The organism is Sphingobacterium kitahiroshimense (genome assembly GCF_025961315.1).
In the GTDB taxonomy this organism is placed as follows: Bacteria; Bacteroidota; Bacteroidia; order Sphingobacteriales; family Sphingobacteriaceae; genus Sphingobacterium; species Sphingobacterium anhuiense.
Genome location: NZ_JAOQNK010000001.1, coordinates 5,709,479 through 5,767,149, shown reverse-complemented (window position 1 = coordinate 5,767,149; position 57,671 = coordinate 5,709,479). Strand labels below are relative to the sequence as shown.

Sequence of the window (57,671 nt, the reverse complement as noted above, 5' to 3'; positions counted from 1 at the left end):
CACAAAAACTCCAATCAAAATATCTGTAGATACTTATGCCGATAGCATATCGGCAACATATGGCACAACAGCCGATGTGAACAGTAACGTAACGCAGGTAACCAGACAAACTAAAACTACAGATGTAAGATGGGTCTCTAAAGCCGGTATATCGACTAAGGTTCTTGGCGCATCATCAATTTGCAGTAGAGAATCCCAAGCCCAGACCAATACGCACTTTACTCTTAAAGCTGGAAAAACTGTCTATGTACTGTCTTACATATCGGGTGGCGGTATGAAGAACGATGCACAGATGGAAAACGCATATAAAACACTTCATGATTTGCAAAATAACCGTTTAAATGCTTTAAGAAATACAAAAATAGCATGGTGGAAGAATATGTGGAATAGGTCATATGTGGAAACAAATGATGAATTGATCAACAGACAGTACTTAAGTTCGATCTATTTTCTAGCTTCTGCCTATAACGAACATTCCCCGGCATGTGGCGGCATGTATGGTGTCTGGAATATGGATGACAAAATGATGTATCATGGTGATATCCATTTAAATTATAATAGCCAAGCTGGATTTTATAGCGTCTTCTCCGCGAATAGACCCGAAATTGCAAAACCTTTTTACAACTTCATTGAAGCAATCTTACCTGATGGAAGAAGACGTGCGCAAAATGACATGGGAACTGTCCATCCTTCTTTAGCTGGGAAATCATTTAGAGGAGCTGTTTTCTTAGTTGGTGGACTGGGAATTGGCATACCTTACAATTATTACTGGCAACAAACGATGAATGCGCCGTTCAATGTACCACTTTTCAGCTGGTACTATGAATATACTGGTGATTTAAATTTTTTAAAAAACAGAGCTTACCCCTTTATTAAAGAATGTGGTGATTTCTATGAAGATTACCTGAAAAAGGAGCCATATGGTGATACTTATAGATACAGTATCACTACTGGCGCACATGAGAGTTCCTGGGATCTCAATCCTCCCTCCGATCTAGGTTTCATCAAGCAAACCTTCAGCTTACTTCTCAAGTATAGTAAGTTATTGGATGTGGATGAAAACCGGAGAACGCTTTGGCAGGATATTCTCGATCACCTTCCTAAATACAAGGTAATACAGCCGACCAAGACACCGAATAAAGGCTTGCCTATTTTTGCAAAAAATGAAGCAGGATGGGATCTACCAAACCACATGATACAAATGCATCCGGTCTACCCCTGCGAAGTACTCGATTTACTTTCAGATCCAGATTCTTTACAGATAGCTAAAAATACGGTTGAATACTATGAAGTTGACCAAAATGGATTTCAAGGATCAATGAATGCGTTAGGTCTAAGCGGTTATATTATGGCTGCACGCGTTGGCTTCTCCCCTGAAATAATTATTAAAAACCTAAGCATATTGGCCAGCGGTGCTCAAAAAAACTTCTTGATTACAGATGGCCATCATGCTTCGGAAAAAACAGCCCTAGTTGAAACGGTCAACTCAATGATGCTTCAAACGCTTGATAACACGTTGTACATATTTCCCAACTGGGTAAAATCAAGCGCTTCATTTACGCGCCTACGGACTAAAGGTGCCTTTTTAGTTTCTGCAGATTATGATGGCACTACCATAACAAATATGTCCATTTATAGTGAAAAAGGCACAAAATGCCAGATCCACAATCCTTGGAAAGAAAAAGAAATACAAGTAATGGAAAATGGTAAGCAAATAGCCGTAAGTAAGACAGGAGAAAGGTTTTCATTTGAAACAAAAATAGGTCGCCACTATATAATCAAGACTATAGGGGCTTAAGCTCAATAAAATTAAATTTATGCCGGTTCATCGCCGGTATAAATTTAATTTATATAAAGCACACGATCTGTAAATAATTGGGCATTAAATCTTTCGATCAGTATAAACACAAAAAAGGTCAATCTTTTTGAGATTGACCTTTTTGAGCCTCCTATCGGAATCGAACCAATGACCTACTGATTACAAGTCAGTTGCTCTACCAGCTGAGCTAAGGAGGCATCATGTGTGAAAGTTAAAAAAGAGCCTCTTATCGGAATCGAACCAATGACCTACTGATTACAAGTCAGTTGCTCTACCAGCTGAGCTAAAGAGGCTTTTTTAAATAACCCTTTCGAATTATGATGGTGCAAATATCGAAACCTTTGACAACAAAATCAAACTTTCCTGGCATTTTTTTTCATATTTTTAATAATTTTCTGAAAATCAAGCCATTTATTTTCAATTCAAATCGGAACCCACTGCTGCAAAACACATAAACATGAAATTTTGTCATTTCACAATAAAAATACAAGACATTTTTTCCGAAAAAAGAATAAAAACAGATATGGCATTTTGATTGTTATCCAATTATCAAATCAAAAAGCAAATAAAACCATGAATTTCAATAACTATACAATTAAAGCACAAGAGGCGATTCAAAAAGCTTCGGAGATTGCCACAGGCAATCAACAGCAGGCTATTGAGACCGCACATATACTTAAAGCCTTGCTAACAGTTGATGAAAATGTAATCAGTCATCTGTTAAAAAAATTAAATGTAAATATCCCTTACTTAAGTGGAGAACTGGATAAGCAAATTCAGGCATTCCCGAAAGTCAGCGGCACAAATGTCTATTTGAGTAACACCTCAAATTCGGCCTTGCAAAAAGCGCAAAGCTACTTAAAGGAGTTTAATGATGAGTTTGTATCTGTAGAACATCTACTTCTAGGTATTCTAAATGCAGGCGATAAAACATCTAGTCTACTGAAGGATCAAGGAGTAAATGAAAAGGATCTTAAATTAGCGATCAAAGAACTACGTGGCAACACAAGAGTGACGGATCAAAATGCCGAAGCTACCTACAATGCTTTGGGAAAATACGCCCGTAATCTAAACGAGTTTGTTGAATCGGGAAAATTAGATCCTGTGATAGGCCGTGATGAAGAAATTCGTCGCGTGATGCAAATCTTATCCCGTAGAACTAAGAATAACCCCATCTTGGTGGGTGAACCAGGGGTTGGTAAAACCGCTATTGCCGAAGGTATTGCACACCGCATCATCAATGGTGATGTGCCAGAGAATTTGAAATCAAAAATCGTATTCTCTTTGGACATGGGGGCTTTAATAGCCGGTGCAAAATACAAAGGTGAGTTTGAAGAAAGATTAAAAGCTGTTGTCAAAGAGGTTGCAGACAGTAACGGTGAAATCATCCTGTTTATCGATGAGATCCACACCTTAGTTGGTGCTGGTGGTGGTGAGGGTGCAATGGATGCAGCCAATATCTTAAAACCGGCGTTAGCACGTGGAGAACTTCGTGCTATTGGTGCAACAACATTGAACGAGTATCAAAAATACTTTGAAAAGGACAAAGCATTGGAACGTCGTTTTCAAAAAGTAATGGTTGACGAACCAACTACTCAAGATGCAATTTCAATCCTGCGCGGATTAAAAGAACGTTACGAAACGCACCATAAAGTGCGCATTCTTGACGAAGCAATCATTGCGGCTGTCGAATTGTCAACCCGCTACATCTCGGATCGTTTCTTACCAGATAAAGCGATTGACCTAATGGATGAAGCGGCTTCAAAATTACGTCTTGAAATGGACTCTGTTCCTGAAGCTGTAGATGAACTGAACCGCCGTATTATGCAACTCGAAATTGAACGGGAGGCAATAAAGCGTGAGCATGATGATAAGAAAGTCAGTGAACTTTCTGAAACGATCGCTAATCTATCTGCTGAACGCGATTCTTTACGTGCATCCTGGCAGTCAGAAAAAACGTTGGTGGACAGTGTCAACCAGGAGATTGAAAATATAGAAAATTATAAGCAGGAAGCTGATCAGGCGGAACGTGCAGGCGATTATGGAAAGGTAGCTGAGATTCGCTACGGCCGTATCAAAGATGCGCAGGATAAGGTCGAAAAATTAAAAGCAGAATTAGCTGAAAAGCAAGATAGCAAACGGATGTTAAAAGAGGAAGTGACTTCTGAAGACATTGCTGATGTGGTATCTAAATGGACCGGTATTCCTGTAAATAAGATGATCCAGTCTGAGCGCGATAAGCTTCTTTCTCTAGAAGAGGAATTACATAAACGGGTTGCCGGACAGGAAGAGGCGATTGAAGCGATTTCTGATGCTATCCGCCGTTCAAGAGCGGGACTTAGTGATGCTAAGCGTCCCATTGGTTCTTTCATCTTTTTGGGAACTACTGGTGTAGGTAAAACGGAGTTAGCAAAAGCACTAGCTGAGTTCTTATTTGATGATGAACATGCGCTTGTCCGAATCGATATGTCCGAGTACCAAGAGCGTCACGCAGTGTCCAGACTTATCGGAGCGCCTCCAGGATATGTAGGTTATGAAGAAGGTGGACAATTGACTGAAGCTGTTCGCCGCCGTCCGTATTCTGTCGTACTTTTGGATGAAATTGAAAAAGCACATCCTGATGTGTTCAACATTTTACTGCAAGTACTCGACGATGGTCACTTAACAGATAACAAAGGTAGAACGGTGAATTTCAAAAACACGATCATCATCATGACTTCCAATACCGGATCGCATATCATTCAAGAGAATTTCTCGCAGTTGAATGATAATAACAGAGATGAGGTTATTGCAAAAACAAGAGGTGAAGTGTTTGAGCTTTTACAAAAATCAATTCGCCCAGAGTTCCTGAACCGTATTGATGAAATCATCATGTTCACACCTCTAAGCAGAGATGAAATTGCAAGCATCGTACGGATGCAATTTAGCCATATTCAAAAACAATTGGCTGAGCAAAATATCTTCATCACTGCTTCGGATGATGCTATGGATTGGCTAGCGCAATTAGGATATGATCCGATCTATGGTGCAAGGCCATTGAAACGTGTTATGCAAAAACGCATCCTGAATGAACTTTCGAAAGAAATCCTTTCAGGAAAAGTCAATAAAGATGCGGTTATCCAATTGGATGTATTTGATGGTCAATTTGTCTTCTTGAATAAAAATGAGGTTGAATAAAGGTCAAAGCACCTTTTAAAATTAAAAAAGTGGCTACTCGCAAGAGTTAGCCACTTTTTTATATTTTAAAGAATAGTTGAAAACAATTTTCATTTATCCTTAACGCTGAACATGATTTTAGTTCATCAGAAAGTCATGGATAAGCCTTACTTTTTCCAGACAGTTCTTGTTGTATTTGAACTTTTATATATCGTGTAAGTAAAGTATGCGAAACCAGAAAACAATACTATAGCTAATGCAGCACTGCCCATAAAACCCAACTGCTCTGCAATAGCAGCTAAAACACTCTTGAAACCCGATCGGTTACCACTCGTATCAGGCACTTCGCCATTTTCTAATTCCCTTGCCATCATCACCAGCGAAAAACCGAAAAAAGCAATTGCAATTGTATAAAGCAAATTACGTATCCAGGTTTTGTCTTTTATAACTTCTACTGTTTCTCTAAGCCCTGATTGCTCTTCAATTGCCTGAATGGCTTCTTTCAATTGGGCTTTATTCTCAAAGTCTGCAACTACAGCTTGATAATCTTTTGGATCTAATACATCAATATCAAGCAATGGTGGCTGATTATCAAAAAGTGGTACAGCTCTTTTTATTTGACTAAAAGGGATGAAAATAATATGTTCTTCTGATTCTTCAGAATTATTTAAATATGCTGTTAAAGATGCTTCTGGCAATTCCGCTTCGGCGAAGTAAAATCCAGTTGCTGTCATCCAACGCGTTTTAAAAACTAATTCTTTATTTTGATAATACTTATCCATAATTTTTTCAGTAAAAATTCGTCAAGTTGCTAAAATAGCAGATTAATTCAATACATCTGCTACTAATTTCCGTTAGAATTTCATGTTATATTAACTATTCGCCCAAATCCCACTCCCAAACACTATGGTAGCTTTGCATGGTATCTACATATTTAATAAAATTATCATAAAACTCATGCTTACCCACAGTGGCACTATCCCCCACCACAATGAGCTTTTTCTTTGCCCTTGTCATAGCAACATTCATCCTACGCACATCGGAAAGGAAACCGATTGCCTGCTGATCATTGCTCCTTGTTAAACTGATATATATGATATCTTTTTCCTGCCCCTGAAAACTATCGATAGTGTTAATTTGGATATGATGACGAAAGGGAACAATCTGCTCATCATTTACTAATAATTCATTTAGCACTGTCGCTTGTCTCCGGTAAGGAGTAATAACTGCAATCGCCGGAAAATCACTTTCATCATAAACCTGTTCAAAAGATACCAATGATTGTTTCAAATGATTGATAACAAAACGAGCCTCCCCTACATTAAATGTTGCTGTACCATCCTGTTCTTCCTCAAAACCCGCCCCTGCAGTGTCAATAAAAACAACAGGTTCCGAATCTTCTTTGAGCGTCCAATGCTGTACATGATCTCCTGCAATGAGATGATCATCATATAGTGCCGTAGAAGGGTATTGCATAATCTTTTCATTCATCCGATACTGAACGTTTAATAAAGAAACATGTTCAGGATAACGTTTTACTAATTTTTCAAACAACGTATGATAAAGACCGATATTCATCTGGGCATTTGACTTCACCGTGGGAGGAAGCTGACAATGATCACCTGCAAGCACCACCTTATTTGCTTTTAGAATCGGAATCCAACAAGCGGGTTCTAAAGCCTGTGCTGCCTCATCGATAATAACAACCTGATATACTCTATTTCTGACTGCGTACTGATTGGATCCGACTAAAGTAGCAGTAACAACCTGTGCTTTATCCAGAATATCTGCGACCATAAAATCTTGTATATCGCCAATTTCTTTCCCTATTTTTCTGGCTTCATCAAAAAGTGCTTTACGCTGTTCCCGTTCAGATCTTCCAAAACTTCGTTTATACTTCTGAGCCATTTCGGTGTAAGCCCGCGCTTTTTTCTTGAGTAACTTGACTTCCTTGTTTGCCGGATGCTGATCCACTTGGGCATCAAGTGCTAATTCTTGTAAATGTTCTGAAATTTTGACGGGATTTCCAATACGTGTCACTAACACTCCTGCGGCATCTAATCGTTCGGTCAAAACATCAACTGCCGTATTACTCGGTGCCACAATTAAAATTTGCTTATTTTCCTTTTTCAGTAGGGCTTGTACTGCTTTGACCAAAGTTGTCGTTTTTCCTGTACCGGGAGGGCCATGAATAATGGAAATCGGATTCTCACTTAGAATATGAACTATGGCTTCATTTTGACTCTGATTTAAAGTAGCGTTATCGTAATTAATTTCTTTTTTATATCCCTTTAACTCCTCCTCACCTATTATCTCGCGGATCAGTCTTCCTTCATTTAAATCTAGACGCAGTTCTTTGGCTTTCCTTAATGCTTCATGCATTTCTTTATATGAATTTTCATCAAATAAAAGATCCACCCCAAGTTTACCTCTTCTCGTCCAGTCAGGCAGTTCATCGACCCGCAATGCAATTTTCATTGTATCTCTATTCACAAAAGAAATCAGTCCTTCTGCCCGATCGACCAGGGGATCATGATTCGAGAAAAGAGCGACCGGCATACCAAAGCGAAAACGATGTTCATCCTCCTGGTTATTTGTTTTGGATAATGTAATGGTCAGATAATCACCACGCCCCATCTCTTCACCTTTAATCTGAATCGGAAACCAGGTCACACCTTTTAACTTTCTTTCATTCAAGCTTGACTTTAGCAAAAGGGTTTCATATTGCTCACGATCAAAGTCTTGTTCTATATTCAAGAGCGTTTTAAGCTCATCAAAATAATTCATATTTTAAAATCCTACTCTATTATATACAGCAAAATAACCATTTTTTAATTTGAATAAGGGTGGAATATGATAAATAAAAATTAAATTGGCTATGAGAAACGATCACATTATTTATAAGCTTAAAGATCTTGGAACTATGGAAACAGTCATTCTAGCAGGAGGTACAGGAACTATTGGTCGGCATTTAACAAAATTGCTTGTTAGCGAAGGGTTTCATGTCATTATATTCAGTCGAAACCCCAGCGCAAATAAAGACAGCAATCATATTGAACATTTACACTGGGATCCAGATACTAAACGTATAAACAATGATGCGATAAAACGGGCAGATTATATTATCAATCTTGCTGGAGCTGGCATTGCTGACAAGCGTTGGACGAAGAAGCGTCGTCAAGAACTGATCTCCAGCCGGGTTAATAGTGGCAATTTAATCACAGAAGCGCTACAGCAACTTCCTAACAAAATTAAAGCTGTCATTTCAACATCGGCAGTTGGCTGGTATGGAGCAGACAAAAAACCCGGACATGCTTTTACTGAAAATGAAGAACAGGGTACGGATTTTTTAAGCTGGACCTGCAAGCTATGGGAAGACAGCGTAAAACCTGTTGAATTATTGCATAAAAGAGTGGTCATTTTCAGGTTAGGCGTAGTTTTCAGTAAAGATGAGGGTGCTTTAAAAGAATTGACCAAATCATTAAAGTTTAAAAGTGCAACTTACTTAGGTTCGGGAAAACAAAAAATGAGCTGGATCCACATCGATGATTTGTGCAAGTTGTATTTAACAGCCATACGTAACAATGAAATAGTAGGAATTTACAATGCTGTATCCTCAGAAGTACTGGCACAAAAAATAATAATCGATCGTATCGCTAAACAAAAAGTAGGTTCAATCTACCTACCGATTTACGTACCTGCTTTTCTTTTAAAATTTGCTCTTGGACAAATGGGCGAAGAAGTTTTGCTGACAAGTACAACAGCGAGCAACCAAAAAATAATTGATACAGGCTTTAATTTTAAATACCCATTTCTAGCTGAAGAATGCATCAAAACCCTGTAATGTGAATATAAGTATTGTGATTTAGGGCTACTTTTGATACATTTGCGCTAAAATATAGTAATATGCCTTTGTTTAATATGGCCATTACTGAATATCCATTAGCCTTTCAGGACATGTTTGAAAGGTTTTTTTGTAAGATTAGTTTTTACTATACATAAATGATAGAATTAATTAACATTTCCAAGACATTTGCAGTAAAAAATAAGTTTACGAAAGCATTGGATCAAGTAACACTTGCTATTCCAAAAGGGCAAATATTTGGGGTTATAGGTAGCTCAGGTGCAGGAAAAAGCACATTAATCCGATGCGTCAATTTATTGGAAAAACCCGACGAGGGACAAATTTTGATTCACGGTGTCGACCTGATGAAATTATCCAATCAGGATTTAATTCAGCATCGACGCAAGATCGGTATGATCTTTCAACATTTCAATTTACTTTCCTCCCGTACGGTATATCAGAATATCGCTTTTCCGCTGGAACTGACCGGCACTTCGAAAAATGATATTCAGCTAAAGGTAATGGAGCTACTGGCTTTGGTAGGACTGGAAGACAAAGCACATGACTATCCTGCAAGTTTATCTGGCGGTCAAAAACAGCGTGTTGCTATTGCTAGAGCCCTCGCAAGTGATCCTGAGATTTTGTTATGTGATGAAGCAACCAGTGCTTTGGACCCTGCTACAACTAAATCTATTTTGCAGTTGCTAAAAGCAATCAATAAAAAATTAAATTTAACCATCTTACTGATTACACATGAGATGGAAGTCATTAAGATCATTTGTGATCAAGTTGCTGTCATTGATGGCGGAAAATTAATCGAAACTGGCACAGTGGAACAGATCTTCACATCACCTAAGCAGACATTAACAAAGCACTTCATTCAATCGTCACTTCATGCCGAATTACCGACAATCTATCAAGAGCGTCTGAAAGAGAGTGGAAATCCCATCGTCCAGATTTATCTTGCAGAACATTCTAATCAAACTTCTGTTATCAAGCATCTGCATGAGCAATATGCAATTGATGTGGCTATTATCAGTGCGCAAATTGATTATGTAGGTTCAATCAAATTCGGCATACTTAATCTGGAACTTATTGGTGATGCTGATAATATCAGCAACAGCCTCCACTATTTAAAATCAAATTACTCACAAATAGAAATCATAGGATATGTCTGATACAGTTATTGATTTATTGATAAAAGGTACTATCGAAACTATCGTCATGACTTTTCTGTCTGGCTTTTTTGGTTTTCTGATTGGCCTCCCTACTGGTATTTTTCTTTTTTTAACACGAAGAAACCAATTACATGAAAATAAATATATTCATCAATTACTTGCCATACTGGTCAATATATTTCGATCCATACCTTTTATTATCCTGATCGTTTGGATGATACCTTTTACCAGGCAGCTTGTAGGCACTTCTATTGGTGTTACTGCAGCTTTGGTACCTTTAAGTTTCGCTGCCGCACCTTTCATTGCCAGGTTAGTTGAAAACAGTCTATTGGAAATTCCGCATGGTCTAATTGAAGCTGCGCGTGCCATGGGAGCCACTACATTACAGATAATATACAAAGTTTTACTCCCCGAGTCTCTACCATCACTCGTTAATAATCTGACAATTACATTGATTACCTTAGTCGGTTATTCAGCTATGGGCGGAGCAGTAGGTGCAGGTGGACTTGGACAGATTGGATACCAATATGGTTATATCGGTTATGATACTTTTATTATGAATGCTGTATTAATTTTACTAATTTTAATTGTATTTATTCTTCAATTTACAGGAGATTACCTGTCTAAAAAAGCTAATCATCGTTAACATCTATTTTAAAAAACTATGAGATTACATTCTAAAATTTGCGTTGTAGCATTGGCTCTATTTGGCTTAACAGCTTGTAACGGAAAAAAAACAGATTCAAAAGTCCTTAAAGTAGGAATTGTCGCCGGTCCAGAGCAAGACATTGCTGAAGAGGCAAAAAAGGTGGCAAAAGAAAAATTTAATCTTGACGTCGAGCTTGTAACTTTTAACGATTATGTAGTCCCTAATGAAGCGTTGAACCAAGGTGATATTGATGTTAATTCATTTCAGCACCTTCCTTATCTTCAAGAACAATCGAGACAGCGCGGATATAAATTAGCCGCAGTCGCCAATACCTTTGTCTTTCCTATAGTTGCTTATTCTAAAAAAATAAAGTCAATCAATGAATTACAGCCAGGAGCAACTATTGTCATTCCTAATGACCCAACGAATGGGGGCAGATCGCTGTTGTTACTTCAAAAAGAAGGATTAATAAAATTAAAAGATGATGTAGGCCTTCTGCCAAAAAAGACAGATATCATAGAAAATCCGAAGAGATTAAATATTATGGAGCTTGAAGCTCCCCAATTACCACGGGTTTTAGATGACAAAGAGGTTATCATTGCTATTATTAACAATACTTTTGCTGCTCAGGCTGGTTTAGACCCTGAAAAAGAAGGTTTATTTGCTGAAGACAAAGAATCACCTTATGTGAATCTAATTGTATCGCGAGAGGATAATAGAAATGATGAGCGTATCAAACAATTTATAGAAGCTTATCAATCACCGGAAGTAGAAGCCATCGCTAAAAAAGTTTTCAAAGGCGGAGCGATCAAAGGGTGGTAATCAACTTTAATTGATTAACGATAAAAGCCAATATTCTGATGCAGAATATTGGCTTTTATTTTTTTATCCCCTTTAGGTTTGCTTCCTTTGCAGCATGTTATCCAAATCTTTACAAAAAGCGGCGCAGGACTACCGCTTTCAGATTGCTAGCTATGCGATTCTAACCTTCTACGGTTACTTCACCATTGGTCTTTCGTTAGCAGTCCTTCCTATATTCATCCATCAAACTTTGGGATTCAATACCATTATCGCTGGTGCAGTAATTGGCTCACAATATATTATGACCTTTTTTATGCGTGCTTATGCCGGGACAATTGTGGATAAAAAAGGTCCTAAGCCTGCTATCATCATCAGTATGATCTGCTTTATCCTTACAGGGATACTTTTATGGGCTGCATTCTCCAATAGCTCATCTCCGCTTCTTGCTTTAAGTTTGTTGGCTGTCTCTCGATTACTTACTGGCTGTGGAGAAGGAATGGTCGGTGCCAGTCCGATCAACTGGGCAATCTTACGTGTTGGGGAACAACATACCAGTACCGCAATTTCATACAATGGAATCTTCAATTACAGCTCAATGGCCATAGGAGCTCCGCTAGGCGTCTTAATGTCGCTGCACCTGGGCAATTGGTCTATCGCACTTTTAACTACCTTGGTCGGGCTTATTGGCCTTATTACGACCATTAATAAAAAAGCACTGTATGCTATATCGAAAGAGGTTCGGAATTCGTTTTTTTCGGTTCTCAAATCTGTTGCTCCTTTTGGGACAGGACTCGCATTGGCGGGTATAGGTTTTGGAACGATATCAACCTTCATTACCCTGTACTATAATTATAAAGGTTGGGAGAATGCTGCAATTTGTATCACCTGCTTCAGTACAATGTTTGTTTTAGGTCGATTTGTCCTCACGGGAAGCATTAATAAAATTGGAGGCGTCAAAATAGCCCTCTACTCCATGTTGATCGAAAGTGTTGGTTTATTATTAATCTCCTTTGCCCCTACACCTTTTGTAACCATCATCGGTGCGGCTATTACAGGATTGGGATTTTCAATGGTTTTTCCAGCGTTAGGAGTAGAAGCTGTAAAAAGTGCTTCGAGCGCAAACAAAGGTGCGGCCTTGGGCGCATATGGTTTGTTTATTGATATTTCACTAGGCATCTCCGGTCCACTTGTAGGATTGGTGGCAAAGCAATTTGGCATGAATTATATATTTCCTTTTAGTTTAATTCTCGTATTATCTGGAGTTGTTGTCTGCATTTTTCTACAAAAATCAAAAAGAAATTCTTAGCAAAATTTTAGCATTTATATAAATAAAATTTTTATATAAATGCTATTAAATAGTTGACAATAAGATATTAATAAATATCACGAACATCGAGATTACCTTCAAAATGCTGTTTTAATATTCGGCCATCTCCATGCAGTGTCCAGACCTCCTGTGGTTTTACCGCTTTAATAAAATACAAAATATCATTCCAGTCCACATGATCGGATATGAAGAGCGAAAGATCATTATGTTGCTGCAACCTCTTCCATCCGGATGCAAAAGCACGGACAACGTTGGTGGCACGAATATAACTATTGAATGTCATAGGTGGCACCATATAAACCTTATTAGGTTCGCCCAGTTTCATCTCCCGTCGATTATACTGCTCGTACACCAGCTTTTTAGGCCCCAGATCATCGTAAATACGGTGAAGTGGCAGTATCCCGTGATGAACCAGTACTCTTCGATCAGGGCAATGTTTATTAATCAGATCGGTCAACCGCTGTGCCTTCCCAAGTGCATATGTTCCTAAGAGAATATTAAAAGGTTGCTCGTTTAGTTTTTTTATTTCCGCAATGGGATCAGGATGGATAACATCTGGATCGGCAAAAGTACATTCTGTAATCAGTACATCTGCTTGTACAATCTCTATAGGCTCGCAGGTTTCATCTTCCTGCAATTTGTAATCCCCAGTATATAGGTACCTCACCCCCTTGTACTCCATCAAAATTTGAGCAGAACCTAAAATATGTCCTGCAGGAATAAAGGTTAATTCAACCTGGCCAATGTGAAAACTACTTTTAAAATCTATTTTTCGGTAGCTTGATAGTGGCTGCTGTGCATAGCGATAATGCATAATAGCGCCTGTAACAGCTGTGCAGTAAATAATACCGTGACCAGGTCTTGCATGATCTCCATGACCGTGAGAGACAACATCTACCGGCACGGGTAACATTGCGTCAATATAGAAGTCACCATATTGACAATAATATCCTTCTGGTCTTCGAACCAGAAAGTCTGATAATATATTTAACATAAAAATTTATTTCTGAAATTGATGGTGCAATGCCATCACTTGTGGAATTATTGGGGTAATGCCGTCATTGATAATGACAAAATCCGCTAATTTAGTCTTTTCTTCGTCAGACATCTGATTATTCATCCGCGCAAGGACTTGCTCTCTAGTAACCTGATCGCGCTCCATTACTCTAGCAATGCGTATTTCTATCGGAGCTGTAACCAAAATACTGTAATCAACTTTTTTATAAGAGCCGCTTTCAAACAAAATAGATGCTTCTTTTAACGAATATGGAGCTGTCTGTGCATCAGCCCAATCCTCCGCTGCCTGAATGACTGCCGGATGAACGATGCGATTTAATTGCGCTAGCTTAGCAGCATCGTTAAAAACCTGAGCTGCGAGAAACGCTCGGTTTAACACGCCATTACTGTAGGCTTCATCACCGAATTCCTGCATCACTGCCAATCGCACTTGATCACTCTTATTCATGATCAATTTTGCTTCTAGATCCGCATTGTAAACAGGAATACCTAAAACCTTAAAAACATGGCATATGATTGTTTTTCCTGAACCGATACCGCCAGCTATTCCTACTTTTATTCCCATATTACTTCCGTACAAAAAAATCAACATTCTGAGGTTCTATTCTCAGAACAGAACAAAAATCAGGAACTTTAGTCAAAATAACTGGTAAATATTTGACTTTTGCTTCTTCCCAATCGTTGATATCAACAACTGCTTCAAAATCTCGGGCAGTATAATTATTATAATCTTTTACAGACATCAGAACCGTAATTGCAACCTTACTAGGCATCGTTCTTACCGACTTAAAATGTGTGTTATTTTCAACCTTTAAAGGTAGTTCTATAATTTTCTCCGTCAATTCGCCTACTGGCATCAGTACTTCAACTGAAGTTGGATACACATTGATGTTCGCCCTTTGATTCTTATTAAGATAGGCTACTGTTCTTAAATCTGTTGATACATCTTTTCCTCTGATCGTATCTGTTTCCCAATATTCAATGTTCGCCACATCCTCATAAGGACCAGAAATTGTCACATATTTGGGATTGACGAGCGTCTCCCCTATAAAGCCATATTGCTTTCTAAATTGAATATCTGCCATTGCTTTTACAGGCACTTTACGCTGTGTCTGTTTTGAAAAATCAAAATAAAGGGTATCAGGACTTACGGAAACCACTAGCTGCTCATGTGGGAACTGCCGATTAATGAAACCGATCTGATTGGAGAAAACGATCCAATTTTTATTTTTTAAACCGCTGATATCAACATGCACCGTCGGAATTTGCGATTTTACTTTTGAAAACAACACCTGCCAGCCGGTCATCTTTAACTTAATATTGACAGTATCCGATTGTTGCGGATGAAAAGCACGCTTTTCTGGCAAATTTACATATTCAATTCCTGCCTTAACAGTAATAACATATTCATTTGAGATGGAAAATAACAGCCAGGCAAATAAAGAAATAAGAACACACCGCGTGAATGTGATTAATTTCCTTTTTTGTGATTTACTGATACGAATAATATTTGCCATACTACAAACTTAAACATTTTGTATTTCATATCCTGATGAAATATAGGGCAATTTGAATGTGATTAAATAAGAAGGCCGATCTTATTTTAGTAAGATCGGCCTTCTGGAATTTCTGTTGTGTTATGCTTTTGCATTCAATGCCTTAGAAGCATCTAAAGCTACTGCTGATTTGTCAAAACGAATTTTAACACCAGAACCCACATCAACTAAAAACGTTGTTTCTGAAACTTCAACAATACGACCATGAATACCCGCATTTGTTACAATTTGAGAATTAACACCTAATTCTTCAATGTATTTCTTATGATCTTTTTGTTTCTTCATCTGAGGTCTAATCATAAAGAAATAAAAAACAACCACGATAAGAATCATCGGTAAGAAGCTCATTAAACTACTTCCTGAGCCCGCTGCCTGTAAAAAAACTGTGTTCATATGTATCTTTGTTATATTTTATTATTTAGCTGCCAATACTTCACCTTTCAGCTGAACTGTCGTCAACCCATTTGAAGCATTAGAGTGTATGGTAATAATTTTCTGCTGTTTACCCACCTGACCCTCACTTTTGAAAGTGACCTTTATATCTGAGGTCTTACCTGGAAGAACTGGACTTTTTGAAAACTCAGGTTGTGTACATCCACAAGAAGCTCTAACTTCTGAAATAATTAAAGGTGCATTTCCTGTATTTTTCAGCGTAAAAGTATGTGTAACCTCAGCTCCCTCTTTGATCTCTCCAAAGTCAAATGCAGGCTCTGCAAATTCGATAGTACCGATTGCACCAGCTGCAGCTTCTGTATTTACAGATGTATCTGCTGCTGCATTTACGGAATCTGAACTTGTATTTTCGCTCTTGTTACTGGTACCACATGAACTTAAAGTCCAGATACCGAATGCTAAAAGCAGTGAATAGTTCATTTTTTTCATATCAATATTTTTAATTATTCAATCCACGACCTTGTTTTTGAATACGGCCATCTTGATTTAAATCACTTAAAATTTTATCTAAAATACCATTAATAAAGGTATTACTCTTCAGTGTACTGAATACTTTTGAGATTTCAATATACTCATTAATTGTAACCTTTACCGGAATAGAAGGGAAATTCACCAATTCGCAAATAGCCATGCGCATTAATAAAGTATCGATTAATGCAATACGATCTGATTCCCAATTTTTTGTTTTCTCGGTAATCATTTTTTGATATTCATTTGTATATCGGATTGTTTTTGCAATCAGATTTAAGATGAAATCTTTATCATCGTACCAGTTCTGCGTAAGCTCTGCCAGTTTATTTTGTCTCGGTTCTTCTGAACTGAAGTTTTTAAATGTTTTGGCAATTAATGCTTGTAAAACTTCCTTATCGACCGTCCAGTTGATAAACTTCTCTTCAAAAACCTGTTCAATAACAGGGGACTTTAAAATAATTTTTTTGAAGATAAACTTAATAATATCTTTTTCCACTGCAATCGAACGATCTGATGACTGCATATAATATGCATAATCTTCAGAATGCTTCAATTGAGCGAATACTGTACGAACGATTTCAGGATCAAAGTTCCAAGAAACACCGTATTTCTTTACTCCTTCTGCGTACTGCGGATTTTGTCTTAAAGACTCGATAAAAGTATTGCTACTTAGTTTGGTGTTGTGCGATAAATCTTTTTCTGTTGGCAAAAACTTATTTGCACGACCTTCTGCATCTATTAATGCATAATCGGCCACTTCATCCAGGAGATTTAAAGTCCAAATGTACATTTCGTACACTTCATCCACATTTTGCAATAATGCCTTTTCAAAGGCTTTGATATCTTTATCTTCAGATAAACTGTACGCATAAAGCGTCTGCACTACTTTGACCCTTAGGTGTCTTCTATTTAACATAGTATTTTAAAGAACGATTTGTATGTAAGAACGATTGTTTTGTTTGTTTGTTTTCTCTATCTTTTGAGTTTTCGAATGTCAAAGATACGTTTTTCTGCGATTTGATTAGCAGCTTGGAACGAAGAAATATTTTCTTGTTTTGATTTTTGTAATACTTCGCGTGTTGCGTTGTATATATTTTTAATGACAAACTCGGTATGATCAGCGCCATAGCCCTGTATTTCGGAATAACAACTAACCAATGCTCCTGCATTAATTAAATAGTCCGGTGCATATAAAATACCTCTTTCATGCAGAATGTTGCTCGTAACCAATTCATCCTTCAATTGGTTATTTGCTGCACCAGCAATAATTTTACATTGCATTTTTGCGGCAGTTTCTGGATTAACAGTCCCCCCTAATGCACAAGGTGCATAAACATCACAGTCAAAATCAAAAACTTTATCGAAAGCAATGGTTTCAACTTTGTATTTTGCTGCTGTTTTCAACATCCGGTCTTCCGTAATATCACTTACATATACGCGCGAATTTTCATCACGTAACATTTCGATCAAACGCTCACCAACACTTCCTATACCATGCACGATAACTTTACGTCCCGCTAAACTGTCTGAACCGTATAGTTCTTTTAAGGAAGCTTTAATACCATAGAGTACGCCTTGTGCCGCAAAGACTGAAGTATCACCCCCGCCATTGATCGCTTTAGGCAAGCCTGCCACATGTGAAGTTTCTGTAAAAATATGTTCCAAATCGCGTTGACCGATACCTACATCGATCGAAGCGATGAAATTACCATTTAGGCCCTCAATAAATTGTCCTAAGCGTCTCAGCAAAACCTCAGATTTATCTATACGATGATTACCGATGATCACGGCACTACCACCACCTAGATTAAGGCCCGTGATTGCTGATTTGTAAGTTATTGCTCTAGAAAGGCGAAGAGCATCTTCGATAGCTTCTTCTGTACTGGAATATGGCAACATGCGGACACCGCCTATTGCTGGACCTAATGTAGTGTCATGAATCGCAACTATTGCTTTCAAACCAACTACTTCATCATTACAAAAAAACAAATTCTGGTGACCAAATTGTCCCAATAATTCGAAAATTGGAGTTTGAGATGCTGACATAAAATTCTGCTTCAAGTTTTATTTATGGTAATTTGGGAACAAAAGTAGAAAATATATTTCACACTAAATTTTTCTTTCAAAATAAATACAAAACTTATGAACTGTTTGTGACAGTATAAGTTCGTAAAATAGAAAATTAAATGCCGAATAAGTTTTACATTTGTATTATCATATGAAAGAGTTAGCTTATTTAAATAAATATTTTTACAAATATCGCTGGAAGCTTGTTCCTGGGGTAATTTTTGTTATAATTTCCAATTATTTCGGTATCCTTCCTGCAAAAGTAATTCGAGAAGCTTTTGATCTGGTACAAGAGAATATCTATTTATATAAACTCTACCACGGATTTGAAAGACAAGAATTGATCTATAAAGTTTTTGGATCTAGTTTGCTATTTTTCGGTGGGGTAGTTTTATTACTGTCTCTGCTTCGTGGTATTTTCTTGTTTATGATGCGCCAGACAATCATTCTGACATCTCGCCATATTGAGTATGATTTAAAAAATGAAATCTACAGACATTATCAAAAACTAGATTTTGCTTTTTTTAGAAGAAATAACACGGGAGATCTTATGAGTAGGGCTACGGAAGATGTCAACCAGGTCAGAAATTACCTCGGCCCTGCTATTATGTATGCCATCAATACCGTTGTCTTATCGATCATGGTGATTTATGCTATGTATGATGTTAATGCCCGTCTAGCGACATATGCACTTATCCCTATCCCTATTCTTTCTGCTGTTATTTTATTTGTAAATAAGATCATCAATAAAAGAAGTGAGAAAATTCAAAAGCAACTGGCACGTTTAGCGTCTTTTGTTCAAGAAAACTTTGCAGGTATCAGAGTCATTAAAACATACAACAGAGAAAAATATAAAATGGATTCTTTTGAAGAAGAGAGTACCATCTATCGGAATACGGCTTTATCACTTGTCAAAGTACAGGCAGTCTTCTTTCCGCTAATTCTATTATTAATTGGTTTAAGCACCATAATAACCATTTATGTGGGTGGTTTGGAAGTTGCAAAAGGTACCATCACTGCGGGAAATATTGCTGAGTTTATCATTTATGTCAACCAATTGACTTTCCCTGCTATGTCTTTAGCTTGGGTAACTTCACTGGTACAGCGCGCCTCAGCATCGCAAAAACGGATCAACGAATTTTTAAATACCGAGTCTCCTATTATTAACGGCGAAATTAAAAAAGTACTTACAGGAGATCTAAAGGTTGAAAACATTTCATTCACCTATCCTGAAACGGGGATTCAAGCGATCAAGGATTTATCGTTTCATATTCCTGCAGGGAAAACACTGGCGATCATTGGTAAAACGGGATCGGGTAAATCGACTTTAGCGAATTTACTGCTTCGTATGTTTGATATCGACAAGGGGGCCATCAAATATGACGACACTGCTATCACAAAGCTAGATTTTCAGGATCTAAGGCAACAAACAGGCTTTGTGCCTCAGGAGGTTTTTCTATTTTCAGATACGATCAGTAACAATATCGCATTTGGTCTAGACCACTTTACACAGGAGCAAGTCGAGCAGGCAGCGAAAGATGCCGCAGTCTATGAAAATATAATGGGATTTGATCAAGGTTTTGAAACTTCGGTTGGGGAACGTGGAATCACGCTTTCTGGAGGACAAAAGCAACGTGTCTCCATCGCGCGGGCTTTAATTAAAGAACCTAAGATCTTGATTTTTGATGACTGTCTGTCTGCCGTAGATACCAAAACGGAAGAACAGATATTGACTTCCCTAAGCCGTATTATGAAAGGAAAGACATGTGTGTTTATAGCGCATCGTGTATCGACAATCAAAAATGCCGATAAAATCATTGTGTTGGATCAGGGAAGAATTGCGGAAGAAGGTTCTCATGATGAACTTATGAACTTAAAAGGACAATATTTTGAACTACATGAAAAACAACTTTTAGAAGCGATATAGGTTTTAATAAAGATCGCTTAATAAGACAATAAAAAAGCTCTTCATCATATGGAAGAGCTTTTTTGTTTCAAGTCTATTCTTTACTTAAGAGATAACCATACATTTATTGAATAGTAACCCATAACAACCAGATAACATGATTAAGCAGGACTCAGGTCTTGCTGAAATGCCATACTTAATGCTTTGTAAAGCTCTGGATGATGATTTTTAAGCCGTTCAGGGTTTTCAAAAAAGTATTCGGAAGCAACGGCAAAAAACTCCGCCCGATTTGTAATGCCATACGGATTGATATCAGATTTACCTTCCTGAATTTTTAAAATTTCTTTACGAATCATTTCTAACCAGGCTAGACTATACGTATGATCTATCAAAAATTGCGGTAATCCATCGACTTCACCATCCGTTTTATCCAACAGGTGGACAAACTCATGAATGGCTGTGTTTTGGCCGTCCTTTGTATTTGAGAAACCAGCTTCAAGAGCCTCTTTTGATAAAATCATCTGACCGTTCATGGACCCCTCGCCTACCATTCCTAAAATATTGCGCCCCTGACTGCCTTCGAACTGGTAATCTTGATTAAAAGTATTGGGATAAAGCAGTACAGTTGTTAAATTTGCATATTTCCAATTTTTAAAAGCGAAAACAGGTATTATAGCACTTGCCGCTACTAACATATAATCTTTTAAAGAAACTTCAACACCAATTCCTTCTACAGATACATGATCTAAAAAATGTAAGCAGCGCTTTTCAAATTCAATTTTATCCGCTTCGTTCAAATTTCGATAGTACTGTACTTCTTTCAAAAGAATATCTTTTCCCTCTTTACTCAGAACACGCCTGATGGCTTTGCTATTTTTCTCCGTTTTATTTAAAAGGTAATACACGAGATATATAACAGCGGGTACCAAAATAACAATAAACAATTTCTCCATATTTTCTTATTTTACATTTATCCAATCCGGGTTACGCTCTTTCAAATATTTGAGAAAGCCTTTGTAATGCGCGGCCCCAAACATAATTAGAATTTTCTTTTGTGAAGCATCCGCCACCAAAGCTGCTAAATTTTGTTCTCTTTTTTTCATTATAAATTCCCGGTCGAAAATATTTCTAAACTCTGCTTTTATAGGTTTACAAGTATAAGGCTCATTTAAAGGAGTTTTCAAGTCACATGAATCAAGAATAATATCACCATAGCTGTATTCAAATTCGTCCAAAAGTTCATTTTTGGGAATATCTGCAATAACTGCTGTATTATAATCAACTTTAAAAAACGAATATTGGGGCTGTTGGATGATTCTACTTCCGAGATTTTTATAAAGTGGAGCCATTAATACTTTTGTTGTATCGGAAGTTTTTTCATACACTTTGGTACTACCTATTACGTGTCCTACTAATTTTCGAAACTTTCGATCATATACATCTCTTTGTTGGGCACTATCCACTTGGTAGGCAATACTTTCATAAAATACAACAAACCCTTGATTTTGTAATGAGTCGACCATTCGCTGAATATAATCGTAATAATTACGTTTACCTAAATGCCGCATGGGAATGTAAATCAGCTCACGTTCACCATTTTTTAAGTGATGTGTCCGCGATGCATTTTGTAAAACTCCAGTCGATTGTACCATAAGGGATTCAGCACATGAGAAAAACAGAAGCGAAAAGACAATTAAAACAAAATAATAGCGCATACTAATGGAAAAATAAATTTGCAGTGATGTAATGCCCTTTACAATTATCATGCAGTTTTTAGTACTTTCAAAAAAAAAGCAGTACCGAGGGTACTGCTTTTTTTTGAAAAGATTGTTATAAAAGTTATGCTACATGAGCACGTAACATCCAAGCCATCTTTTCATGCTGCGCTAGTAAACCAACAAGAAAATCTTCAGTCGCCTGATCTCCAGCTTTTTCGACCGCATCCAAATTTCCTCTAATATTCATAATAACAGATTCATGATCTGACAGTAATTCCTTGAAAAACCCTTTACTATCTGTATGTTCGTACTTCGTCTCTGTAAGATGGGTCAATTCTAGATATTTGGCGTATGAACCTACTGCATAATGTCCGATTTGACGGATGCGTTCTGCGACTTCATCAATAATTTCTGCCAATTCATTATACTGCGATTCCAAAAATAAATGCGCGGCATGAAAATCTGGACCTTCAACATTCCAATGTGCATTTCTTGTTTTTTGATACACAATACTTTCATCCGCTAACACATTATTCAAAATAGCGGCTACCTTTGCCAAGTCTGCTTCTTTAATACCAATTTTTGCTTTCATAATGAATTATTTTACAATTTATTTAAATTATTAAAATCACTGTTACTTGATATACAATATTAATAAAATGAGGCCGTAAAGCCCATTAATTAAGAAATAATATTGTCATAAAAATAACATCATTTTTGTACTTTTGTACGCATAATGAAAATAACAATGATGAAGGGGAATTGTTTGAACGGTGATCTATACTTTCACGAATTTAATGAGGAAATCAAGGAAATACTTTTACCTACACATTTTACTTTCCCCTTCTGTTATGAACCACATGAACTGGCAAAACAAGCCTGCGCATCTGTTCAAGAATATATTCTTACTCAAACGGAATGGGTTCATAATTTTGGTTTAAACGAAAAAATGGATGGACAGGCCATTGGTAAAATGTTCGGTGTATTAATTGTCCAAGATCAAGATGGTCATATTGGATTTCTAGCTGGTTTCTCCGGTAAACTGGCTGGCAAAAATGATCATCGCTATTTTGTACCTCCGGTTTTTGATATGTTAACGGAAAATTCTTTTTTTCTGTTAGAAGAGGAACACCTCAATAACCTTAATAAGCAAATTACAGCATTAGAGCAGAGTGAAACAGGTACGCAACTGAAAGAAAAACTCGATGACACTAAAGTGAGGCTGGATCAGCAATTGGCCAACTTTAAAGAAAATCTGAAAATTCAAAAGAAAGAACGTAAACAACTGCGAGACAAATCAAAATTAACCCTATCAGCTGCATCATATCAACTGCTTGAAGAAGATCTGATCAAACAGAGTTTAAGAGATAAGTTTGAACTGAGTGTTTTCCAAAAACAATATCACCATGATATTTCCATCGCTGAAAAACCGCTAAATGATCACCTCAATATAATAGCCGATTTAAAAGAAGAGCGTAAAAAACGTTCTGCACAGTTGCAAAATCAATTATTTGCACAATACAATTTTAAAAATGCGAAAGGGGAAACTAAAAATGTCATTGACATTTTTAACGCATACAATTTGCAACCACCTGCTGGATCTGGTGAATGTGCCGCACCAAAACTATTGCAATTTGCTTATTTAAATGATTACAAGCCAATTGCGCTTGCCGAATTTTGGTGGGGACAATCGCCTTCGGCTGAAGTACGAAGACATCAAAGCTACTACCCTGCATGTCGCAATAAATGTGAACCTATTCTCGGCTTTATGCTTGAGGGATTACAGGTTGATAAAAATCCGATGCTCGAAAGCCCTGATGAAGGCATTGAACTCCCCATTATTTACGAAGATGAAAGCCTGATCATTATAAATAAGCCTGAAGAATTCCTATCCGTCCCTGGCATACATGTTAAAGATTCGGTCTATACACGCATGCTTAAAAAATATCCCGATGCAGGGCCTTTAATTGTTCATCGGTTAGATATGTCTACATCCGGAATTCTTGTGATAGCCAAAACTAAAGAAGCTCACAAATTTATTCAGAGTCAATTTATCAACCATACCATCGTCAAGCAATATATTGCTTTACTTGATGGCATTATCGATACCGATTCTGGAATTATATCACTACCTCTACGGGTTGATCTTGACGATAGACCTCGACAGTTAGTCTGTTATGAACATGGAAAGAAAGCAGTTACTAAATGGGAAAAAATCGAAATTATAAACGGTAAAACCAAAGTGCGATACTTTCCATTGACAGGAAGAACACATCAACTTCGCCTTCATTCTGCTCATCCTAAAGGAATGAACTGTCCTATTGTTGGAGACGATCTTTATGGTCAAAAATCTGATCGATTACACTTGCATGCTGCTTATATTGAGTTTAACCACCCTACCACAAAAGAGCGCATTCATTTTGCGTCGGAACCCAATTTTTAAAAAATCAAAACAACTTCGTTGACCTTTTTGTTACAATAGTCAACGAGATTGGTTGTATTTAGGTCGAATTTCATCATAAAGAAGTAAAATTATAGTCAGTTTATTCTGACATTAAAACAAATGCACTGCTATTCAACAAGTTAATAGTCGATTAATAAAAATAGTGAAGTTAAAAAATTGTAAATGTTTTATTAATTCTTAATTTTTTATTTCTTTTGCATACAACTTATTAGAACTTTTAAGTTAAAAAGTCAGAAATTAAGATGGTGTTATAACACGTATCGGTAATTTGTGATATAATTAATGTAAAATTATGGAATACCAACGTAGTAGCAGTACAATTGCAAAAACACTATTTTTACTGGCATCAGTCATGTTAGTAAGTATTACTGCAGCATTAGGCCAATTAAAAACAGTACAGGGTATCGTTAAGGACAGCAAGACAAAACAACCGATCGGCTATGCGACAGTTGCTGTTGTTGGAGCACCTGCTGCCCCCGGCAATGCGACTTCGACTGAAGAATCTGGACGGTTCACCTTAAAATTTCCAAAGAATTATGTGAAAATCCGTGTATCAAGTATTGGGTATGATTATAAAGATGTATTTGTTACAAATGACGAAACGCAACAGATCGAGGTATTAATGGAATCTCAGGACAATACCCTTGATGAGGTTGTAGTCAGAGCAAAAAAGAGAAAGTATACAAACAAAGATAATCCTGCTGTCGCATTGATCCGTAAAGTAATCGAAAATAAAAGTAAAAATAGATTAACAGGGCAACAATTCGCGCAATATGACCAATACGAAAAGATCTCTTTAGGACTGAGCAATTTATCAGAGAAATTTGTAAACAAGAAGATATTCAAAAATTACCAATTTCTTTTTGAAGTAGATGATTCGGCTAAAACTGCAAATAAATATCTATTGCCTGCTTTTATGGAAGAGAAACTTTCAAAAGTATATTTTCGTAAGGACCCTAAAAAAACAAAACAATATATCATAGGAGAGCAACGTGCGCAATTTGATCCCAAATTTATTGATAATGATGGTTTAAGTGCATATTTCAATAAACTTTATGAGACAGTAGATATTTACGATAACAATATCACGCTGGTAACGAATCAATTTTTAAGTCCAATCGCCAACTCGGCTCCCACATTTTACAAGTTTTTTATCACAGATACGATAAAAACACAGCAACCGTGGTTAGTTGAACTTAGTTTTTTTCCACGCAATAAAGCGGACATGCTTTTCAAAGGCCAGTTATATATTACACTTGATGGTAACTATGCTGTACAAGGTGCTAATATGACTGTCGCTGATGATATCAATTTGAACTTTGTAAGGGACATGAATATTGAACTCAAATTTGATCAGGATGAGAGTAAAAGATTCTATTTAAGTCAAAGTACACTTGGTATTGATTTTTCTTTAACAGATAAAGGAACAGGTATTCGTGGTAACAGAACTGTCAACTATAAAAATTATAAAACTGGCGTTGTTCAACCGGATAGTATTTACAGTGGTCCTGAAACGGTAATTGCTTACAATATAGCAGATGGAAAGGGTACTCGAAAACTTTTTGATACGCAACGTCAAATTCCTTTAACGAAAAATGAGCTGAATATTTATCATAATATCGACACCCTGCAACAGATTCCTTCTTTTAAAACCTTTATGGATATTGCAGCTTTGGTATTATCGGGATATAAACAGGCTGGTCCTGTTGAAATTGGTCCGGTAAATACTTTTTATAGCTTTAACCCTGTCGAAGGATTTAGACTTCGTGTTGGTGGTAGAACTACAGAATCATTCAGTAAAAGATTTTATGCTGAATCGTATGCAGCATATGGATTTAAAGATGAAAAATGGAAATACTTTTTAAGCGGAACTTATGCTTTCAACAATAAGTCTGTTTATTCATTTCCACAACACTACATCCGGGCATCGTTCCAGCGTGACACCAAGATTCCTGGTCAAGCTTTAGAATTTATACAAGAAGATAACTTTTTGTTATCCTTCAAAAGAGGTGATAATGAAAATTACATCTATAATGATGTTTATCGCGTTGATTATAGAAAAGAATTTGAAAATCGCTTAAGTATTGGATTGGGATTTAATGCAACAAAACAATCGCCAGCAGGATCTTTAAGGTATCAGATCATAGATGATAATGGTCAAACTAAAGTGTTCAACGAAATCAATTCAACAGAATTATCAGTAAATATTCGCTACGCTCCGAATGAACAGTTTTATCAAGGAAAGCTTTATCGTACTCCCATATTTAATGAATACCCTATTTTTAACTTTAACTACACGGCTGGACTTAAAGATGTATTCAAAGGCGAATATAGTTATCACAACTTTAACGTAGGAGCATTCAAAAGATTTTACCTGAGCCAGTTCGGCTATGCAGATATTGATGTCGCAGGTACTTATATTGCTGGTAAAGGAATTCCATTTCCTTTCTTAACGATACACCGTGCGAATCAAACTTATGCATATCAGCTTAATTCTTACAACTTGATGAACTTCTTGGAATTTGTCAGTGACCACCATGCATCCGCTAATATACAATACTACATGAATGGTTTCTTGTTAAACAAAATTCCAGGTATTAAAAAGCTAAAACTTCGTGAAGTATTTAGTTTTAAAGCTGTGTACGGTGGGCTTCGAGATGAGAATAACCCAGATCATTCTGACAAAGTATTTGACTTTCAGAAAAATGCTGACAATATACAATCTTCGTACACCTTTGGATCGGATCCATACATGGAGGCTAGTGTTGGATTGTCCAATATTTTCAAAATACTTCGCGTAGATTATGTCCGGAGATTAAATTATCTTGATCACCCAGGTGCTCCTAAATCGGGCATAAGGGCTAGAATAAAATTTGATTTCTAACATAAAAAGGCTTTCTAATAATAGAAAGCCTTTTTTTTATAATATGATTTTAAAGCTTATTTACCTTCCAGTGCGGAAATAAACGGAGCGCGGAATTTAGGATCTTTCTCTTTAAATTCTAAAGATTTTTTATACGTATCAATGTTGAAAAACATTTCAGCCGGTTCTCCTGACTTTTGCTCTAAAAATAATTTAAAGCTATAAGTTGCTGTTTTATCAAGATCAGCATTTACTTTATTTGAAGAGAAAACTGTCGGTACCAATGTTGCACTTGCGAAAGGACCAGAAGCTGGTACTTCATATATTTTACCCAATGCTTTTATAAAAGCATCACTCTCTGCACCTAAAGAAGAAATTTTAATTTTACCTTTTGTAAAACCAACATCTTCATTAGCGACATCATCAATAATTCCGGCAGGGATAAGATTTACGACTTCTACTTTCAATCCAACAGTATCTCCTTTGAAGGTACTTTTAGCCGTATAGATGTAACTAGAATCCGTTTTCACATCATCAACAATACGTAAGAAAAGATGTTTATTATTTTTGACAGGTCCATCAATGGTCAATTCCTCAATAGGAATGTTACTTTTTTTTGATTTATCGCCACCTTGTTGGTTTTGGGTAGTGTTGCCACATGCTGTCGCAAAAGCTAACGCAGATAGAACAGCAATTTGATTTATTTTTCTCATCTTTTTCAGTAATTATGTTTATCAGTAAAATCGTTTACTAAAACTAACGATTTTTACTGATAAACAAATAAAATAGATTGATTGTTTTACTTAATTAAAGCATCATATAAGATTTCTACAGGGTGGTAAGAATGTCTTGCCGCTCCATCTTTAATCTGGTGCCGGCAAGATGTACCTGCCGCAGCAATCCATGTAGAAGAATCCGTATTTCGGACAGTAGGCAACAAAACCAATTCTGCTACTTTCATCGAGATGTCGTAGTGTTCTTTTTCATAACCAAATGATCCCGCCATACCACAACAACCTGATGGAATCACCTCTACTTGGTAGTTTTGAGGAAATGACAAGACTTTCTCTGTTGTTTCTACTAAATGAAATGCTTTTTGATAGCAATGTCCATGCAACTTAATTGTTTTCTCACGCGTACTGAACTGCTCTTTTTGAATACGGCCAGCTTCAATCTCTTTCAGTAAAAACTCATCAAACATCAATGCATTTTTAGCTACTCTACTTGCATCTTCATAGAGATCCGAATCTACCAAAGAAAGATATTCATCTCTAAAGGTAATGATACCCGATGGTTCTATTCCTAATAAGGGGGTCTCCTCTGTTATTAGATCTTTCAAAAAAGTAATATTTTTATTAGCGATCTTCTTCGCTTCTTTAACCAGACCTTTTGAAAGATAAGTTCGGCCACTCTCAATATGTTTTGGAATAATCACTTCATAGCCTAAAGCAGTTAGTAATTTATATGCTGTAATACCTATTTCGGCATCGTTATATTCTGTAAATTCATCTGCGAATAAGTATACGCGCCGCTTTGCATCTGTCTTGTTTTTCTGTTTTCTCACCCATTGTGACAATGTAGTACCAGCTACCAACGGCAGTGATCTCTTAGGGGCAAAACCAATGGTTCTTTTTACAAGGCCAGCTAAAAAGTCATTTTTGACAACAAAGTTGTATAAGGGCGCTACCAGTGATCCTAATTTTTGAGATTCTGTGAAATTTGCAATCACTCGCGACCGGAAGGGCACACCATGCTCATCGTAATAATGTTGTAAAAACTCGGCTTTCATCTTAGCTACATCAACACTAGAAGGGCATTCAGTTTTGCAACCTTTACATGATAAACATAAGTCCATCACTTCTTTTAATTCTTCATGGTCAAACCGGTTCTCTTTTGTTGAATTTGTCAAAAATTGACGCAACATATTGGCACGGGCGCGTGTCGTATCCTTTTCATCGCGTGTAGCCATAAAAGAGGGACACATCGTTCCACCGGTAATTTCTGTTTTTCGGCAGTCACCTGATCCGGAACACTTCTCGGCCAGACGTAGGATACTTTCCTCTTTCGAAAAATCGAAATAGGTCTTTATCTGTGTTGTATTTTTATTATTATCATAACGGAGATGGGTGTCCATTGGTGGTGTATTTACAATCTTATTGGCATTAAATACGCCTTTAGGATCAAATATTTCTTTAACCTGCTCAATGAGTTTAAAGACTTTTCCTCCTAAAACTTTCTCAATAAACTCACCTCTCAGACGACCATCACCATGCTCACCACTTAAAGATCCATTGTATTTTAAAACTAAATCTGTTGTCTTTTCTAAGATCGAGCGAAAAGTTTTTACCCCCGATTCTGTTTTTAAATTAACAAAAGGCTCAATATGGAGTTCTCCTGCTCCAGCATGCGCGTAATAAGATGCGTGAACTCCCTCTGCAATCAATAAATTTTGAATATCTGCTACATATGCAGGTAAATCTTCCGGAGAAACCGCACAATCCTCAATCAAATTAACCGGCTGACTATCTCCGGGTAAATTACGGATTAACCCTAAACCCGCCTTCCGTACATCCCAAACCAAATTGGTCTGCTCACCTGTTATATATGGATAAGCATAACCCAAATGCTTTTCAATCAACGCGGCCTTCAATGCCATCGCCTTTGCTTCCACTTCATCTGGCGTATTTCCTCTGAACTCCACTATAAGCAAAGCTTTGGGATCACCTTCTATAAAAAAACGATTATATTGATAAGTGGGGTGCCCGACAGTAAAATCCATGATATACTTATCGACAAGTTCCGAGGCTTCGGGATTATGTGACAAAGCAATCACATTACCTTCCATACACGCAATCATATCGTCAAAGTGGATACATAGGAGACCTAATTCTTTAGGCGGTAATGGTAATAATTGCAACTTGGCCTCTGTAACGATCGCTAGGGTTCCTTCAGAACCAGCTAATAGACGGCACATATTGAAAGGAGCAGTTTTATCCGATACCATATCCAGTGCATATCCTGTATTTCGTCTTGTTATCGACCGCTTGGGGTATCCCGATGCTATTGCCTGCATATTTTCTTCCACTGTCAACATCGCATTCAATTCGCGGTAAATTGCACCTTCCCTATCTTTTTGTATTAATTTCTTGAAATAAGATGCTTCGTCCAACGCTTCAAATACGACCTCAGACTGATCATCTAATATGACATTCGCTGTTAATAAATTTTGACGGGTATCGCCCCATACAATGGAATGTAATCCGGAGGAATTATTACCGATCATTCCACCAATCATCGCACGACTTGCTGTTGAGGTTTCTGGACCAAACATGAAGCCAAATGGTTTGAGGTAATGATTGAGATCATCACGAATAACACCAGGTTGAACACGCACCCATTGTTCTTCGACATTTAATTCAAGTATCTTATTAAAAGACTTCGAGATATCCATAACGATACCATTTCCAACAACCTGACCAGCTAAGGATGTACCTGCTGTCCTCGGAATAATCGTAATGCCGTTTGCAGATGCAAACTGTATTAAAATTTTGATATCTCCACTATTTCTGGGAATCGCTACAGCTAAAGGTAGTTCTTGGTACACGGATGCATCAGTGGAATAGGCAAGACGGATGGTATGGTGATAAGCAGAATCATCATAATACAAGTCCCCCGTTAAAGATTGCGATAATTGATCTAAAGAAATATTTTCCTTCACAGTATGGTATAATTTGTATCAACAAATCTAACTATTTTAAATAATGAAAAGAATTGATAATGCAAGAAAATGAAAAAACAATATTAAACATGCATAAAAACGCATGTATATGATTTTTTGATGCTGCAAATAAGATGTACTTTTGCAGTAAAATATTTTAAGATGCGTAAAACCCTCATGCGATATAGCCTTCACTCCGACTTCATCATCTATCTGATTCGTATTTTGATCGGTTTTTCTATTGGTTACTTTTTATATATCAGCTTTCCTGAATATTCAGCAATATGGGCTTTAATTTCTATTGTTTTAGTGATTTCTCCGGATGATAATGAAGCAACAAAAATTGCTTTTGATAGAACTAAGTCTAATTTTATTGGTTCGGCGACGGGTATACTGTTTTATTTTACCAATCTTCCTCAGATGTGGTCTATGCTTTTGGGTGTCATCACATCCGTCGCTATATGCAGGTTATTCAATATCCTAAGTGTGGCCCGTACAGCAATGGTAGCCATGATCATTGTCGTGGTTCATGAACATCAATTAAAGTCATATGTTGCCGCACTCGATCGTTTCGCCTGTGTCACTATTGGTTGTCTCATAGGATTGATTGTCACCCTTAGCACCAGTTATATCATTAAAATATTACGTGAAAAATACTCGATGGAAACCTTTAGCGAATAATATTCGATGAGACACCTAAAATACCAAAGATAATTCAAAAGAACACAAATACCCTAATAATCAGATTATTAAATAAAAAAAACTAGTGCTCAGGCTAGTGAAAAGACTATTTGTTCTAAAAAAAATATCCTCGCAAATAGAATTATATTCTGAATTTAACTAAATAATTTGAATATTATTCGAAATATCACTACCTTTGCATTCGATATGACAAAAGTAGAATATAATTTAGATCATGTAGATTTCAAAATCTTGCGTTTAATGCAGGATAATGCTCGAATCAATAATGCTGATATAGCAAGAGAGCTTAGTATGGCTCCTTCTGCGATTTTAGAACGTGTTAAAAAATTAGAGCAAAAAAATGTAATCCTACAATACAACGCCAAGATAAATCCAGCGGCAATTGATCAGAAATTACTATCGTTTATATTTATCAAAGCGAACGATATAATTGGAGAACAGAAAGTCGGTATTCTTCTAGCAGAGATACCCGAAGTGCAGGAAGTGCATGATATTGCTGGAGATGATGGTTACCTAATCAAAGTTCGGACGGCTGATTCTACTGCGTTAGTCGATTTGATGCGTAACACTTTGGGAAAAATTGAAGGAATAATTTCAACAAGAACCACAATTGTTTTGCAAACAGTGAAAGAAGAACAACAATTAGTTATACCGGAATAATTTAGGAAAGGAATAGAGAGATGTTAAATAATAAAGTACAACAAGCAAGCCCTTTAATGATCGTACTCGCGTATGCTGTCGTATACATTGTATGGGGGTCGACTTTTTTCTTTATTGAAAAAGCGCTACACAGTTTCCCGCCATTCATTTTAGGATCTTTTAGGTTTATTACTGCAAGTATTTTGCTGATGGGGTACTGTGTATTGAAGGGTTATAAAATATTCAACAAGAGAGCAATCCGCGATTCTATTGTTGTCGGATTTTTACTCTTATTTATTGATATGGGTGGTCTTATCTGGGCAGAGCAATATGTTTCAGGTGGTGTTGCGGCGATTATTGCGGCAGCAGCGGCGATTTGGTTTGTTATTCTTGATAAACCAAAATGGAAAGAAAATTTCAGCAGTAAATCTACCATCGCTGGTTTGATTTTAGGTTTTGCTGGTGTTGTTTTACTCTTTGTAGAGCAAATCATCGCAAGCAAATCTTCTGCAAATAAAGAAATAACCGTTATTGCTTTAGTGATTATGGTGCTTGGATCTATCGCCTGGACTGCAGGTTCATTATATTCCAAATACCAGAAGAAAAGCCAGCAAGAAGAGACGGAAGATTTACATGTCTCCGTAAAGACTGCATGGCAGATGATTACAGCAGGTGTATTATTTACAATTGTTGCCAGCTTAAATGGTGAATTTGCTCATTTTAGTTTTCAACAGGTAACGCCTATCGACTGGTTTAATATATCGTACTTAATTGTTTTTGGATCTATTTTAGCATTCAGTTCTTACATCTGGTTGCTATCAGTAAGACCTGCTACGGAAGTAAGTACATATGCCTATGTTAATCCTATTGTAGCATTGGTATTAAGTTACTTTTTCAGTAGCCATGCCGTGACATACATACAAGTAATAGGCCTAGTTATTATATTGGTTTCCGTATTGCTGATGAACTGGAAATTATATAAGAATAATAAAATGGTTGCAAAAATCACAAAAACAACCATTGCAGATCGTCGGAAATCAATACGATTGAGAAATCAAAGAGATGCTGTGGTCAGAAAAGACATTAAAAAAACAGAGGTTGCCAATTAGAAAAAGCGCCTTCTTTTGCATATTGATAATAAAAGCTTAACAAAAATGTTAGGCTTTTATTATCTACATTTGTACCGAAAACACTTATTACATGATGAAACTTACTATACATCAACTTCAATATGTAACCTTCGGGTTTTTAGCTATTTTACTTAGCACATCTTGCAGCAAAAAATTAAGTCCTGTCCAAAAGGACTTTAAGCAATACGAGATCAATAAAAGCACCGTTGAGGATACCGCGATCGTAGCTATTTATAGTCCCTATAAAAAGCAAATGCAGGCAGAGATGAACCGGGTAATCGGCTTCTCGGAAGTTGCATTGACTAAAGAAAAGACTCCTGAAACTTTAATGGGAAATTTCTTTACACAAGCGCTATTGGTTGCCAGTGAAAAAATCAACAACAAGGCTGATATCGCTTTTGCAACAAAGGGCGGTATTCGCAATGAAATAAAAGCGGGAGATATTACTGTAGAGAGTGTTTTTGAGGTTATGCCATTTGAAAATCAGCTTACAGTGATGGAGCTGAGCGGTGAACAAATTGAACAACTCGCCAACTTTATAGCGGCAACAGGGGGGCAACCTGTTTCAGGAATTACCTTATCTATCCAAGATAAAAAGCCAATAAATATTCAGGTACAGGGAAAAGATATAGACAAAAATAAAACCTATAAAGTAGTCACCTATGATTACCTAGCGAATGGAGGAGACAATTTAGATTTATTTACACATGCGCTTAAAAGAACTGATTATCCTCAAAAAGTAAGGGAAAGCTTGATGGACTTTATTTCCAGCTTTACAAAAAATGGTCAAAAAATTAATATGCAATTAGATGGAAGAGTTAAAATCATTAAATAGAAGAGGCTTTATAAAGACTGCCGCAGGCCTTTCTGCAGCAGTAACCCTTGGTACGTTACCATTCTCATCATTTGCAGGTTCAAAAAAAATAAAATTAACCATTCTACATACCAATGATGTTCACAGCAGAATTGAACCCTTTCCTATGGATGGCGGTAGATATCAAGGATTGGCAGGAGTTGCACGCAGAAGTACACTTATCAAAAAAGTAAGGGCTGAGGAAGATCATGTTCTTTTGTTGGACGCAGGCGATATGTTCCAAGGTACTCCCTATTTTAATCTGTTTGGAGGGAAATTAGAGCTTGACTTAATGACCAAATTGGGATATGATGCGGGTACATTTGGTAATCACGAATTTGACAATGGGTTAAATGGGCTTATCAAATATCTGGATCACGCCAAATTTCCTTTTTTAACGGCAAACTATGACTTCACAGGAACAGTGCTGGAAGGAAAAACACAAGATTATACCATCTTCAAAAAAGGTGGAGTGAAGATTGGTGTTTTTGGTTTAGGGGTAGATATTGAAGGGCTGGTTGATCCGAATAATTTCAAAGGCATGAAATACCTGGATCCAATTCTTATTGCAAACCGCGTGGTCAAAGAATTAAAGGAAAAGCATAAATGTGACCTTGTCATTTGTCTATCTCATTTAGGTTATCAATACGAAAGTGAGAAGGTATCCGACCTCGTATTAGCTTCCAAGACTAGTGATATCGATTTAATCATTGGTGGACATACGCATACCTTTTTGAAAGAACCTACTTTTGTAACAAACTTAAAGGGAACAAAGACAGCCGTTAACCAAGTGGGTTTTGCAGGAATAAATTTAGGAAGAGTTGATATTATTTTTGAACCTTCGACAGGTAAAAAGAATATGTTAGCCTCAACTTATGAAATTAACAATTCTATCGAAGCATCCCAATTAGTTTAAAAATAACATTTTTATCTAGCCAAAGGGATATGATTTATTCCTTTGGCTTTTTTTACATATTCACTTGAAAAAACTTTTATCCATCTATATCGGATCCTTCAAAGGGTTATCGCGCTCCGCATGGTTGCTCGCAATTGTAATGCTTATCAACAGAATGGGAAGCATGGTAATCCCATTTTTAGGAATTTACATGACCCAGGCTCTTAATTTCAACATTAAACAGGTTGGTCTTGTTCTGATGTGTTTCGGCTTTGGATCTGTTTGCGGTTCATATGTAGGAGGTTGGCTGACAGATCGATTTGGGAGTTTTAAAGTCCAGCTACTCAGTTTGACATTAGCAGCTCCCCTATTTCTGATCACTCCTTACTTCAGGACTGTCGAGTCTTTAGGTATTATGATCTTTATTTTGAGTGCTGTCTTTGACGCATTCAGACCTGCCAACTCGGTTTCGGTCGCAAGCTATGCAAAACCTGAAAATATAACACGTGCTTTTTCATTGAATCGATTAGCGGTTAATTTGGGGTTTTCAATTGGACCTGCGGTTGGTGGCTTTTTAGCAGGGATATCCTTTAACTGGATATTCTACGGAAATGCAATGGCGGCAGCAGTGGCAGCGGTTGTCTTTTTTCTATTTTTCTATAAGAAGGAAAAAAACAATTTAAAAACTTTAAAAACAGCACCTGTTACCACGACATCGCAGCATAAAAAAGAACGAAATCCATATAAAGATAGTCCATTTATCATCTTTAATATCCTTTGCTGTATATTCTCATTATGTTTTTTCCAACTCATATCGACACTTCCTATTTTCTATCGTGAAGTGCATCACTTAAATGAACATGAGATCGGATTTTTAATGGGCTGGAGCGGTTTAATTATCGTTCTTTTAGAGATGTTTATTGTACATATTGCAGAAAACAAATTGACCATCACAAAAACATTGGTAATCGGAACGCTTTTCTGTTCTATATCTTATGCCATGTTCAATATACATGCAGGGGTATTCATGCTCTATGTTACTTTTTTCGTGTTTGGCATCGGCGAAATGTTAACACTGCCTTTTATGGCAACTGTAACCATAAACAGGTCAACAGCCAAAACACAGGGAGCTTATATGGGTTTCAATTCATTAGCCTTCTCTGCTGCGAATATTTTTTCACCGCTTTTAGGGACAAATATAGTTGGATCCTTTGGATTCACAACACTTTGGTGGGCTACCTCTGCCGTTCTCGCGTGTACTGCAGTAGGATTTTACTTTGTTTTAAAACGTTTGTAGCAGTTCTAACGAATAGGTATACAATCGATTATTTTAGATTAAAATTGACTTAAAATACATATTATAGAAAAGGCCCGATATTTATATATCGGGCCTTTTCTATAATATGTATTTTGCTCTTATTAACTGCTGAAGTAAGCTCTTACGTTCTTACCTTCTACCCAGTTCATAAATGCTTTATTGACAACTTTATTTCCTCCAGGAGTCGGATAATTACCAGAGAAGTACCAATCACCTTTATGATCAGGACAAGCAATGTGTAAATTATCTAAAGTCTGGAAAATCACTGTTACTTCAGCTTTCAAATGATGTGGCGTAATGATTCTCGCAATTTCATTTGAAATTTCATCATCTGTAAAGGGTTCGTAGATAGCTTTGACATAATTTTCTATTTCGTCAATATCTGCTGTTATCGAAACCAAACATTTTTGATATACTTCATCAATAATATGTGCTAAACCACGTTGTCTTAATAACGATATAGCTGCTTCAAAAGCAACAAACTCACCCATTCTAGACATATCGATACCGTAACAATCTGGGTAACGAATTTGCGGTGCTGATGAAACAATTACAATCTTCTTCGGATTCAGACGATCTAAAATTGTTAAGATACTTTGTTTTAAGGTTGTTCCTCTGACAATGGAATCATCAATCGCAACGATTGTGTCTTCATGATCTTTAACAATTCCGTAAGTTGTATCGTATACATGCTGTACCATATCAGTACGATCAGCATCTTGAGTAATAAATGTACGTAACTTAGCATCTTTCACATTCAATTTCTCAAAACGAGGATGAATGCTTAAAATATCTTCTAACTCACCGTCATCAATCTTATCAGCTCTATTTAATAAGGCATCCTTTTGAAAATCTCTAACGTAGGTATTGATACCATCCATCAGACCGTAGTAAGATACTTCAGCCGTATTTGGAATAAAAGAAAATACCGTGTTCTTAATATTATTATCAATTGCATTTAATACTTGCGGACACAAAAGGCGACCTAATTTTTTACGTTCTTTATAAATATCAGCATCTGAACCTCTTGAAAAATAGATACGCTCGAAAGAACATGATTTTTGCTCAACAGGCTCTCTAAACATTTCTTCGGTAACTGTCCCATCTTTTTTTGCAATCAACGCATGTCCAGGTTTAATTTCCTGCACTTTATCAATAGGAATATTAAATGCAGTCTGAATAACTGGTCTTTCCGAAGCAACAACAAGCACTTCATCGTCTTTATAATAGAAAGCAGGACGGATACCGGCAGGGTCGCGCATAACAAATGCATCTCCATGACCAAATATACCTGCAATCGTATAACCACCATCCCAAGTTTTTGCTGAACGCGTTAAGATCTTAGGAACATCCAAGTTTTTTGCAATCAGAGAACTGATTTCAATATTAGAATAACCTTCTTTCTTAAACTTGTCAAATAAATCCTGGTTTTCGTCATCTAAGAAATGTCCAATTTTTTCCAATACAGTAACTGTATCTGCCTTTTCTTTTGGGTGTTGACCTAGCTCGTACAACTGTTGCAATAATTCGTCAACATTTGTCATGTTAAAATTACCGGCAACAACCAAATTGCGAGACATCCAGTTGTTCTGTCTTAAGAAAGGATGACAACTTTCAATGCTATTTTTACCATGAGTACCGTAACGCAAATGACCTAACAATACCTCTCCGGTAAAACTAACATTATCTTTTAACCATTGTGTATCTTTAGATTCCTCCGGATATGCCTTGTGTACAGATGCAAACTTCTTTTGTACATATTCAAAGATATCAGCCACAGCACTGGATCCCATCGCTCTGTAACGAGAAATGTACCGATTTCCTGGCTTTACGTCGAATTTTATGGTTGCAATACCCGCACCATCTTGGCCACGGTTGTGTTGCTTTTCCATCAATAAGTACAATTTGTTTATGCCGTAGTAAGGCGTACCGTATTTTTCCTGGTAATAAGAAAGGGGCTTTAACAGTCGAATAAGTGCAATACCGCACTCGTGTTTAATTGAGTCGCTCATATCTTGATTTGATGTCGCAAAAATAGCAAATATTTATAATTAGTTGTATCAAAAAAAGACTCTTGTATTTAAAAATTACAACTAGAAGACAAGCAAAACTATTTGATTAGCTGTTGCAAAGCTACTTGCAATACCTTAACATCATCAACACCATCTAAATGTTTTAATAATTTGTGTGTTTTTGCATCGTAGATATACAGTGAAGGTGTTTGTGTAGGTTTAAATAAGCTGATAAACTGTCCATTTTTATCTAAAATAAAAGATACGTTAGGATGAGGTCTCAATTTCTTTGCAAACATATTTATAAATCCTTCCACATATTCGACATCATTCATGGCAACAAAGTAGAATTTAATATTTTTAAACGCCTGTAGCTGATCCGCTATCCCCGCCCCCATTTTCTGACAATGACTACAGCCCGTATCGTAGTAATTAAAAATGATAAGTCCCTCCTTTGGTAAATCGGACGTTTTAAAAGATTTACCGGTAAATACCTCTTGAAGAGAAAAATATTGGATCTGTGTAGGCGCCTGAGCACTGACCCGCTTTGTTGGTATAAGTAAAAAAGTAATTAGTATTAATGTAAATGTTTTCATAAGCTTAAAAATAAAACAGTATTGCCAAAGGTTAAATATACGAGTCAAATTGTACACATAACACCAAGCTGTTAGTTTATTTACAAAAAATAACGTAAGTTTGGTTGATTAACTTTTTTTAGAACGTCACTTAACACAATTAAACTGTGAAAAAACGTATTGCCATATTTGCTTCAGGTTCTGGTTCCAATGCCCAAAAAATAATGGAATATTTTAAATATTCTGAAGATGCCGAAATCGCTATCGTATTGAGCAATAATGCTGATGCATATGTTATCCAAAGAGCTGATAATTTTGAAATACCTGTCCACGTATTTGACCGAAATGAATTTTTCAGATCGGACGAAATTGTTAAAATGTTAAAAAACTTAAACATTGACTTAATTGTACTTGCAGGATTCCTTTGGTTAGTTCCTAATAATCTTTTACAAGCTTTTCCAAATAAGATTATTAATATCCATCCAGCGCTGTTACCTAAATATGGTGGCAAAGGTATGTATGGTGATCATGTTCATAAAGCCGTATTGGCAAATAAAGAAACAGAGCATGGCATAACAATTCATTTTGCAAATGAGCATTTTGATGAAGGAGAAGTAATTTATCAAGGCCGATTTAAAGTAGAGCCTCATGATACTTTAGAGGTAATTAAGTTTAAAGGACAACAATTAGAACATCAGCAATACCCTAAGGTAATTGACAACTTACTAAAAAAGATGTAATTTAACGTTTTTTATTTAGACTGCTTATAAATAATATATATCTTTGCATTATGAATACTTCAGAATTGCAAGGAACAGAATTTCAAGATACATTCTCAAAGGAGAAAATAGATTTTTGTGCTGATACAAAAGCATCAAGTCCGTTTTCTCCTTTTTCATGTGCTTGTTTCAAAAAATGTTGTAAGAAATATAAAAAAGGGAATCGTTGCGGCAAATGTCCAAAGCGCTAATTTTTGCCTACTCTTCTTCCAGATAATTCAGATCTTTATCAAAGCTCTCTTCGAGCTGTGTTAATGCATATATAGCAATTCCTGATAATAAAAATATCATCATAAATGCGGCTGTAATAATACCCCAGTGATTGACAAGAACACCGTACAACATTGTTGAAGGGATCAGTGCTCCACGAACAAAGTTAGGTGCAGTAGTGGCCACTGTAGCTCGCAAATTCGTCCCGAACTGTTCTGCAGATATGGTGACAAAAGTTGCCCAATAACCTATACCAAGTCCCATAAAAAAGGAAAGCCATATAAATTTAGTCTCAGACAAACCATCACTTAATAAGTACCATGAAGAACTTACGAGGATAATTATTTGACACAGTAAAACGACTTTCTTTCGTGATTTCAAAACCTGAGCTAATAAACCTGCTAGTAAATCCCCTAAAGAAATCCCCAGATAGGTGAACAAAACTCCTTTTCCAGCACTAAGAACAACTGGCGCATGTAGCGCTTTACCAATCTCTGGAGCCTGAGTAACCAGTACACCTACCACAAACCAAATCGGTAATCCGATGCACAAACAGTATAAATATCTTTTAAAACGACGTTTATCAGTAAAAAGCATACTAAACTTGCCCTTCACTACTGTTTTCTCTTCTGCTGTTTTAAACAAGCCAGACTCGAGTGCTCCTACCCGCATTAACAGTAACAACAATCCCATACCGCCGCCAACAAAGTAAGCAGTTCTCCAATCATATTGTTCAGATATAAAATATCCTAAAACGGCGCCTAAGACACCAACTGTAGCAACCAGCATGGTACCATACCCCCGTTTTGACTTATGCATGCTTTCGCTAACTAAGGTAATACCGGCTCCCAATTCACCCGCTAAACCAATACCGGCAATGAAACGAATGATACCGTACGTCATCACATCTTGTACAAAACCATTCGATATGTTCGCCAATGAATACAGCAAAATCGAACCAAACAAGACTTTCAATCGCCCAAACTTATCACCAATGATCCCCCAGATCACGCCTCCAATCAGTAATCCGCCCATCTGCATATTTAATACAAACTCCCCCTCAGAACGCATATCCGTGGGAGAAACACCGATTTCTTCAAAAGATTTTACACGAACAATCGAAAAGATAATGAGGTCATATATATCAACAAAATACCCCAATGAGGCAACAAGAATAATAATCCAAACATTCTTGTTTGAGGACATTTCGGGTTGGTTAGCCATATTTTATTTTTTTATAAAAATATCATTGTGGAACCATTTTTACAAATCAATTAGCAAACGAATTTTAATTTATTGTATTACATTTGCACCATGTTGTATAGTCCCAAATCCCTAAAGTGGTTATTAAGAATTTACCCGCCATTTTTATTCCAACGCATATGGGTCAAAAAAATTCATACAGACTTTCAAGGTGTGGATGTAAAAATTATCAAAAGTATTTTCAATAAAAACTCAAACAGTACCATATTTGGTGGAACAATTTTTTCAGCAGTTGATCCTTTTTATGCGATTCTTATTGATCAGCGCTTACAATCGCATGGATTTAAAAAAACTGTAGCTTGGCTCAAATCAGCATCCATTGAATATAAAAAGCCTGGCTTGACCAATCTTAGATTTTCGATCAAAATAACTGACGAGGATTTTAATGAATGCATGGATACACTTAAAAACAGAGGTCGGATTATTAAGACATTTTCTGTAGAAATTGTGAACGATCAAAATGAAATTTGTGCCATTGCGAAAAATGAAATCTATATTCGTGACCTGAATTTTACATACACCAGAGTATAATAAGCTATTATCTTCTTTATCTATTTGGTATCTTTGTCAGTAACAGACAAAATATTTCAATATGAAAAAATTAGCTTTTTTAGTTGCGTCAGCTTTTGCAATAACTTCATGTGCCAATAGCTCAAATACAAATAATCAATATGATTTAGCGAAAACACAAGAAGAAACCATGAAAATTCATGATGAGATCATGCCGCAAGTAAGTATTTTTGATAAAGATGCAGTTACTATCGATTCAATCCTCACAAACCTTAGTGCTATAAAAACAGCTAAACCTAATCTAGATACAACAAATACTCGACAAGAATTGTCTCAGTTAAAAAGCAATCTCGAAGATGCAACAGATCATATGATGGATTGGATGAAAGACTATAGTGCCGATTCAACGACAGTAGATTATGCTAATCGCGAATTGACTAAAGTAAAAGACATGAAAGCAGTCTTTGATCGTGTATCAAAAGAGAAACAAGAAATCTTAAAAAAGTATTAATATGTTAAAATCAATTCAGATTGGTGCTTCTTTTCTTATTGCACTAACAACATTTACAATATCTAGTTGTCAGTCCAATACAGTTACACTTCCTATTTATGGTCAACGTGAACCAGTAGAGAAAATTATAGATGGTAAGACGGTTATTGATACCCTATACCATACCATCCCACCTTTCAAATTTCTAAATCAAGATAGTGTCTATATAACGGATAAGAATTTCGATAACAAAGTGTATATCGCTAATTTCTTTTTCACTCATTGCCCAAGTATATGCCCTACTATGAACAGAAATCTGTTGAAAGTATACGAGCAATATAAGGATAGTGATCAAGTTTACTTTTTATCACATAGCATTGATTTCAAATATGACCAGCCACATGTCTTGAAAGAATATGCCAATAAATTGGGTGTTAGCAATGATCATTGGAATTTTGTGATGGGATCAAAAGCCGATATCTATGGAATTGCAAACCAATACTTGGTCTACACAGCAGAAGACAAAAATGCGCCAGGAGGATATGATCATCAAGGATATCTGGTATTAGTAGATAAACAAAAAAGAATTCGCGGTGCTTATGACGGTACTAATGATGAGCAAGTTGCGAAACTACAAAAAGAACTTGCTATCCTACTCGAAGAAAAGTAAAATGATAAAACTATATCTTTTAGGAGTATTGATCGCTCTATATTCTTTATGCTCGATAAGCAGTTGCCAGTCAGGCAAAGATATAAAGACAGCACAATATGCCGTAAATGGACAAAAAATATATATTAATCATTGTAAAAATTGTCATGGCGATAAGGGTGAAGGCTTAGGCCTATTATATCCACCATTAACGGATGTAGAATTTTTAACAAAAAATAGAGATCGTTTATCCTGTATTGTTAAGAATGGACTAGAAGAAGAAATTGTAGTTGCGGGCAAAACATTTAACACTAAAATGCCAGCGAATGAAATCTTGACCGACATCGATATCGCCTATGTTTTAACCTATATTACCACAAATTTTGGTAAGCAAGATAAAATATTCAGTCTAGAAGAAGTTCAGATGAGTTTAAAAAATTGCAAGTAGGACATTCCATGATTTAAAGAAAAGCTTAGTTAATCAACTAGGCTTTTTTTGTGTTGGTACCTATTTAGGTAAAAAAAGAAAGGTTTTCAAACGGGGAGAATGAAAACCTTTACTAACCAATTATAAACCTAAATTATGATGGTACAAATATAGGCCATGCAAATTGATTAGCAAACCAACTAAATGTTAAAATATGTTAACATCGGAAATGCGAATAAATAGATGTCTGCAATGAATAAAATATAGTTTTTCATTACAATATTTTGACATTTAGATTTGATTAAAATTTCTACATTTGGAACCGAATGAACGTTCAATACACAAAAAATAATTCTAAAGTGATTTCCATATTTGAGACCACACTTCGGTTGATCAAAGATCATGGATTTCATGGCACAGCGATGAGCAAGATAGCTCAGGAAGCTGATGTCGCAATCGGTACAATCTATCATTACTTCCCATCGAAAGATGATTTGATCGTTAGCCTGTTTCAATACTGTGGCGACACTTTAAATGAAGCAATCTTTGGATCGCTGGATGATAAATTGACTTATAAAGACACTTTTTTTCATATATGGAAAGGCTTTGTAAAATTTTACAGAGAACATGTAGAAATGTTCAGTTTTTTTGAACAATTTTACTCATCTCCTTATTATAAGGTGAACAGTTATGAAACAAATGAATCTATTAGTGGTCAGAGTAATATACTTAAATTCTTAACAACAGGAATCAATAAAGGCGAATTAAAAGACACCAATGTAGAAGCATTAGCTTGCGTCTTCTTTGGAACTGCTGTATCAGCAATTAAAGGAGTGAAACACAACAAATTAAAATCAAATGAAAGCATCGAAGATGTTGTAAACATCATTTGGGATGGAGTTAAAAATAAATAATTTTATGAAGTTTAGACAAATAGCCTTTTCTTTGGCAGCCATGACTACAATATACAATGTTAGTTATGCCCAACAAACAGGCAATGAGACGTTACCTGCTAAAGCAAATTTGCAGCAACTCATTGACTATGCCCTTAGCAACAAGATAAGTCTGAAACAGGCTGCAATTGATGAGGAAATTGGCGAAAAAGATATCGACATTGCCTTGTCTGGCTGGTTGCCACAGGTAAACGCTAATGGTTCTTACAACTATAATGTTAAAGTTCCCACCTCTTTTATAGGTGGACAGAACATTGCGTTAGGACAGAAGAATGCTAGTGCTTTAACCTTACAGGCTGATCAACAGATTTTGAATCCGGCACTTATGCAAGCTTCAAAAGCAGCAACACTTATCCGTCAATCCAATAAGCAAAACACTGAAAGTCAAAAAATCAACACAGTGGTTGAAGTGAGTAAGGCTTACTATGATATTTTAACGAGTGAAGAGCAGATCAAAATTGTTCGTGAAAACATTGCTAGACTTCAAAAACAATATAACGACGCTAAAGTACGCTACGAAGTTGGTATGGTTGACAAAACCGATTTCAAAAGAGCTCAAATTGCGCTAAGCAATGCAAATGCGGATGAAAAACGGACTATTGAACTACGCCGTTATAAATATGATTATTTAAAAAATTTAATAGCAGTTGATCATAAAGTTGATATTACATTATCTTTTGAGAATGCGAATATGGAAAATCAGATTCTGATTGATACGACTTCATCTGCTAGCGTAACCAATAGAATTGAATTCCAACAATTGGAAACGTCCAAGAAAATGCAAGAATTAGAAACGCAATACTATAAATGGACCTACCTCCCAAATGTAAGCGCATTTTATAACTATGCATTTAATTACAGAAATAACAAATTTAAGGATTTGTATAATGACAATTTCCCAAGCTCTGTAGCTGGATTATCTGTATCTATTCCAATTTTTCAAGGTTTTAAAAGAAAGCATCAAATCAATCAATCCAAACTACGCGAAAGTAGAATTGATTTAAGCATGGAAGATTTGAAAAATCAAGTCAACACAGAATATGCACTTGCAACAGCTTCATATAATGCCAACCTAATTGATTGGAAAACATCAAGAGATAATGTTGACTTATCTAAGGAAGTCTATGATACGATTAAGTTACAATATGATGAAGGTATTAAAACTTACTTAGACTTAATGACAGCTGAGACTGATCTTAAAACAAGTCAATTGAATTATTTAAATGCACTTTATGCACTTCTATCAAGCAAGCTAGATGTTCAAAAAGCATTAGGAACTGTAGATACAAAATAAACAACATTAAGAAACCAAGAATATCATGAATAAAAAACATTTATTAGCAGCTTTTTTTATTGGGACTACGCTAATCTGGCAGTCATGTGGCAATAAAGATGCTCAGAAACAACAGGCTGCACAGCAAGCAGAGCGTGTTGTACCTGTTTCCATAGCAACTGCCACAGAAGAAATTGTCACAGGAAACCAAACATATCCAGCTACTGTAAAACCCTTGAATGAAGCTGATTTATTTGCTGAAGTTTCTGGTTATGTAACGCAAATATTTGTAACTGATGGAGCATCGGTATCCAAAGGTCAAAAATTATATGAAATTGACGGCACTCGCTACGCAGCGGCTTTAGATCAAGCCAGAGCAAATCTTAAAATTGCACAATCTAATTTGGATCGTGTGCAAACAGATTTAAACCGTTACCAAGCATTAGCGGATAAAGATGCGATCGCAAAACAAACTTTAGATTATGCTAAAACAGATCTGGCAAATCAAAAAGCGCAGATCTTAGGTGCACAAGCTGCTGTAACAACAGCACAAACAAACTTAAATCGTTCAACTATAAGAGCGCCATTCGCGGGTATTGTAGGTATTTCGGATGTACGTCTTGGGGCTTTGGTTAATCCTGGAACTACACGATTAAATACGGTATCTTCAATCAATCCTGTGGCAGTTGAAATCCAAGTGAGCGAGCGTGATATTCCTCAATTTGTAAACTTACAAAAATCAGGTTCTGCAGCACAGATCGGCGCAGTATTACCGGATGGAACGGAGTATACAGCACCAGGAAGAATTGCCACTATTGACCGTGCAGTTGATCCACAGACAGGAACGATAAGAGTGCGTGCTAATTTTGACAACCCTGGTAATGTCTTGAGAGCTGGAATGAATCTATCTTTAAACATCAAAACGAATTCAGCAACTGAAGAAATTGTTATTCCTTATAAAGCTGTTCAAGATCAGTTGGGAGTATTTAACGTTTATGTTGTTGGTGATAGCAGTAAAGCTGAACAACGTAAAGTTGATCTAGGTTTAAAATTAGGAGATAAAGTAGTTGTAAAATCAGGCCTTAAAGTCGGTGAGAAAATTGTTGTTGATGGTATCATGAATGTGCAAACAGGTGTAAAAGTTGCTGAGGCTCCTGCTGCTGCACCTGATGCCGCTGCACCAAAAAAATAATTTTCACAGACTTTATAAGATACAAAAAAACATATGATTTCAGAAGTTTTTATAAAAAGACCCGTCACTGCCATTGTGATTTCCCTATTGATTATGATCGTAGGTGGAATTTCAATTGTGTCATTGCCGATCAGTCAATATCCATCCGTAGCCCCACCAACTGTTTCAGTAACAGCAAACTACACTGGCGCGGATGCTCAAACTGTTGAGCAAACAGTAACGACTCCTATTGAGAGTCAAATTAATGGTACACCGGGCATGCTTTACATGTCCTCGAACAGTACATCGAATGGTCAATCACAGATTACCGTAACTTTTGAAGTTGGTACTGATATTGATATTGCTACATTAGACGTTCAAAACCGTGTGGGTATTGCTGAACCTGCGTTACCCGAAGCTGTTAAACGTTTAGGAGTAACGACACGTAAAGCGAATACAGATATCTTAATGCTTGTTTCACTGGTATCACCAAAAGGTACTCGCGATGCTAAGTTTTTAGATAACTATGCCAATTTATACATCAAAGATGCATTATTACGTATCACTGGTGTTGGTGAGGTTACCGCTTTTGGACAGCCATTCTCCATGCGCGTTTGGTTAGATGCCAATAAATTAACGAATTTAAATCTAACTCCTGCAGATGTATCTGCAGCAATTGCTGAACAAAACTTAAGAATTCCGGGAGGATCGGTAGGTTCTACTCCGCAAAAATCAGATCAGGTATTTGAATACCCAGTGATTACGGATTCAGATTTATCTTCGGTACAGGATTTTGAAGAAATCATTGTGAAATCGAATACCGATGGATCAATTGTTTTATTAAAAGATGTAGCGAGAATAGAATTGGGTCAATTCAGTTATGCAACAAGTACGCGTGTAAATGGTATGACTTCTTCTGGTATGATGGTTTCTCAAACTCCAGGAGGTAATGCTGTGCAATCTGCAGAGGGTATCTATACCGCATTGGAAAGATTAAAAAAATCATTCCCTGATGATGTTGACTATGTTGTCGGTTATGAGACAATTTCTGTTGTTAATGCTTCCATTGAATCAGTTATTCACACTTTGATTGAAGCTTTACTATTAGTAACTTTAGTTGTATTCTTCTTCTTACAGTCATGGAGAGCAACACTAATTCCTGTATTAGCGATTCCTGTATCTATTGTTGGTACATTTATTTTCTTCTTATTATTCGGTTTCTCGATCAATAACTTAACTTTATTAGCATTCGTGCTTGCTATTGGTATTGTGGTCGATGATGCGATTGTAGTGGTTGAGGCTGTGCAGCATTACATAGATCATTATAAGATGTCGGCAGCAGATGCAACGCGTCGTGCCATGAAAGACATTACAGCTCCGGTTATTGCCATTGCTTTGATTCTTTCTGCAGTATTCGTTCCTGTAGGATTTATCCCGGGTATGGTGGGTCAATTGTATCAACAATTCTCCATAACGATTGCCGTTTCGGTTATGCTGTCCGCATTTATTGCCCTGTCATTAACACCGGCATTATGTTCGATCATGTTAAGACCAACAGCAGTTCACTCGGAAGCGAAAGGTCTTAATAAGTTTTTCTACAAGTTTAATATCTGGTTCGAAAGAGTAACGAACAAATATTCGAATGGTGTAAAATACTGTATCAAAAAGGCTCCTATGGCGTTAATCATCTTACTTTGTATCTTCATTGGTACAGGATATATGTTTAATAAAAAACCAACTGGATTTATTCCTGGTGAAGATAATGGGATGTTCTTTGCCGGTATTACCTTGCCAGAAGGTTCGTCTACAACACGTACAAAAGAAATTTTAAATGAAGTAGAGCAAGAATTACGTAAAGATTATCCAGAGATTAAAGATATTACGGCTATTGCCGGTATCAATATTTTGAACAGAGCTTTCCAGCCTAACGTAGCGACAGTTTTCGTTTCTCTAAAACCTTGGAAAGATAGAAAGCGTACTGCTAACCAAATTACGGGTGGTATCATGGGTAAATATGCTGGCTATAGTAAAGCACGTGTACTCGCTGTTACTCCTCCTGCGATTCCTGGTCTTGGTACTTCTGGTGGTTTCAGTTTAATGATTCAAGATCAACAGACCGTAGATATCAAAGTCTTCGAAGGTGTAGTTGGTAAATTCTTAGCTGCAGCCAATCAGAGACCTGAAATCGGTATGGCCTATACCCTATTTAACACAAAAACTCCAAATTACAAGTTATCTGTTAATAGAGAGCAAGCGAAGAAAATGGGGGTTCCTGTTTCGACAATATATACCACTATATCTGCATACCTTGGATCTTCTTATATTAATGATTTTACAAGATACGGACGTAACTTTAGGGTTGTATCTCAGGCGGATAAAGATTACCGTATGAACATTGAGGACATCAACAAATTATATGTTAATAATGCTCGCGGTGAATCTGTTCCTTTAAGTTCATTGGTTACTTGGAACCTTGTTCAGAATCCAGCTATTATCAATCACTATAACATCTTTAGAAGTATAGAGGTCAGTGGTAGTGCTGCGCCTGGTTATTCGTCCGGTGATGCCATCAGAGCGCTTCAGGAAGTTGCCGCAGAAACATTGCCGAACGGTTATAGTTATGATTTCTCAGGATTGGCTTTACAAGAAACAAAATCTGGAAATATGACTATTATGATCTTTGGATTATGTATTCTGTTTGTATTCTTGCTACTAGCTGCGCTTTATGAAAGTTGGTCTGTTCCATTCTCAATTTTATTATCGGTACCACTAGGGGTATTTGGAGCAATTTTAACATTAACATTGATTCCAGCATTAGATAATAATATCTACGCGCAAATTGGTTTAGTTGCAATTATTGGTTTAGCGGCTAAAAATGCGATTCTAATTGTTGAGTTTGCTAAAGAACGTGTAGATATCGGAATGAACTTATATGAGGCAACATTAGATGCTGTTAAGCTTCGTCTACGTCCTATTATCATGACATCTTTTGCATTTATCTTAGGTATTATTCCTTTGATGTTATCGACTGGCGCCGGAGCCATTTCTCGCCAAACAATTGGCTGGACAGTATTTGGTGGTATGTCTGCAGCGACAGTTTTAGCAATCTTTATCGTTCCAGTACTGTTCGTTGTGATCACACGACTGGCTTATGGTAAAAAGAAATTAGCCGAGTTAGAAGCTAATTTTGATGAAGAAAAAGCTAAAAATTTATCTGCCCACTAAACATTAAAATTTATCTCAATATAATCAAGAAAGCCTTTCAATTCATTTTGAAAGGCTTTCTTGATTATAAGCTATTTCAAATCGCTAAAAACACTGCCAGTTGAAGCTACAATCTTAACAATAATCTTACAATTGAAAAATGCTTTAATGTTAGCACAATTTGATATTTTAGCACTTCAACTAACCATCTAAATATGAAGCTAAAATTCATTACTTTATTACTGCTTGCCGGTACGATAAGTAGTCTACATGCGCAATCTGCTAAAGACTATGCAGACGCTTATCAAGACTTACAAGTATTCGAAACTCCTTTAGCCGTTAAGCTAAAAAAAGGAATCAAAAAATCTGATCTTGATAAAATTAAAAATCCACAGGTCAAACAGGTTGCCACCTCCTTATTAAATAATCAATATGATCAAAAGTACAGGTTTGCAGAATACAATGCTATCCTTAGCCCTTCAACCTTAGGTCATAACTTAATGATCGGTGATGGATACAGCAAATATGAAAATATAACCGGAATTTATCTGCCTATAGGTCGCCATATCATATCTGTCGATCATATCGCTGCAGATAATGAAGTTAAATTGATCATTCCAAATTGGAACCGCCGAGCTCCCGAAGGAATGGATCCGACCAAAGACCCAAAGGGATGGGGTATTGTAAAGCAAGAATTTAAACTCAAAAATGGTATCAACATCATTGATGTCAAAGATTTCGACGGCCTAGCTTATATCGATTATTTCTCCGAAAATCCTAAAAAAGAAAAAGCAATCAGTGTACATTTTATTGGTAGCCCAGTTAATGGTTACTTTGATATTACGAAAAACAATGATCAAGATTGGAACAAATTGGTAGATCAGGCTGTATATCCGGTTATTGATGCCAAAGGTCGACACATTCAGATTGCCTACCCTGCTGCCGATATTAAAAAGTATGCTTATGGAAAAGGTGTCGAGCTGATCAGTAATTATGATTCTCTTATTTACAGACAGCATCGTATTATGGGACTTATTAAATATAACAAAGTCCCTGAAAACAAAATTCTCTCGCGTGTAAATTATAATTATTACATGTTCCGTGACGGAGATGGAGTTGCTTATATGGGTACGGATCCTGGCAATGCAATGCCTCTTGTTGTAGACCCGGCCCGCGTAATCAAAGGGGATCCATGTTGGGGGTTTTCACATGAAGTAGGACACGTACATCAATTAAGACCTTATTTGAACTGGGGAGGATTGGGTGAAGTAAGTAATAATATTTTCTCCCTTTATGTAACAACTTCTTATGGCAATAAAAGCCGTCTTTCAGAACAAGGTAATTACAAAAAATCCAGAGAAAGTATCATTAATGGTAAAATAAGTTACCTACAGGATCCAGATGTATTCAATCGCTTAGTACCTTTCTGGCAACTTCAACTGTATTTCGCAAATCAAGGTAAAAATCCTAATTTTTATCCTGATTTATTTGAAGCTTTCCGCAAACAGAATCCTGAACGTAGAAGCAGACGCGGTGGCGGTCAAGTAATGGGCGATCGTGGAAACAACCCTGCTGTACACCAATTGAATTTTGTAAAAACAGCATCTCAGGTCGCAAAACTTGATCTCACAGATTTCTTTGATCTGTATGGCTTCTTCCATGTTGGAAAATTTACTTATGATGATTATGGTAATTATACATACGAAATGACACAAGAAATGGTTGATAAGTGCAAAAAAGAAATTCAACAACTTAATCTTCCAAAGCCAGATATGGATATCTCTACGCTGACAGATTAATATAAAACAGACGTAAAAGCAACTTATAAAAATAAGATGCAGATATGCCCTAAAAGTGAAATACTTTTAGGGCATATTTCGTTAATACTTATAAAAAACTGATTTAAGCGAGCAAACCCTAAAAAACTCGAAAGTAGATCCGTTTCAGCTCATTTAAAGAGTTAAATTTACAGATACAGAATTTTGTGTATCATTAGGAACAAGTGGCTTAAAACAGGATATTTCGATCAATAAACTCTTTCCTATCTTATAAAAAATTATACACCTTTAATAAATAAAGACAGATAATAGGTAGGAATAGTATCAAAAACTAAGCCTCCAGAAGCATGAGTTTCTGGAGGCTTTAAAAATAAAATAATCTTAAAAATTACTTAATAATTTCTTCGATCTCAGCTATTATTTTTTGTGCAATTGCTTCTGCGGCTTCAGCTGTAGGACCTTCAGAATAGATACGAATAATCGGCTCTGTATTTGATTTGCGTAAGTGAACCCACTCATTTTCAAAATCAATCTTCAATCCATCAATAGTTGAATGCTCTTCATGCTTATATTTTGCTTCCATTTTTGCTAAAAGATCATCAATGTCCAATTCTGGAGTTAATGTGATTTTATTCTTAGACATAAAGTATTGCGGCAATTCGGCTCTATATGCAGATACCTTTTTACCCAACTTTGCTAAATGTGTTAAAAATATTGCTACACCAACCAGTGAATCGCGACCGTAGTGTGATGCCGGGTAAATTACACCGCCATTACCCTCTCCACCGATAACGGCATTCACTTCTTTCATTTTTGTCACTACATTCACTTCACCAACTGCGGCCGCAAAATATTGACCTCCATGTTTAACAGTTACATCGCGCAATGCTCTTGTTGAAGATAAATTCGAAACTGTATTTCCTTTTGTATGTTGCAAAATATAATCTGATACTGCTACCAAGGTATATTCTTCACCAAATAAATCACCATCTTCCATCATGAAAACCAAACGGTCAACATCTGGATCTACTGCAATACCTAAATCAGCTCCATTTTCCAATACTGCCTTAGAAAGATCTGTAAGATTTTCTTTTAGCGGTTCAGGGTTATGTTGAAATTTACCATCAGGCTCACAATGAATTTTATAAATTGTTTCTACTCCTAGTGCTTCTAATAAAGCAGGAATGAACAAACCTCCTGTGCTATTAACGGCATCCACTGCAATTTTGAAATTTGCATTTTTAACAGCTTCTACATCTACCAGATCCAACGCTAAAACCTCATCAATATGTTTCTGCATGTAGCTTGTGTCTTTATGAACTGTTCCCAAATCTTCGAATTCTGAAAAATCAAAATCTAAGCTTTCACCTAATGCCAGTACTTGCTTACCTTCGGCGTCATTGATAAATTCACCTTTAGCATTTAATAATTTTAAAGCATTCCATTGACCTGGATTATGAGACGCCGTTAGGATGATGCCGCCACCAGCATTTTCTTTAGGAACCGCAATCTCAACTGTAGGAGTTGTGGATAAGCCCAAATCAATCACATCTACACCAATACTCTGTAAAGTACCAATAACCAAATTACTGACCATTTCACCGGAAACTCGTGCATCACGACCAACAACAATCTTGTTAATTCCAGTCTGATTCACAATGATCTTACCATAAGCTGCCGTGAACTTCACGATATCGATAGGTGTCAACCCTTCTCCAGAACGACCACCAATGGTACCTCTAATACCAGATATTGATTTAATTAAAGTCATGTTAAATTACGTTTATTCCGTAAAAATAAAACAATAGTCCAAATATTTATAATAAAGCGTTTCCTTTTCTGAAATAATTAACATACTTTTGTTGCAACATTGTTTCTTTTACATATATATCCGCATCAAATTGAAATTATTTATACATTTGGATTCAGATCACGAAGAACTGTTATCAAATAATTTCACTTTAATACAGCAACATGATTGACCAAATAGTACATATTGATCAAGAAATTTTTTTAGCCATTAATCAGGGATTAAGTAATCCGGTATTTGACTGGCTACTTCCAATTTTAAGAAATCCATATACTTGGGCTCCTTTATACCTCTTTTTAGTTATTTTCTTTATTAAAACATATGGTAAAACGGGCATCCTGATTGTTGTTATGACATTAGCTACATTCGGAGCTTCTGATGCAGTCTCTTCTCACTTAATCAAGAAATCAGTTAAACGGGTTCGTCCTTGCAATGATATCGTATTTAAAGAAGAGGTCAATATCCGTGTGAGATGTGGTTCAGGCTTTAGCTTTACCTCTTCTCATGCCACCAATCATTTTGCTTTAGCATTTTTCTGGATCGCATTATTCAGAAGAAAATGGAAGCATGCGATGTGGTTATGTATCACATGGGCAACATTAATTTCTGTTTCACAGATATACGTGGGTGTTCACTATCCGTTTGATATCTTATGTGGAGCAATTTTAGGGATACTGATCGGTATGGCAACCGGATATATCTTTAAGAAACTAAAACCAGAATTCTTTAATCCCGTTATAGCGAAATGAGCGCAATCATCTTAGTAAGTATTCTTTTTTTCTCTGCATTAGCAAGTGGTTTAGCAGTGTTCTTTGTAAAAAGAAACAATACGAATTTACTTAAATTAATTCTATCATTTAGTGGTGCCTATCTGTTTGCCATCACGGTACTGCATTTAATACCGCACGTCTATCAGACACGTACTACAGATGCAGAAATTTTAGGAATATATGTATTAGGAGGATTCTTATTCCAACTGGTGCTAGAACAGTTCTCGCAAGGAATCGAACATGGACATCTTCATCATGAAGAAGGCCATCATCATGCTTTTCCTATGGGAATTATGATCAGTTTATGTTTACATGCATTTTTGGAAGGGATGCCTTTAGCTGCTACCCATCAAACAGAGCTGGTTTTTGGAATAGCAATCCACCATATACCTGCTGCATTTGCATTAGGAAGTTTATTGATCAGTACACATCTTTCTAAAAAGAGTATTACGACACTGTTAATTGTTTTCGCTGCGATGACACCTCTGGGATTCTCTTTCAGTAAAGCAATAAGTACCGGTGAAATTGGTAATATTCAACAGTATTTTGATAAAATAATGGCTGTTGTCATCGGTATATTCCTACACATATCGACAACAATATTATTTGAATCTGGCTCAGCAGATCATCATAAATTCAATAAAAAGAAAATGATAGCCGTATTTGTCGGTGTTGCAATTGCTTTGATGAATTTTTTATTTGACGGCCACGGTCACAGCCATTCTTCTTCAGAGGATACGCAAGAAATCAATCATGATGGTCATGACCACAGTCATGACCATCATGATCACTAATTAGTTTTGGTTTCAGGTTCTAAACTTCCTCGAAATTTATCCAAGAGTTCATTTAATTGGGTACATTCAGCTTCCGATAAATGATTCGGGAGAATATCACTCAGAAGCATTTCTTGTTCTAGTTCTTCGAGAATTTTAAGCCCTAATTCTGTTATTAATAAGTTGACTGCACGTTTATCTTCATTTGACTTACAGCGATCGACTAGTCCTTTTAAAACCAATCGGTCTATCAACCTCGAAATATCAGGCGTATTCGTCAGCATTCTAGATTTTATCAAATTATTAGTAACCGGTTTCGGAAATTGTCCCCGCAATATCCGTAACACATTGAATTGACGTAATGTAATTTGCTTTTGTTCTGCCCTCTTCTCCAAAACTGCAGTTACCCAATTACTTGTGTACAATAGGTTAACAGTGGCACGTTGCCACTCCGTACTAAATTTTTTCACTTGTATGGCTTCATCAATTTTCATAATTTAAATATATCACATATTTATCATAAATGCATAAGAATTACATTAGAATCATTCTAAATCAGATAAAATTCATATATTTGAAAATTACATATTAAGAGAAATAATGCGCGATAAATCTAGTTTAGACAAGCTTAAAAAGGGACAAAAAGCTATAATAGTTGATTTGAATTCGAATGACATTCCCGCTAAATTTTATGAAATGGGATTCCTTCCCGGAACCGAAATTGAAGTCAAACATATTGCCCCTTTAAACGGTCCAATCTGTCTAAATATAATTGCTAGTAACTCATTGATTGCTATCAGAAAGTCTGAAGCCAAAGTAATCATTATCGATCCAAAATAAATGAACAATCCTATTATTGCACTTTTGGGGAATCCAAATGTGGGTAAAACATCGCTGTTTAATCGTATTACGAAACTCAATCAGAAAGTTGGAAATTATCCCGGTATCACCGTTGAGAAACGCGAAGGCTCGTTAACGGCAAACAATAAAACATATAAAATCATTGATTTACCCGGTACTTACACCTTATTTCCAAACTCTTTGGATGAAGAAGTTGTATTCAATATACTTGTCGATCAACAACACAAGCTTAAACCAAATTTAATTGTTGTTGTCGGTGAACCGTCCAACTTAAAGAGATCAATTATTCTCTATCAACAAGCACGAGAACTTGGATTACCTGCCATTTTTGTCATTAATATGATTGATGAAGCAACTACAAAAGGTATTCAAATTGATATTCCAAAATTGGAGTCCCTATTAAAGACTAAAGTTTTTTTAACAAATGCACGTAATGGTGAGGGAATTGAAAAATTGATCAAAGCTTTTGATTCAATTCCACCACTATATATTGGAAACTTTAGTATTCCCGCACAATATGTTACACCTGTTGAGGAAGCAAAAAAACTATTCCCTCTGGAACACGAGTACAATACATGGCAGTATTTAGCAAAAGGTAACGTAGAATTTCTATCTGAGGAAAAAAATAATGCTCTAGAAAGTATTAGAAAACAGCATAATCTAACTCCACAGGTATTACAAAAAGAAGAATCCATTCAGCGTAATAAGAATTTAGAACATGCATTAAGTACAATCGTATCAAAAGATATCGATTCGAAAAGTGTTACGAATGGTATTGATAAAATCTTATTACACCCTATTTTAGGTTATCTGATTTTCTTTGGGGTTCTGTTTTTGATATTTCAGGGTATTTATAACTGGTCTGGACCAGCCATGGATTTCATTGATACGCAATTTGCCGATTTAGCGGCTTATGTGCAGAGTGTCTTACCTGCAGGACCACTTCCAGATCTATTATCCAATGGTATTATCAAGGGAATTGGCGGTATCGTTATTTTTGTTCCCCAAATTGTGATCTTATATATTTTTATATCATTGATGGAAGAAACAGGCTATATGAGCCGTGTAGTATTCTTAATGGACCGTTGGTTAAGACCTTTTGGACTTAATGGTAAATCAGTTATTCCATTGATCTCAGGTGTCGCTTGTGCTGTTCCTGCTGTAATGTCTGCACGAAACATTGAAAATAGTAAAGAACGTCTGGTAACGATGTTAGTAACACCGTTTATGACCTGTTCTGCACGATTACCAATTTACATTGTTATCATTGGTTTAGTCATTCCTGACACTAAATTTCTTGGGTTCAATATTCAGGGTATTATCTTATTTGCACTTTATATTTTGGGCATTTTAGCGGCTCTTGGTTCAGCATGGTTATTGAATAAAATTATTAAGACAAAACATAAATCTTTCTTAATTTTCGAATTACCAACTTATAAATTCCCGGACTGGAAAAATTTATTTTTAAATGTTTGGGACAAATCATCCAGTTTCGTTTTTGGCGCAGGTAAAATCATCTTAGCCATATCTGTCATACTTTGGGCGCTTGGAAGTTTTGGTCCTGGTGATAAATTTAAAAATGCAGAAGAAATTGTAACGCAGAATAATCCGTCGCTATC

At 36.4% G+C, this 57,671-nt stretch carries 50 protein-coding genes and 2 tRNA genes (2 of these 52 running past the window's edge); 31 read left to right on the top strand and 21 right to left on the bottom strand.

Translation table 11 applies throughout. The features are described from left to right. Nucleotides 1-1,798 carry the 3' portion of a glycosyl hydrolase family 95 catalytic domain-containing protein gene (locus M2265_RS24640; RefSeq protein WP_132772725.1) on the top strand. The gene continues 548 nt to the left of window position 1, outside the view, so only the last 1,798 of its 2,346 coding nucleotides appear in the window; its start codon lies beyond the left edge, outside the window; it ends in the stop codon at nt 1,796-1,798. 145 nt (nt 1,799-1,943) lie between these two features. On the opposite strand, the gene M2265_RS24635 is transcribed toward M2265_RS24640, so the two are convergent. Both M2265_RS24635 and M2265_RS24630 read right to left on the bottom strand, forming a co-directional pair. Beyond that, nucleotides 1,944-2,016: transfer RNA gene (locus tag M2265_RS24635), tRNA-Thr, on the bottom strand. A 23-nt stretch (nt 2,017-2,039) separates the two neighbouring features. Next, a tRNA-Thr gene (locus tag M2265_RS24630) sits at nt 2,040-2,112 on the bottom strand. A 280-nt stretch (nt 2,113-2,392) separates the two neighbouring features. On the opposite strand from M2265_RS24630, the gene clpB reads away from it, so the two are divergent. Next, nucleotides 2,393-4,996: an ATP-dependent chaperone ClpB gene (gene clpB / locus M2265_RS24625; protein ID WP_132772723.1), complete on the top strand. Its 2,604-nt coding sequence runs from the start codon at nt 2,393-2,395 to the stop codon at nt 4,994-4,996. A gap of 146 nt (nt 4,997-5,142) precedes the next feature. Here the strand turns inward: clpB and M2265_RS24620 are convergent, their stop codons facing one another. After that, nucleotides 5,143-5,757, bottom strand: a complete 615-nt coding sequence (locus tag M2265_RS24620) for a hypothetical protein (protein ID WP_021189931.1) — start codon at nt 5,755-5,757, stop codon at nt 5,143-5,145. A 94-nt stretch (nt 5,758-5,851) separates the two neighbouring features. Beyond that, the gene (locus M2265_RS24615) at nt 5,852-7,762 is read right to left on the bottom strand and encodes an AAA domain-containing protein (protein ID WP_132772721.1); all 1,911 of its coding nucleotides are present in this window, start codon (nt 7,760-7,762) and stop codon (nt 5,852-5,854) included. Nucleotides 7,763-7,853: 91 nt separating this feature from the next. Between M2265_RS24615 and M2265_RS24610 the strand changes: the two genes are divergently transcribed. The 5 genes from M2265_RS24610 to M2265_RS24590 all read left to right on the top strand — a co-directional run bounded on the left by M2265_RS24610 (nt 7,854) and on the right by M2265_RS24590 (nt 12,753). After that, complete coding sequence (locus M2265_RS24610; RefSeq protein WP_132772720.1) at nt 7,854-8,819, top strand: TIGR01777 family oxidoreductase; 966 nt, start codon at nt 7,854-7,856, stop codon at nt 8,817-8,819. A gap of 158 nt (nt 8,820-8,977) precedes the next feature. Continuing rightward, nucleotides 8,978-9,997, top strand: coding sequence for a methionine ABC transporter ATP-binding protein (locus M2265_RS24605; RefSeq protein ID WP_132772718.1), 1,020 nt, complete (start codon nt 8,978-8,980; stop codon nt 9,995-9,997). Next, the gene (gene metI, locus M2265_RS24600; RefSeq protein WP_132772716.1) at nt 9,990-10,643 is read left to right on the top strand and encodes a methionine ABC transporter permease MetI; all 654 of its coding nucleotides are present in this window, start codon (nt 9,990-9,992) and stop codon (nt 10,641-10,643) included. Before M2265_RS24605 ends, metI begins: the two co-directional genes overlap by 8 nt. Nucleotides 10,644-10,661: 18 nt before the next feature. Continuing rightward, nucleotides 10,662-11,468: a methionine ABC transporter substrate-binding lipoprotein MetQ gene (metQ, locus tag M2265_RS24595; protein WP_132772714.1), complete on the top strand. Its 807-nt coding sequence runs from the start codon at nt 10,662-10,664 to the stop codon at nt 11,466-11,468. 94 nt (nt 11,469-11,562) lie between these two features. Next, nucleotides 11,563-12,753 carry an MFS transporter gene (locus M2265_RS24590; RefSeq protein ID WP_132772712.1) on the top strand — a complete coding sequence of 397 codons (1,191 nt, stop codon included), beginning with the start codon at nt 11,563-11,565 and terminating at the stop codon, nt 12,751-12,753. A 67-nt stretch (nt 12,754-12,820) separates the two neighbouring features. Here M2265_RS24590 and M2265_RS24585 read toward each other — a convergent pair whose 3' ends face one another. From M2265_RS24585 to M2265_RS24555, 7 genes are all read right to left on the bottom strand, one after another. Further along, nucleotides 12,821-13,768, bottom strand: a complete 948-nt coding sequence (locus M2265_RS24585; protein ID WP_132772711.1) for an MBL fold metallo-hydrolase — start codon at nt 13,766-13,768, stop codon at nt 12,821-12,823. 6 nt (nt 13,769-13,774) lie between these two features. Beyond that, nucleotides 13,775-14,356, bottom strand: coding sequence for a dephospho-CoA kinase (gene coaE / locus M2265_RS24580; RefSeq protein ID WP_031287811.1), 582 nt, complete (start codon nt 14,354-14,356; stop codon nt 13,775-13,777). A 1-nt stretch (nt 14,357) separates the two neighbouring features. Further along, nucleotides 14,358-15,308 carry a hypothetical protein gene (locus tag M2265_RS24575; RefSeq protein WP_132772709.1) on the bottom strand — a complete coding sequence of 317 codons (951 nt, stop codon included), beginning with the start codon at nt 15,306-15,308 and terminating at the stop codon, nt 14,358-14,360. Between the two features lie 120 nt (nt 15,309-15,428). Further along, nucleotides 15,429-15,740 carry a preprotein translocase subunit YajC gene (yajC, locus tag M2265_RS24570; protein ID WP_021189218.1) on the bottom strand — a complete coding sequence of 104 codons (312 nt, stop codon included), beginning with the start codon at nt 15,738-15,740 and terminating at the stop codon, nt 15,429-15,431. 21 nt (nt 15,741-15,761) lie between these two features. Further along, nucleotides 15,762-16,229, bottom strand: coding sequence for a DUF1573 domain-containing protein (locus M2265_RS24565; protein ID WP_132772707.1), 468 nt, complete (start codon nt 16,227-16,229; stop codon nt 15,762-15,764). A 10-nt stretch (nt 16,230-16,239) separates the two neighbouring features. Beyond that, nucleotides 16,240-17,187, bottom strand: coding sequence for a transcription antitermination factor NusB (gene nusB / locus M2265_RS24560; protein WP_021189220.1), 948 nt, complete (start codon nt 17,185-17,187; stop codon nt 16,240-16,242). 56 nt (nt 17,188-17,243) lie between these two features. Further along, nucleotides 17,244-18,317, bottom strand: coding sequence for a Glu/Leu/Phe/Val family dehydrogenase (locus M2265_RS24555; RefSeq protein ID WP_031287814.1), 1,074 nt, complete (start codon nt 18,315-18,317; stop codon nt 17,244-17,246). A 172-nt stretch (nt 18,318-18,489) separates the two neighbouring features. Between M2265_RS24555 and M2265_RS24550 the strand changes: the two genes are divergently transcribed. After that, nucleotides 18,490-20,265 carry an ABC transporter ATP-binding protein gene (locus tag M2265_RS24550; protein ID WP_132772705.1) on the top strand — a complete coding sequence of 592 codons (1,776 nt, stop codon included), beginning with the start codon at nt 18,490-18,492 and terminating at the stop codon, nt 20,263-20,265. Nucleotides 20,266-20,405: 140 nt separating this feature from the next. Here M2265_RS24550 and M2265_RS24545 read toward each other — a convergent pair whose 3' ends face one another. The 3 genes from M2265_RS24545 to M2265_RS24535 all read right to left on the bottom strand — a co-directional run bounded on the left by M2265_RS24545 (nt 20,406) and on the right by M2265_RS24535 (nt 22,554). Continuing rightward, nucleotides 20,406-21,197 (bottom strand): zinc-dependent peptidase, encoded by a 792-nt coding sequence (locus tag M2265_RS24545; protein WP_021189223.1) that lies wholly within the window; start codon nt 21,195-21,197, stop codon nt 20,406-20,408. Between the two features lie 6 nt (nt 21,198-21,203). After that, on the bottom strand, nt 21,204-22,010 hold the full coding sequence (locus M2265_RS24540; RefSeq protein WP_132772704.1) for a hypothetical protein: 807 nt from the start codon (nt 22,008-22,010) through the stop codon (nt 21,204-21,206). 73 nt (nt 22,011-22,083) lie between these two features. Further along, nucleotides 22,084-22,554, bottom strand: coding sequence for a Dps family protein (locus tag M2265_RS24535; RefSeq protein WP_132772702.1), 471 nt, complete (start codon nt 22,552-22,554; stop codon nt 22,084-22,086). A gap of 156 nt (nt 22,555-22,710) precedes the next feature. On the opposite strand from M2265_RS24535, the gene M2265_RS24530 reads away from it, so the two are divergent. After that, nucleotides 22,711-24,405 carry an RluA family pseudouridine synthase gene (locus M2265_RS24530; protein WP_243655494.1) on the top strand — a complete coding sequence of 565 codons (1,695 nt, stop codon included), beginning with the start codon at nt 22,711-22,713 and terminating at the stop codon, nt 24,403-24,405. 313 nt (nt 24,406-24,718) lie between these two features. Beyond that, the gene (locus M2265_RS24525; protein ID WP_132772700.1) at nt 24,719-27,310 is read left to right on the top strand and encodes a DUF5686 and carboxypeptidase-like regulatory domain-containing protein; all 2,592 of its coding nucleotides are present in this window, start codon (nt 24,719-24,721) and stop codon (nt 27,308-27,310) included. Between the two features lie 56 nt (nt 27,311-27,366). On the opposite strand, the gene M2265_RS24520 is transcribed toward M2265_RS24525, so the two are convergent. Beyond that, nucleotides 27,367-28,002 carry a hypothetical protein gene (locus tag M2265_RS24520; RefSeq protein WP_132772698.1) on the bottom strand — a complete coding sequence of 212 codons (636 nt, stop codon included), beginning with the start codon at nt 28,000-28,002 and terminating at the stop codon, nt 27,367-27,369. Nucleotides 28,003-28,088: 86 nt separating this feature from the next. Beyond that, on the bottom strand, nt 28,089-31,007 hold the full coding sequence (locus M2265_RS24515; RefSeq protein ID WP_132772696.1) for an FAD-binding and (Fe-S)-binding domain-containing protein: 2,919 nt from the start codon (nt 31,005-31,007) through the stop codon (nt 28,089-28,091). Nucleotides 31,008-31,169: 162 nt separating this feature from the next. Here M2265_RS24515 and M2265_RS24510 point away from each other — a divergent pair, with 162 nt between their 5' ends. From M2265_RS24510 to M2265_RS24485, 6 genes are all read left to right on the top strand, one after another. Then, entirely contained in the window at nt 31,170-31,688 is a 519-nt protein-coding gene (locus M2265_RS24510) for an FUSC family protein (RefSeq protein ID WP_132772694.1), read from the top strand. Between the two features lie 207 nt (nt 31,689-31,895). Then, nucleotides 31,896-32,369, top strand: a complete 474-nt coding sequence (locus M2265_RS24505; RefSeq protein WP_021189230.1) for an Lrp/AsnC family transcriptional regulator — start codon at nt 31,896-31,898, stop codon at nt 32,367-32,369. Between the two features lie 20 nt (nt 32,370-32,389). Further along, nucleotides 32,390-33,457, top strand: coding sequence for an EamA family transporter (locus M2265_RS24500; protein WP_132772692.1), 1,068 nt, complete (start codon nt 32,390-32,392; stop codon nt 33,455-33,457). 91 nt (nt 33,458-33,548) lie between these two features. After that, on the top strand, nt 33,549-34,313 hold the full coding sequence (locus M2265_RS24495) for a 5'-nucleotidase C-terminal domain-containing protein (RefSeq protein WP_243655493.1): 765 nt from the start codon (nt 33,549-33,551) through the stop codon (nt 34,311-34,313). Then, nucleotides 34,288-35,247: a metallophosphoesterase gene (locus M2265_RS24490; protein ID WP_132772690.1), complete on the top strand. Its 960-nt coding sequence runs from the start codon at nt 34,288-34,290 to the stop codon at nt 35,245-35,247. Before M2265_RS24495 ends, M2265_RS24490 begins: the two co-directional genes overlap by 26 nt. A gap of 64 nt (nt 35,248-35,311) precedes the next feature. After that, the gene (locus tag M2265_RS24485; RefSeq protein WP_132772688.1) at nt 35,312-36,523 is read left to right on the top strand and encodes an MFS transporter; all 1,212 of its coding nucleotides are present in this window, start codon (nt 35,312-35,314) and stop codon (nt 36,521-36,523) included. A gap of 122 nt (nt 36,524-36,645) precedes the next feature. On the opposite strand, the gene M2265_RS24480 is transcribed toward M2265_RS24485, so the two are convergent. Together M2265_RS24480 and M2265_RS24475 are read right to left on the bottom strand one after the other, a co-directional pair. Beyond that, nucleotides 36,646-38,556, bottom strand: coding sequence for a class II glutamine amidotransferase (locus M2265_RS24480; protein WP_021189720.1), 1,911 nt, complete (start codon nt 38,554-38,556; stop codon nt 36,646-36,648). 98 nt (nt 38,557-38,654) lie between these two features. Further along, a complete protein-coding gene (locus M2265_RS24475) occupies nt 38,655-39,152 on the bottom strand; it encodes a peroxiredoxin family protein (protein WP_132772686.1) in 498 nt (165 codons plus the stop codon). A gap of 146 nt (nt 39,153-39,298) precedes the next feature. On the opposite strand from M2265_RS24475, the gene purN reads away from it, so the two are divergent. Together purN and M2265_RS24465 are read left to right on the top strand one after the other, a co-directional pair. Further along, entirely contained in the window at nt 39,299-39,871 is a 573-nt protein-coding gene (gene purN / locus M2265_RS24470; RefSeq protein ID WP_132772684.1) for a phosphoribosylglycinamide formyltransferase, read from the top strand. A 50-nt stretch (nt 39,872-39,921) separates the two neighbouring features. Continuing rightward, nucleotides 39,922-40,101 (top strand): hypothetical protein, encoded by a 180-nt coding sequence (locus M2265_RS24465; protein WP_132772682.1) that lies wholly within the window; start codon nt 39,922-39,924, stop codon nt 40,099-40,101. Between the two features lie 7 nt (nt 40,102-40,108). On the opposite strand, the gene M2265_RS24460 is transcribed toward M2265_RS24465, so the two are convergent. Further along, nucleotides 40,109-41,344: an MFS transporter gene (locus tag M2265_RS24460; RefSeq protein ID WP_243655492.1), complete on the bottom strand. Its 1,236-nt coding sequence runs from the start codon at nt 41,342-41,344 to the stop codon at nt 40,109-40,111. Between the two features lie 90 nt (nt 41,345-41,434). Between M2265_RS24460 and M2265_RS24455 the strand changes: the two genes are divergently transcribed. The 9 genes from M2265_RS24455 (at nt 41,435) to M2265_RS24415 (ending at nt 51,859) form a co-directional block, all read left to right on the top strand. After that, nucleotides 41,435-41,914 carry a DUF4442 domain-containing protein gene (locus M2265_RS24455; RefSeq protein ID WP_021189716.1) on the top strand — a complete coding sequence of 160 codons (480 nt, stop codon included), beginning with the start codon at nt 41,435-41,437 and terminating at the stop codon, nt 41,912-41,914. 61 nt (nt 41,915-41,975) lie between these two features. Continuing rightward, nucleotides 41,976-42,404, top strand: coding sequence for a transposase (locus M2265_RS24450; protein WP_132772680.1), 429 nt, complete (start codon nt 41,976-41,978; stop codon nt 42,402-42,404). A gap of 1 nt (nt 42,405) precedes the next feature. Further along, on the top strand, nt 42,406-43,053 hold the full coding sequence (locus M2265_RS24445; RefSeq protein WP_021189714.1) for an SCO family protein: 648 nt from the start codon (nt 42,406-42,408) through the stop codon (nt 43,051-43,053). Between the two features lies 1 nt (nt 43,054). After that, the gene (locus M2265_RS24440; RefSeq protein WP_132772679.1) at nt 43,055-43,480 is read left to right on the top strand and encodes a c-type cytochrome; all 426 of its coding nucleotides are present in this window, start codon (nt 43,055-43,057) and stop codon (nt 43,478-43,480) included. 305 nt (nt 43,481-43,785) lie between these two features. Then, on the top strand, nt 43,786-44,373 hold the full coding sequence (locus M2265_RS24435) for a TetR/AcrR family transcriptional regulator (RefSeq protein WP_132772678.1): 588 nt from the start codon (nt 43,786-43,788) through the stop codon (nt 44,371-44,373). A gap of 4 nt (nt 44,374-44,377) precedes the next feature. After that, complete coding sequence (locus M2265_RS24430; protein ID WP_031288119.1) at nt 44,378-45,706, top strand: TolC family protein; 1,329 nt, start codon at nt 44,378-44,380, stop codon at nt 45,704-45,706. Between the two features lie 25 nt (nt 45,707-45,731). Next, the gene (locus M2265_RS24425) at nt 45,732-46,877 is read left to right on the top strand and encodes an efflux RND transporter periplasmic adaptor subunit (RefSeq protein ID WP_132772676.1); all 1,146 of its coding nucleotides are present in this window, start codon (nt 45,732-45,734) and stop codon (nt 46,875-46,877) included. A gap of 33 nt (nt 46,878-46,910) precedes the next feature. Next, nucleotides 46,911-50,081 (top strand): efflux RND transporter permease subunit, encoded by a 3,171-nt coding sequence (locus tag M2265_RS24420; RefSeq protein WP_132772675.1) that lies wholly within the window; start codon nt 46,911-46,913, stop codon nt 50,079-50,081. A gap of 194 nt (nt 50,082-50,275) precedes the next feature. Further along, nucleotides 50,276-51,859 carry a M60 family metallopeptidase gene (locus tag M2265_RS24415; protein WP_132772673.1) on the top strand — a complete coding sequence of 528 codons (1,584 nt, stop codon included), beginning with the start codon at nt 50,276-50,278 and terminating at the stop codon, nt 51,857-51,859. 367 nt (nt 51,860-52,226) lie between these two features. Here the strand turns inward: M2265_RS24415 and glmM are convergent, their stop codons facing one another. Next, complete coding sequence (gene glmM / locus M2265_RS24410) at nt 52,227-53,609, bottom strand: phosphoglucosamine mutase (protein WP_132772672.1); 1,383 nt, start codon at nt 53,607-53,609, stop codon at nt 52,227-52,229. Between the two features lie 203 nt (nt 53,610-53,812). Between glmM and M2265_RS24405 the strand changes: the two genes are divergently transcribed. Both M2265_RS24405 and M2265_RS24400 read left to right on the top strand, forming a co-directional pair. Further along, nucleotides 53,813-54,397, top strand: a complete 585-nt coding sequence (locus M2265_RS24405; protein ID WP_021191172.1) for a phosphatase PAP2 family protein — start codon at nt 53,813-53,815, stop codon at nt 54,395-54,397. Beyond that, a complete protein-coding gene (locus M2265_RS24400; protein ID WP_132772670.1) occupies nt 54,394-55,212 on the top strand; it encodes a ZIP family metal transporter in 819 nt (272 codons plus the stop codon). The genes M2265_RS24405 and M2265_RS24400 overlap by 4 nt, the downstream gene beginning before the upstream one ends. Here the strand turns inward: M2265_RS24400 and M2265_RS24395 are convergent. Then, the gene (locus M2265_RS24395) at nt 55,209-55,685 is read right to left on the bottom strand and encodes a MarR family winged helix-turn-helix transcriptional regulator (RefSeq protein WP_021191174.1); all 477 of its coding nucleotides are present in this window, start codon (nt 55,683-55,685) and stop codon (nt 55,209-55,211) included. The two genes, M2265_RS24400 and M2265_RS24395, sit on opposite strands and share 4 nt — an antisense overlap. Before the next feature lie 106 nt (nt 55,686-55,791). On the opposite strand from M2265_RS24395, the gene M2265_RS24390 reads away from it, so the two are divergent. Beyond that, the gene (locus tag M2265_RS24390; protein WP_021191175.1) at nt 55,792-56,031 is read left to right on the top strand and encodes a FeoA family protein; all 240 of its coding nucleotides are present in this window, start codon (nt 55,792-55,794) and stop codon (nt 56,029-56,031) included. Beyond that, a protein-coding gene (feoB, locus tag M2265_RS24385) for a ferrous iron transport protein B (RefSeq protein ID WP_132772668.1) crosses the window boundary here: on the top strand, nt 56,032-57,671 show its 5' portion. 460 nt of this gene lie beyond the right edge of the window; only the first 1,640 of its 2,100 coding nucleotides appear in the window; its start codon is at nt 56,032-56,034; its stop codon lies off the right edge, out of view.

Excerpts from the sequence above, each read along its gene's own strand:
- clpB (WP_132772723.1), top strand. The coding sequence starts at position 2,393 with ATGAATTTCAATAACTATACAATTAAAGCACAAGAGGCGATTCAAAAA.
- M2265_RS24620 (WP_021189931.1), bottom strand. The coding sequence starts at position 5,757 with ATGGATAAGTATTATCAAAATAAAGAATTAGTTTTTAAAACGCGTTGG.
- M2265_RS24615 (WP_132772721.1), bottom strand. The coding sequence starts at position 7,762 with ATGAATTATTTTGATGAGCTTAAAACGCTCTTGAATATAGAACAAGAC.
- M2265_RS24610 (WP_132772720.1), top strand. The coding sequence starts at position 7,854 with ATGAGAAACGATCACATTATTTATAAGCTTAAAGATCTTGGAACTATG.
- M2265_RS24605 (WP_132772718.1), top strand. The coding sequence starts at position 8,978 with ATGATAGAATTAATTAACATTTCCAAGACATTTGCAGTAAAAAATAAG.
- metI (WP_132772716.1), top strand. The coding sequence starts at position 9,990 with ATGTCTGATACAGTTATTGATTTATTGATAAAAGGTACTATCGAAACT.
- metQ (WP_132772714.1), top strand. The coding sequence starts at position 10,662 with ATGAGATTACATTCTAAAATTTGCGTTGTAGCATTGGCTCTATTTGGC.
- M2265_RS24590 (WP_132772712.1), top strand. The coding sequence starts at position 11,563 with ATGTTATCCAAATCTTTACAAAAAGCGGCGCAGGACTACCGCTTTCAG.
- M2265_RS24585 (WP_132772711.1), bottom strand. The coding sequence starts at position 13,768 with ATGTTAAATATATTATCAGACTTTCTGGTTCGAAGACCAGAAGGATAT.
- coaE (WP_031287811.1), bottom strand. The coding sequence starts at position 14,356 with ATGGGAATAAAAGTAGGAATAGCTGGCGGTATCGGTTCAGGAAAAACA.
- M2265_RS24575 (WP_132772709.1), bottom strand. The coding sequence starts at position 15,308 with ATGGCAAATATTATTCGTATCAGTAAATCACAAAAAAGGAAATTAATC.
- yajC (WP_021189218.1), bottom strand. The coding sequence starts at position 15,740 with ATGAACACAGTTTTTTTACAGGCAGCGGGCTCAGGAAGTAGTTTAATG.
- M2265_RS24565 (WP_132772707.1), bottom strand. The coding sequence starts at position 16,229 with ATGAAAAAAATGAACTATTCACTGCTTTTAGCATTCGGTATCTGGACT.
- nusB (WP_021189220.1), bottom strand. The coding sequence starts at position 17,187 with ATGTTAAATAGAAGACACCTAAGGGTCAAAGTAGTGCAGACGCTTTAT.
- M2265_RS24555 (WP_031287814.1), bottom strand. The coding sequence starts at position 18,317 with ATGTCAGCATCTCAAACTCCAATTTTCGAATTATTGGGACAATTTGGT.
- M2265_RS24550 (WP_132772705.1), top strand. The coding sequence starts at position 18,490 with ATGAAAGAGTTAGCTTATTTAAATAAATATTTTTACAAATATCGCTGG.
- M2265_RS24545 (WP_021189223.1), bottom strand. The coding sequence starts at position 21,197 with ATGGAGAAATTGTTTATTGTTATTTTGGTACCCGCTGTTATATATCTC.
- M2265_RS24540 (WP_132772704.1), bottom strand. The coding sequence starts at position 22,010 with ATGATAATTGTAAAGGGCATTACATCACTGCAAATTTATTTTTCCATT.
- M2265_RS24535 (WP_132772702.1), bottom strand. The coding sequence starts at position 22,554 with ATGAAAGCAAAAATTGGTATTAAAGAAGCAGACTTGGCAAAGGTAGCC.
- M2265_RS24530 (WP_243655494.1), top strand. The coding sequence starts at position 22,711 with ATGATGAAGGGGAATTGTTTGAACGGTGATCTATACTTTCACGAATTT.
- M2265_RS24525 (WP_132772700.1), top strand. The coding sequence starts at position 24,719 with ATGGAATACCAACGTAGTAGCAGTACAATTGCAAAAACACTATTTTTA.
- M2265_RS24520 (WP_132772698.1), bottom strand. The coding sequence starts at position 28,002 with ATGAGAAAAATAAATCAAATTGCTGTTCTATCTGCGTTAGCTTTTGCG.
- M2265_RS24510 (WP_132772694.1), top strand. The coding sequence starts at position 31,170 with ATGCGTAAAACCCTCATGCGATATAGCCTTCACTCCGACTTCATCATC.
- M2265_RS24505 (WP_021189230.1), top strand. The coding sequence starts at position 31,896 with ATGACAAAAGTAGAATATAATTTAGATCATGTAGATTTCAAAATCTTG.
- M2265_RS24500 (WP_132772692.1), top strand. The coding sequence starts at position 32,390 with ATGTTAAATAATAAAGTACAACAAGCAAGCCCTTTAATGATCGTACTC.
- M2265_RS24495 (WP_243655493.1), top strand. The coding sequence starts at position 33,549 with ATGATGAAACTTACTATACATCAACTTCAATATGTAACCTTCGGGTTT.
- M2265_RS24490 (WP_132772690.1), top strand. The coding sequence starts at position 34,288 with ATGGAAGAGTTAAAATCATTAAATAGAAGAGGCTTTATAAAGACTGCC.
- M2265_RS24480 (WP_021189720.1), bottom strand. The coding sequence starts at position 38,556 with ATGAGCGACTCAATTAAACACGAGTGCGGTATTGCACTTATTCGACTG.
- M2265_RS24475 (WP_132772686.1), bottom strand. The coding sequence starts at position 39,152 with ATGAAAACATTTACATTAATACTAATTACTTTTTTACTTATACCAACA.
- M2265_RS24465 (WP_132772682.1), top strand. The coding sequence starts at position 39,922 with ATGAATACTTCAGAATTGCAAGGAACAGAATTTCAAGATACATTCTCA.
- M2265_RS24460 (WP_243655492.1), bottom strand. The coding sequence starts at position 41,344 with ATGGCTAACCAACCCGAAATGTCCTCAAACAAGAATGTTTGGATTATT.
- M2265_RS24455 (WP_021189716.1), top strand. The coding sequence starts at position 41,435 with ATGTTGTATAGTCCCAAATCCCTAAAGTGGTTATTAAGAATTTACCCG.
- M2265_RS24450 (WP_132772680.1), top strand. The coding sequence starts at position 41,976 with ATGAAAAAATTAGCTTTTTTAGTTGCGTCAGCTTTTGCAATAACTTCA.
- M2265_RS24445 (WP_021189714.1), top strand. The coding sequence starts at position 42,406 with ATGTTAAAATCAATTCAGATTGGTGCTTCTTTTCTTATTGCACTAACA.
- M2265_RS24440 (WP_132772679.1), top strand. The coding sequence starts at position 43,055 with ATGATAAAACTATATCTTTTAGGAGTATTGATCGCTCTATATTCTTTA.
- M2265_RS24435 (WP_132772678.1), top strand. The coding sequence starts at position 43,786 with ATGAACGTTCAATACACAAAAAATAATTCTAAAGTGATTTCCATATTT.
- M2265_RS24430 (WP_031288119.1), top strand. The coding sequence starts at position 44,378 with ATGAAGTTTAGACAAATAGCCTTTTCTTTGGCAGCCATGACTACAATA.
- M2265_RS24425 (WP_132772676.1), top strand. The coding sequence starts at position 45,732 with ATGAATAAAAAACATTTATTAGCAGCTTTTTTTATTGGGACTACGCTA.
- M2265_RS24420 (WP_132772675.1), top strand. The coding sequence starts at position 46,911 with ATGATTTCAGAAGTTTTTATAAAAAGACCCGTCACTGCCATTGTGATT.
- M2265_RS24415 (WP_132772673.1), top strand. The coding sequence starts at position 50,276 with ATGAAGCTAAAATTCATTACTTTATTACTGCTTGCCGGTACGATAAGT.
- glmM (WP_132772672.1), bottom strand. The coding sequence starts at position 53,609 with ATGACTTTAATTAAATCAATATCTGGTATTAGAGGTACCATTGGTGGT.
- M2265_RS24405 (WP_021191172.1), top strand. The coding sequence starts at position 53,813 with ATGATTGACCAAATAGTACATATTGATCAAGAAATTTTTTTAGCCATT.
- M2265_RS24400 (WP_132772670.1), top strand. The coding sequence starts at position 54,394 with ATGAGCGCAATCATCTTAGTAAGTATTCTTTTTTTCTCTGCATTAGCA.
- M2265_RS24395 (WP_021191174.1), bottom strand. The coding sequence starts at position 55,685 with ATGAAAATTGATGAAGCCATACAAGTGAAAAAATTTAGTACGGAGTGG.
- M2265_RS24390 (WP_021191175.1), top strand. The coding sequence starts at position 55,792 with ATGCGCGATAAATCTAGTTTAGACAAGCTTAAAAAGGGACAAAAAGCT.